Source organism: Actinoplanes sp. NPDC004185 (assembly GCF_053603475.1).
On record NZ_JBSGFR010000023.1, the window covers coordinates 1 to 57,671 of the forward strand.

Annotated in this window: 46 protein-coding genes; 35 read left to right on the forward strand and 11 right to left on the reverse strand. The window is 71.7% G+C overall.

Features of this window, described 5'->3' with window-relative positions; genetic code table 11:
* Positions 1–207 precede the first annotated feature (207 nt).
* A complete protein-coding gene (locus tag ACWEOZ_RS23375; protein ID WP_451912805.1) occupies positions 208–831 on the reverse strand; it encodes a hypothetical protein in 624 nt (207 codons plus the stop codon).
* 161 nt (positions 832–992) lie between these two features.
* On the opposite strand from ACWEOZ_RS23375, the gene ACWEOZ_RS23380 reads away from it, so the two are divergent.
* From ACWEOZ_RS23380 to ACWEOZ_RS23390, 3 genes are read left to right on the forward strand one after another with little or no spacing between them, the layout of a single operon-like run.
* Entirely contained in the window at positions 993–3,632 is a 2,640-nt protein-coding gene (locus ACWEOZ_RS23380) for a valine--tRNA ligase (RefSeq protein WP_451912806.1), read from the forward strand.
* On the forward strand, positions 3,629–4,954 hold the full coding sequence (locus ACWEOZ_RS23385) for a bifunctional folylpolyglutamate synthase/dihydrofolate synthase (protein WP_451912807.1): 1,326 nt from the start codon (positions 3,629–3,631) through the stop codon (positions 4,952–4,954). The genes ACWEOZ_RS23380 and ACWEOZ_RS23385 overlap by 4 nt, the downstream gene beginning before the upstream one ends.
* A complete protein-coding gene (locus tag ACWEOZ_RS23390; protein WP_451912808.1) occupies positions 4,951–5,370 on the forward strand; it encodes a DUF4233 domain-containing protein in 420 nt (139 codons plus the stop codon). Before ACWEOZ_RS23385 ends, ACWEOZ_RS23390 begins: the two co-directional genes overlap by 4 nt.
* Positions 5,371–5,437: 67 nt before the next feature.
* Here the strand turns inward: ACWEOZ_RS23390 and ACWEOZ_RS23395 are convergent, their stop codons facing one another.
* Positions 5,438–8,254: a VOC family protein gene (locus tag ACWEOZ_RS23395; protein WP_451912809.1), complete on the reverse strand. Its 2,817-nt coding sequence runs from the start codon at positions 8,252–8,254 to the stop codon at positions 5,438–5,440.
* Positions 8,255–8,412: 158 nt separating this feature from the next.
* On the opposite strand from ACWEOZ_RS23395, the gene ndk reads away from it, so the two are divergent.
* Positions 8,413–8,829, forward strand: coding sequence for a nucleoside-diphosphate kinase (gene ndk, locus ACWEOZ_RS23400; RefSeq protein ID WP_360825083.1), 417 nt, complete (start codon positions 8,413–8,415; stop codon positions 8,827–8,829).
* 6 nt (positions 8,830–8,835) lie between these two features.
* Here ndk and ACWEOZ_RS23405 read toward each other — a convergent pair whose 3' ends face one another.
* Positions 8,836–9,276, reverse strand: a complete 441-nt coding sequence (locus ACWEOZ_RS23405; protein WP_451912810.1) for a carboxymuconolactone decarboxylase family protein — start codon at positions 9,274–9,276, stop codon at positions 8,836–8,838.
* A 143-nt stretch (positions 9,277–9,419) separates the two neighbouring features.
* Between ACWEOZ_RS23405 and ACWEOZ_RS23410 the strand changes: the two genes are divergently transcribed.
* From ACWEOZ_RS23410 to ACWEOZ_RS23420, 3 genes are all read left to right on the forward strand, one after another.
* Positions 9,420–10,955 carry an alkaline phosphatase D family protein gene (locus ACWEOZ_RS23410; protein ID WP_451912811.1) on the forward strand — a complete coding sequence of 512 codons (1,536 nt, stop codon included), beginning with the start codon at positions 9,420–9,422 and terminating at the stop codon, positions 10,953–10,955.
* Between the two features lie 217 nt (positions 10,956–11,172).
* Positions 11,173–14,289 carry an isoleucine--tRNA ligase gene (gene ileS, locus ACWEOZ_RS23415; RefSeq protein ID WP_451912812.1) on the forward strand — a complete coding sequence of 1,039 codons (3,117 nt, stop codon included), beginning with the start codon at positions 11,173–11,175 and terminating at the stop codon, positions 14,287–14,289.
* Between the two features lie 146 nt (positions 14,290–14,435).
* Entirely contained in the window at positions 14,436–15,107 is a 672-nt protein-coding gene (locus ACWEOZ_RS23420; protein WP_451912813.1) for a lysophospholipid acyltransferase family protein, read from the forward strand.
* Here the strand turns inward: ACWEOZ_RS23420 and ACWEOZ_RS23425 are convergent.
* The gene (locus ACWEOZ_RS23425) at positions 15,104–16,573 is read right to left on the reverse strand and encodes a cryptochrome/photolyase family protein (protein WP_451912814.1); all 1,470 of its coding nucleotides are present in this window, start codon (positions 16,571–16,573) and stop codon (positions 15,104–15,106) included. The two genes, ACWEOZ_RS23420 and ACWEOZ_RS23425, sit on opposite strands and share 4 nt — an antisense overlap.
* Positions 16,574–16,582: 9 nt before the next feature.
* Positions 16,583–17,980, reverse strand: coding sequence for a hypothetical protein (locus tag ACWEOZ_RS23430; RefSeq protein ID WP_451912815.1), 1,398 nt, complete (start codon positions 17,978–17,980; stop codon positions 16,583–16,585).
* A 198-nt stretch (positions 17,981–18,178) separates the two neighbouring features.
* On the opposite strand from ACWEOZ_RS23430, the gene ACWEOZ_RS23435 reads away from it, so the two are divergent.
* The 11 genes from ACWEOZ_RS23435 to ACWEOZ_RS23485 all read left to right on the forward strand — a co-directional run bounded on the left by ACWEOZ_RS23435 (position 18,179) and on the right by ACWEOZ_RS23485 (position 31,404).
* Positions 18,179–18,982: an alpha/beta fold hydrolase gene (locus ACWEOZ_RS23435; RefSeq protein ID WP_451912816.1), complete on the forward strand. Its 804-nt coding sequence runs from the start codon at positions 18,179–18,181 to the stop codon at positions 18,980–18,982.
* Between the two features lie 4 nt (positions 18,983–18,986).
* The gene (locus ACWEOZ_RS23440; protein ID WP_451912817.1) at positions 18,987–21,497 is read left to right on the forward strand and encodes a SpoIIE family protein phosphatase; all 2,511 of its coding nucleotides are present in this window, start codon (positions 18,987–18,989) and stop codon (positions 21,495–21,497) included.
* Positions 21,494–21,838 (forward strand): STAS domain-containing protein, encoded by a 345-nt coding sequence (locus ACWEOZ_RS23445; protein ID WP_451912818.1) that lies wholly within the window; start codon positions 21,494–21,496, stop codon positions 21,836–21,838. Before ACWEOZ_RS23440 ends, ACWEOZ_RS23445 begins: the two co-directional genes overlap by 4 nt.
* Before the next feature lie 20 nt (positions 21,839–21,858).
* A complete protein-coding gene (locus ACWEOZ_RS23450; protein WP_451912819.1) occupies positions 21,859–23,811 on the forward strand; it encodes a TIGR03960 family B12-binding radical SAM protein in 1,953 nt (650 codons plus the stop codon).
* Between the two features lie 53 nt (positions 23,812–23,864).
* Positions 23,865–24,599 carry a TIGR03936 family radical SAM-associated protein gene (locus tag ACWEOZ_RS23455; protein WP_451912909.1) on the forward strand — a complete coding sequence of 245 codons (735 nt, stop codon included), beginning with the start codon at positions 23,865–23,867 and terminating at the stop codon, positions 24,597–24,599.
* A gap of 131 nt (positions 24,600–24,730) precedes the next feature.
* The gene (locus ACWEOZ_RS23460) at positions 24,731–27,883 is read left to right on the forward strand and encodes an Rne/Rng family ribonuclease (protein WP_451912820.1); all 3,153 of its coding nucleotides are present in this window, start codon (positions 24,731–24,733) and stop codon (positions 27,881–27,883) included.
* Between the two features lie 124 nt (positions 27,884–28,007).
* A complete protein-coding gene (locus ACWEOZ_RS23465) occupies positions 28,008–28,541 on the forward strand; it encodes a hypothetical protein (RefSeq protein WP_451912821.1) in 534 nt (177 codons plus the stop codon).
* 178 nt (positions 28,542–28,719) lie between these two features.
* Positions 28,720–29,034 carry a 50S ribosomal protein L21 gene (rplU, locus tag ACWEOZ_RS23470; RefSeq protein ID WP_203770857.1) on the forward strand — a complete coding sequence of 105 codons (315 nt, stop codon included), beginning with the start codon at positions 28,720–28,722 and terminating at the stop codon, positions 29,032–29,034.
* 8 nt (positions 29,035–29,042) lie between these two features.
* Positions 29,043–29,300, forward strand: a complete 258-nt coding sequence (gene rpmA, locus ACWEOZ_RS23475; protein ID WP_203770859.1) for a 50S ribosomal protein L27 — start codon at positions 29,043–29,045, stop codon at positions 29,298–29,300.
* An 82-nt stretch (positions 29,301–29,382) separates the two neighbouring features.
* The gene (gene obgE / locus ACWEOZ_RS23480) at positions 29,383–30,879 is read left to right on the forward strand and encodes a GTPase ObgE (protein WP_451912822.1); all 1,497 of its coding nucleotides are present in this window, start codon (positions 29,383–29,385) and stop codon (positions 30,877–30,879) included.
* 69 nt (positions 30,880–30,948) lie between these two features.
* Positions 30,949–31,404 carry a GNAT family N-acetyltransferase gene (locus tag ACWEOZ_RS23485; protein WP_451912823.1) on the forward strand — a complete coding sequence of 152 codons (456 nt, stop codon included), beginning with the start codon at positions 30,949–30,951 and terminating at the stop codon, positions 31,402–31,404.
* On the opposite strand, the gene ACWEOZ_RS23490 is transcribed toward ACWEOZ_RS23485, so the two are convergent.
* Positions 31,391–32,938, reverse strand: coding sequence for an RICIN domain-containing protein (locus ACWEOZ_RS23490; protein ID WP_451912824.1), 1,548 nt, complete (start codon positions 32,936–32,938; stop codon positions 31,391–31,393). The genes ACWEOZ_RS23485 and ACWEOZ_RS23490 overlap by 14 nt on opposite strands.
* On the reverse strand, positions 32,935–33,597 hold the full coding sequence (locus ACWEOZ_RS23495) for a type IV pilus modification PilV family protein (protein ID WP_451912825.1): 663 nt from the start codon (positions 33,595–33,597) through the stop codon (positions 32,935–32,937). The genes ACWEOZ_RS23490 and ACWEOZ_RS23495 overlap by 4 nt, the downstream gene beginning before the upstream one ends.
* Before the next feature lie 23 nt (positions 33,598–33,620).
* On the opposite strand from ACWEOZ_RS23495, the gene pepN reads away from it, so the two are divergent.
* The 7 genes from pepN (at position 33,621) to ACWEOZ_RS23530 (ending at position 40,768) form a co-directional block, all read left to right on the forward strand.
* Positions 33,621–36,131 carry an aminopeptidase N gene (pepN, locus tag ACWEOZ_RS23500; protein WP_451912826.1) on the forward strand — a complete coding sequence of 837 codons (2,511 nt, stop codon included), beginning with the start codon at positions 33,621–33,623 and terminating at the stop codon, positions 36,129–36,131.
* A 62-nt stretch (positions 36,132–36,193) separates the two neighbouring features.
* Positions 36,194–37,744 carry an ATP-binding protein gene (locus tag ACWEOZ_RS23505; RefSeq protein ID WP_451912827.1) on the forward strand — a complete coding sequence of 517 codons (1,551 nt, stop codon included), beginning with the start codon at positions 36,194–36,196 and terminating at the stop codon, positions 37,742–37,744.
* Positions 37,745–37,759: 15 nt separating this feature from the next.
* Positions 37,760–38,359 carry a nicotinate-nucleotide adenylyltransferase gene (gene nadD, locus ACWEOZ_RS23510; RefSeq protein WP_451912828.1) on the forward strand — a complete coding sequence of 200 codons (600 nt, stop codon included), beginning with the start codon at positions 37,760–37,762 and terminating at the stop codon, positions 38,357–38,359.
* 74 nt (positions 38,360–38,433) lie between these two features.
* On the forward strand, positions 38,434–38,835 hold the full coding sequence (rsfS, locus tag ACWEOZ_RS23515) for a ribosome silencing factor (protein ID WP_203770871.1): 402 nt from the start codon (positions 38,434–38,436) through the stop codon (positions 38,833–38,835).
* Entirely contained in the window at positions 38,832–39,467 is a 636-nt protein-coding gene (locus ACWEOZ_RS23520) for a histidine phosphatase family protein (protein ID WP_451912829.1), read from the forward strand. Before rsfS ends, ACWEOZ_RS23520 begins: the two co-directional genes overlap by 4 nt.
* Positions 39,468–39,514: 47 nt before the next feature.
* Positions 39,515–39,895 carry a hypothetical protein gene (locus ACWEOZ_RS23525; protein WP_451912830.1) on the forward strand — a complete coding sequence of 127 codons (381 nt, stop codon included), beginning with the start codon at positions 39,515–39,517 and terminating at the stop codon, positions 39,893–39,895.
* A 24-nt stretch (positions 39,896–39,919) separates the two neighbouring features.
* Positions 39,920–40,768: a DegV family protein gene (locus ACWEOZ_RS23530; RefSeq protein ID WP_451912831.1), complete on the forward strand. Its 849-nt coding sequence runs from the start codon at positions 39,920–39,922 to the stop codon at positions 40,766–40,768.
* Positions 40,769–40,771: 3 nt separating this feature from the next.
* Here the strand turns inward: ACWEOZ_RS23530 and ACWEOZ_RS23535 are convergent, their stop codons facing one another.
* Both ACWEOZ_RS23535 and ACWEOZ_RS23540 read right to left on the reverse strand, forming a co-directional pair.
* Positions 40,772–41,833: a hypothetical protein gene (locus ACWEOZ_RS23535; protein WP_451912832.1), complete on the reverse strand. Its 1,062-nt coding sequence runs from the start codon at positions 41,831–41,833 to the stop codon at positions 40,772–40,774.
* Positions 41,834–41,877: 44 nt separating this feature from the next.
* Positions 41,878–42,675 carry a putative protein N(5)-glutamine methyltransferase gene (locus tag ACWEOZ_RS23540; RefSeq protein ID WP_451912833.1) on the reverse strand — a complete coding sequence of 266 codons (798 nt, stop codon included), beginning with the start codon at positions 42,673–42,675 and terminating at the stop codon, positions 41,878–41,880.
* 752 nt (positions 42,676–43,427) lie between these two features.
* Between ACWEOZ_RS23540 and ACWEOZ_RS23545 the strand changes: the two genes are divergently transcribed.
* From ACWEOZ_RS23545 to ACWEOZ_RS23570, 6 genes are all read left to right on the forward strand, one after another.
* Positions 43,428–44,198, forward strand: a complete 771-nt coding sequence (locus ACWEOZ_RS23545; protein ID WP_451912834.1) for a helix-hairpin-helix domain-containing protein — start codon at positions 43,428–43,430, stop codon at positions 44,196–44,198.
* The gene (locus ACWEOZ_RS23550; protein ID WP_451912835.1) at positions 44,195–46,624 is read left to right on the forward strand and encodes a ComEC/Rec2 family competence protein; all 2,430 of its coding nucleotides are present in this window, start codon (positions 44,195–44,197) and stop codon (positions 46,622–46,624) included. Before ACWEOZ_RS23545 ends, ACWEOZ_RS23550 begins: the two co-directional genes overlap by 4 nt.
* Before the next feature lie 62 nt (positions 46,625–46,686).
* Positions 46,687–47,421, forward strand: a complete 735-nt coding sequence (locus ACWEOZ_RS23555) for an SDR family oxidoreductase (protein WP_451912836.1) — start codon at positions 46,687–46,689, stop codon at positions 47,419–47,421.
* Between the two features lie 75 nt (positions 47,422–47,496).
* Positions 47,497–49,914, forward strand: a complete 2,418-nt coding sequence (locus ACWEOZ_RS23560; RefSeq protein WP_451912837.1) for a GH92 family glycosyl hydrolase — start codon at positions 47,497–47,499, stop codon at positions 49,912–49,914.
* Between the two features lie 250 nt (positions 49,915–50,164).
* On the forward strand, positions 50,165–51,148 hold the full coding sequence (holA, locus tag ACWEOZ_RS23565) for a DNA polymerase III subunit delta (protein WP_451912910.1): 984 nt from the start codon (positions 50,165–50,167) through the stop codon (positions 51,146–51,148).
* Positions 51,145–51,780: a hypothetical protein gene (locus tag ACWEOZ_RS23570; RefSeq protein ID WP_451912838.1), complete on the forward strand. Its 636-nt coding sequence runs from the start codon at positions 51,145–51,147 to the stop codon at positions 51,778–51,780. Before holA ends, ACWEOZ_RS23570 begins: the two co-directional genes overlap by 4 nt.
* 103 nt (positions 51,781–51,883) lie before the next feature.
* Here the strand turns inward: ACWEOZ_RS23570 and rpsT are convergent, their stop codons facing one another.
* Both rpsT and ACWEOZ_RS23580 read right to left on the reverse strand, forming a co-directional pair.
* Entirely contained in the window at positions 51,884–52,150 is a 267-nt protein-coding gene (gene rpsT / locus ACWEOZ_RS23575; protein ID WP_451912839.1) for a 30S ribosomal protein S20, read from the reverse strand.
* A gap of 145 nt (positions 52,151–52,295) precedes the next feature.
* On the reverse strand, positions 52,296–53,270 hold the full coding sequence (locus ACWEOZ_RS23580) for a phosphotransferase family protein (protein ID WP_451912840.1): 975 nt from the start codon (positions 53,268–53,270) through the stop codon (positions 52,296–52,298).
* A 52-nt stretch (positions 53,271–53,322) separates the two neighbouring features.
* On the opposite strand from ACWEOZ_RS23580, the gene ACWEOZ_RS23585 reads away from it, so the two are divergent.
* The 4 genes from ACWEOZ_RS23585 (at position 53,323) to ACWEOZ_RS23600 (ending at position 57,169) form a co-directional block, all read left to right on the forward strand.
* Positions 53,323–53,856 (forward strand): DUF4240 domain-containing protein, encoded by a 534-nt coding sequence (locus tag ACWEOZ_RS23585; protein ID WP_451912841.1) that lies wholly within the window; start codon positions 53,323–53,325, stop codon positions 53,854–53,856.
* A gap of 69 nt (positions 53,857–53,925) precedes the next feature.
* Positions 53,926–54,849, forward strand: a complete 924-nt coding sequence (locus ACWEOZ_RS23590; RefSeq protein WP_451912842.1) for an MOSC domain-containing protein — start codon at positions 53,926–53,928, stop codon at positions 54,847–54,849.
* An 84-nt stretch (positions 54,850–54,933) separates the two neighbouring features.
* Positions 54,934–56,811, forward strand: a complete 1,878-nt coding sequence (gene lepA / locus ACWEOZ_RS23595; protein ID WP_451912843.1) for a translation elongation factor 4 — start codon at positions 54,934–54,936, stop codon at positions 56,809–56,811.
* 82 nt (positions 56,812–56,893) lie between these two features.
* The gene (locus ACWEOZ_RS23600) at positions 56,894–57,169 is read left to right on the forward strand and encodes a GlsB/YeaQ/YmgE family stress response membrane protein (protein WP_451912844.1); all 276 of its coding nucleotides are present in this window, start codon (positions 56,894–56,896) and stop codon (positions 57,167–57,169) included.
* Positions 57,170–57,671 lie beyond the last annotated feature (502 nt).

Below are 57,671 nucleotides of genomic sequence, written 5' to 3' on the forward strand. Positions count from 1 at the left end.
GTGGGAGAGTAGGACGCCGCCGGACTTAACGTTGGGAAAGGCCCACACCAGAGATGGTGTGGGCCTTTTCTGTATGCGCGTATGGAGCTCACCCCGACCCGGGATGAGCTCTTTTGCATTTCTGATGCCTCGAGGCCGGCGTCGACAAGCCCGCGCGGACAGAAGCAGCAGAGCGGCTGTCAGCATCTGCCCCGTGTAGGGCCGAACCTAGTTGCGGGTTTGGGTGGCAGCGCGGATCTCGCCGAACAGCTTCGCTGAGTCGTCAACGCTGCGGCCCGGAAACATCGCCAGGGCAAGGCTGCCGTGGTCGGCCCAGCCACACACCGGCATGTCGGCCCCGTCCGCCTTCGTCGTCCCGCACTTCATCGTGCCGCCGAGCGGGCCGGCCGGCACGTCATGCAGCCCGGTCACCGAGCCCTGCTCGTCGGAGACCAGATCAAACGCCGTCACGAGATCGTTCTCCGGCGTCCAGAACAGCGTGGTGCCGCCGAAGAAGAGGACGTCGTTGGCCGAGCCGTCCGTGTAGACCGCTCCCACTGCTCGGTCCAGAGCCACATCGGCCGACAGCGCGGTCTGGAGGTATTCCGCCGTGCTGCGGCCCTCGTCACTGCTGTCGACGGACAACCCTGCGACCTTTGCCGGGACAGTGAGCGTCGCGTCCTTCTGTGAGGCGATGCGCCAGCCCACGTACCCGAGGACGGATGCGCCGGCCAGGCCGACCGCCAGCAGTGAGCTCAGGATGATGGTCTTGGTCCTTGACCTGGGCGCTCGCTCTTCCTTCGCCTCACCGGTGGACTCGGTGAGGGGGAACGGGTCAGCGGCGATCTCCACCGGTGTGGCCTCGGGTGGCGGAGGGGAGCCAGGGCGTTCGGACATCGTGCGAGCCTAACAACTCGTCGATCCGGCGTCGGGCGTTGTCCACAGGCCCACCGTTGTCCACAGGGAGGCGGTGCGATCGCAGCCTTCCCGGACGGGCTCCGTAGACTTGTCGGGTGAGCGAAGCAACCGACGCCCGTACCCCCGACAGCCGGCCCACCGGTGGCCTTTCCGCCCAGTACCAGCCGGGCGAGGTAGAGCAGCGGCGGTACGAGCAGTGGGTATCGGCCGGCTACTTCACGGCGGACCCGGCTAGTGACAAGCCGCCCTTCTCCATCGTCATCCCGCCGCCCAACGTGACCGGCTCCATGCACGTCGGCCACGCCCTCGAGCACACCATCATGGACACCCTGAGCCGCTTCAAGCGGATGCAGGGCTTCGAGGTGCTCTGGCTGCCCGGCATGGACCACGCCGGCATCGCCACCCAGAACGTCGTCGAGCGGCAGCTCGCCGCCCAGCAGATCTCCCGCCACGACCTGGGCCGTGAGGCCTTCGTCGAGAAGGTCTGGCAGTGGAAGGCCGAGTCCGGTGGCGCGATCACCGGGCAGATGCGCCGGCTCGGCGATTCCGTGGACTGGAGCCGCGAGCGGTTCACCATGGACGAGGGCCTCTCCAAGGCCGTGCAGACGATCTTCAAGCAGCTGTTCGACGACGGCCTCATCTACCGCGCCGAGCGCATCATCAACTGGTGCCCGCGGTGTCTCACCGCGCTCAGTGACATCGAGGTGGAGCACACCGACGACGACGGTGAGCTCGTCTCCATCCGCTACGGCGATGGTGACAACGCGATCGTTGTCGCCACGACCCGGGCCGAGACGATGCTCGGTGACACCGCGGTGGCCGTGCACCCCGATGACGAGCGCTATCAGCATCTAATCGGCACCGACGTCGAGCTTCCGCTCACCGGGCGGCGCATCCCGATCGTGGCCGACGAGCACGTCGACCCCGCTTTCGGTACGGGTGCTGTCAAGGTCACGCCGGCGCACGACCCGAACGACTTCGAGATCGGCCGGCGGCACGACCTGCCGGGCATGACGATCATGGATGAGCGTGCCGTCGTCACCGTACCGGGGCCGTTCGAGGGTCTTGATCGGTATGAGGCGCGGCCCGCGATCGTGGCGGCCCTGCGTGAGCAGGGGCGCATTGTTGCCGAGAAGCGGCCCTACCAGCACTCCGTCGGGCACTGCTCGCGGTGCAAGACGACCGTGGAGCCGCGGCTGTCATTGCAGTGGTTCGTCAACACCGGGCCGCTGGCGAAGGCGGCCGGCGACGCGGTCCGGGACGGCCGGGTCACCATCGAGCCGCCGGAGCTCGCGAAGCGGTACTTCGCGTGGGTCGACAACATGCACGACTGGTGCATCTCACGCCAGTTGTGGTGGGGGCACCGCATCCCGGTCTGGTACGGCCCGGCCGGCGAGGTCGTCTGTGTCGGACCGGACGAGCAGCCGCCGACCGGCGAGGGCTGGCGCCAGGACGAGGACGTGCTCGACACGTGGTTCTCGTCCGGGCTGTGGCCGTTCTCCACCATGGGCTGGCCCGAGCAGACCGAGACGCTGGCGAAGTTCTATCCGACCAGCGTGCTGGTCACCGGCTACGACATCCTCTTCTTCTGGGTCGCCCGGATGATGATGTTCGGCCTGTACGCGATGGACGGCGTGCAGCCGTTCGACGTGGTGGCGCTCCACGGGCTGGTCCGGGACGCGCACGGCAAGAAGATGTCGAAGTCGTTCGGCAACGCCGTCGACCCACTGGACTGGATCGACCGGTACGGCGCCGACGCCACCCGCTTCACGCTGGCCCGCGGAGCCAACCCCGGCTCCGACGTGCCGATCAGCGAGGAGTGGTGCCAGGGCTCGCGCAACTTCTGCAACAAGCTGTGGAACGCGACCCGCTTCGCGCTGATGAACGGGGCCACGGTCGAGGGGGAGCTGCCGGCGTCGGCGGAGCTGTCGAGCGTCGACAAGTGGATCCTGTCGCGGCTGCAGCATGTCATCGCTGAGGTCGACGAGCAGCTCGCGACGTACGAGTTCGCCAAGGCCTGTGACACGCTCTACCACTTCGCGTGGGACGACGTCTGCGACTGGTACGTGGAGCTCAGCAAGCCCGTGCTGGCCACCGACGGCGTCGAGGCCGCGCGCTCGCGCCGGGTGCTCGGGCACGTTCTCGACCAGCTGTTGCGTCTGTTGCACCCGGTGATTCCGTTCGTCACCGAGGAGCTGTGGACGGTGCTGACCGGTGCCGAGTCCGTCGTCGTCGCCGCTTGGCCGGTTGCCGACCAGGCTCGTGTCGATGATGTGGCCGAGGATGAGCTGGCCGCGTTGCAAAAGGTCGTCACCGAGGTGCGGCGTTTCCGCTCCGACCAGGGGCTGCGCCCGGGTCAGCGGGTCAGCGCCGCGCTCACCGGCCTCGGCAACGTCGGCATCGACGTGCACGAGCCGCTGATCCGCGCCCTGGCCCGGCTCGACGCCCCCGGGGCCGAGTTCGCGGCCACGGCGACCCTCGCGGTCACCGGTGGCATCACCGTCGACCTCGACACCCGCGGCACCATCGATGTCGCCGCCGAGCGGGCCCGTCTCGACAAGGACCGCGCCGCCGCCGAGAAGGAAGCGGCGCAGTGCCGGGCCAAGCTCGACAACGACGCGTTCGTCGGTAAGGCGCCAGAACAGGTCGTTGCGAAGATCAAGGACCGGCTGGCCACGGCGGAAGCCGACCTCGCGAGAATTGCGGCGGCCCTGAAAGCGTTGCCCTCAGCATGAGCACATACCAAGAGGTGGTTGCCGCGCTCGACGGGCGCGGCTTCACCCGCATGGCCTTCGACATGCAGAAGATCCGTGACCTGATGGACGTGCTCGGCAGTCCGCAGCGGGCGTACCCGTCGATCCACCTCACCGGGACCAACGGCAAGACGTCCACGGCCCGGATGATCGACGGCCTGCTGCGTGCGCACGGGCTGCACACCGGTCGCTATACGAGCCCGCACCTGGAGACGGTCCGGGAGCGGATCAGCCTCGACGGCGAGCCGATCACCGAGGAGCGGCTGGCCGCCGTCTACGACGAGGTGGCCCCGCTGGCCCAGTTGATCGACGAGCGTTCGGCTGAGCCGCTCACCTACTTCGACATGACCACGGCGCTGGCGTATGCGACCTTCGCCGACGCTCCCGTGGACATCGCCGTGGTCGAGGTCGGTCTCGGGGGCGAGGAGGACGCGACCAACGTCCTCGAGGCCGGCGTCTGCGTCATCACGCCGATCGGGCTCGACCACACCGAGTGGCTCGGTGACACGATCGAGGACATCGCCTGGGCCAAGGCGGGCATCATCCACAAGGACGCCACCGTCATCAGCGCGCTGCAGACCGAGGACGCGATGCGGCCGCTGCTGGAACGCTCGGCGCAGGTCGGTGCGACTGTCGCCCGTGAGGGCAGCGAGTTCGGCGTGATCCGGCGGGACCAGGCGGTCGGCGGTCAGGTGCTGACGCTGCAGGGACTCGGCGGCGTGTACGACGAGATCTTCCTGCCGCTCTTCGGCGCGCACCAGGCGCAGAACGCCGCCCTCGCGCTGGCCGCGGTCGAGGCGTTCCTCGGTGCGGGTGCGGCCAAGCAGCTCGACGTGGACCTGGTCCGGGAAGGCTTCGGCGGGGTCGACTCGCCGGGCCGGCTCGAACGGGTACGCAGCGCGCCCACGATCCTGCTCGACGGGGCGCACAATCCGCACGGCATGGCGGCGACCGTGACCGCGCTCGAGGAAGAGTTCGCGTTCCGTCACCTTGTCGCCGTGGTCGGGGTGCTCGGGGACAAGGACGTGGCCGGCCTGCTCGAGCTGCTGGAGCCGGTCGCGGCCCGGCTCGTCGTGACGCAGAACAGCTCACCGCGGGCGATGCCGGTCGACGAGCTCGCCCAGCTCGCCGAGGAGATCTTCGGCGAGGACCGGGTGACGATCACGCAGAACATGCCCGATGCCATCGAGGAAGCGGTCGTGCTCGCCGAATCGGACACCGACGGTGAGCACAGCGGCGTCGCGGTGCTGATCACCGGCTCGATCGTCACCGTGGCCGACGCACGGAAACTCCTGAAGAAGTGACCACGCCGCCGCCGGAGCCGGCCTCGCCCGTGCCGTCGCCCGAGGAGGCGCCGGCCGGGACCGAGGGCGACGAGACGCGGCGGTCCGGGCTCCGCAATCCTGAGGCGGCGGTACGAGGGCTGGGGGCGGGCACGCTCGCCCTGGAAGCGATCGTGCTGCTGCTGGCGATCCAACCGATTCGGATCCTGGGCGGGGATCTCAGCGGCTGGGGCATCGGGGTGGTGGTGGCCCTGGCCGTGGCTGCGGCCCTCGTGGCCGGGAGCATGCGGCGCCGCTGGGCCTGGCATGCTGGTACGGGACTGCAGGTGCTGCTGCTCGCGTCCGGACTGCTGCACTGGTCACTTGCCGCGCTCGGGTTGATCTTCGGGTTGACCTGGGCCTACGCGACTTCGGTACGGCACAAGATCCTGGGCTAGCCGCCCGCCGAGCCGGGTTGGCGGGTCCACCGGCTGTCGTGGAGCGGGTGGACCGGCACGGGCCTGGTCAGCGGATGGCGCGCCACTGGGTGATGGCGATGTTGTGCTGGTCGGGGTCGTGGAACGCGGCTGCCCAGAGTTCGAGCTTGCCGCCTCGGTTCACGGGGCGGGGGCCGTGGACGAACTTCACGCCCTTGGCCTTCAGCTCCTCGTAGACCGCTTCGACGTCGCCCACCTCCAGATTGAGGTAGATCAGGCGGCCGGCCACGCCGGACAGGTCGGGGACTGTGCGGAGGACCAGCCTCGTGTCACCGGAGGCGAGCACTGCGCTGCCCGAGCCGGCGTCGATCTCGTAGAAGCCGAGCATCTCGCGGTAGAACGCCACCGAGCGTTCCAGGTTGGTGACGAGCACCGTGATACCTACGCCGTGGATGGCGCCGGCCGGGCCGGGGCGGGCGCTCGGGTAGGCGGTGATCAGGTCGTCGGCGCGTTCGTCGGGTTCGAAGCCGTTTTCGAGGTCGGCCCAGGGCCTCCCTCGCTTCGGTGACGTTCCGCCGGCGGGGGTGGACGTCGTGGGCTTCGGCCGGGCGGCGGCGGGTGCGGGATTCTCCTGGGTGGGTTCGCCCGTGGTTGCGGCGGTGTAGACGGTTCCCGGGCGGATCGGGGTGGGTTCCGGCCGGGGCCGGGTGTCCGCGGGGTTGCCGATGCCGGAGCCTCCACCCGGGCCGAAGGCGGTCGGGGAGGCATAGACCTGCCCGGGAGCTGCTGCGGAGGACGCCGGCCTGGGATGACTGGCGGAGACAGCTCCGGCCGCTGGACCCGCCGCTGCACCGGAATCGGTCACGGCACCGGGGCTGGATGAAGCACCGGGGCCAGCTGCGGCGCTGGGATCGGCTACGGCACCACGGCTGGACGAAGCATCGGGGCCCGCTGCGGCGCGGGGATCGGCTGCGGCGCGGGGATCGGCTGCGGCACCGGAGTGGGAGGCGGTGTCGGGGCTGGACGCGGCGCTGGTGCCGGGCTGGGCGGCGCGGTCGGGAGCCGGGGTGGGGCTCGGCTCGGGAGCTGGACGGCTTGCGGATACGGCGCCGACGCCGGGGTCGGAGGTTGACTCCGCTACGGGGCGGCTTACGGCAGGTGAGTCGGTGGTTCGAGGAGCAGCCGGCTCATCTGCGGACCGGCCGGAGTGGTCGGCGGCGGCCGGGCTGGACGAGCTGGCTGGGCGGGGAGCGGCAGCGGGCTCAGCGGGCGGGGCGAACGGCGCAGCCGGGTCCAGATCATCCGGCGGGGGCTGGGTGGCCGACACCGAGCCGGTAGCCGCCACCGGCTCGTCGGCCCCCGGACGCCGGGACGCCGCGCGCGGAGCCTCGGGGGCGGGGCGAGCTTCTTCCTGCTTCTTGCCGCGGAACGCATTGCCCAAGGCCGTGAACCCCGCAGCCACCACCGCCCCCGCAGCCGCCGCCAGGCCGGTAGTCGGCGCCGGGCTTCGTGGCTCGCTACTGCTCCGGGGGCGGTCGTCCGCAACCGGTGGTGTGTCGTCTGCCGGGCGGGGCCGCGGCCTGGGGCGGGGTTCCGCGGGCGGCGGCGGGTCCTCGGTGACCAGCGGCGGTGCGGTCTCGCTCTGGGGCTCCGGCTGCCGGGCGCGGACCTCCCACGGCGGTGGTTCCAGATCCCCGAGCAGGTCGTCCTCGGCGTCCAGGACGCGGCCCGCGCGGTCGTCCGAAGGAGCGGGGGAAGCGGGGGCGGCCACCGGCGGGGCGATGATGTCCTCGTCCACCGCCGCCCGCGCCGCGCGGGTCTGCTGCTCCGGGGGTGGTTCCGGGTCGCCGTCCAGGGGCAGGTCGATCTCCGGGTCCTGCTCCGGGGCGCGCTGGGCGGGCACCGGCTGCGCCAGGTCCTCGACCGGGTCCGAAGCCACCCGGTCCGAAACCACCGACTCCACCGGGTCCGACGCTACTGAGTCCGAGGGCGGCCGGGAGGATGCCGTGGAGGCTTGGGCCGGTGCTGCTTCTGTCGGCTCTGTGCCCGTACCGTCGTCTTCCTGGTCCATGGTTGCTGTCGCGTGCGGCCTTGGTCTCGGGCGGGGTTTTTCCGCCGGGCGCGGCGGCGCGGCCGTCGCCGTGCGAGCGCGTTGCGGCAGCGGCGTCGTGTAGTCGTAGTCCGGCTCCACCAGCTGGCCCTCGACGATCGGGCCGCCCGGGGCGTCGCGGACGATCACCGGCGGCGGCGGGTCGTCCAGCAGGACCGCCTGCGGGGGCGGCGGGGGCGGGCCGTCCAGGTCACCCAGGCGCGGGGACGGCGGCGGCGGGGGTGGCGGCTCGTCCGGGCCGCGGCCCCACTGCCGGTCGCGGGTCGCCCACGGCGGTGGTTCCGGTTCGCCGCCCAGCAGGTCGTCGTCCGGCAGGTCCTCCTCGTAGTACGCCGGGGGGACAGTCGGCGAGCCCAGGTCGTAGGTCTCCGCCTCGTCCCAGTTGATGCGGACGCGGCGCATGTCGTCCACGTCCACCGTCACCGGCAGGGTGTCGCCCGGCCGCGGCCATTTCGCCACCGGGACGCGGGGGTCGCGGACCGTCACCTCCGACGTCGGCAGACCCGGGGCCACGATCACGATCTGCAGCTCCGCGCGGCCGTAGATCGCCGTTGCCGGCGGCTCCGAGATGGCCTTGACCTGCGCTGATCCCGCCACCCAGGCGCGGGCGCCGCGCCGGACCACGTTGACCATGCCCAGGGCGATCGCCAGGATCAGCATCGCCAGGCCCAGCGCGACGATCGCCCAGCTCGACATGCCGAGCCCGAACAGCATCACGAAGGCCGCGATCGCGCCGACGACCGTCGCCACGAGTTTGCGGGCCGGAGCGATCGGCCGGCCGTTCTGGTTCGCCACAGTGGACCTCCCGGGTGTACCCGTCAGGTTACGTAGCCGCGACCGCCCGTGGAAAGTGCGCTACCGGGCGGTTGCCGCTCGCGCCCGATCCGGTACCGATAGGCTGACCTCCCGACCGGCGTGTCGGCTTGCCACGTCCTACCCAGGAGGAACTTCCGGTGTCCACTGCCACCGAGCGCACGCTCGTGCTCGTCAAGCCCGATGCGCTGCGGCGCGGCCTGCTCGGGGAGATCCTGAGCCGGTTCGAGCGCAAGGGCCTCACGATCGACGCGCTGGTCGTGCGGACCATGGACGCCGAGCTGGCCGACCAGCACTACGCCGAGCACGTGGACAAGGCGTTCTACCCGCCGCTCAAGGAATTCATGACCAGCGGGCCGCTCGCCGCCCTGGTGCTCTCCGGCGACGAGGTCATCGCGGTCGTCCGGGCCCTGGTCGGCGCCACGGACGGGCGCAAGGCCGCCGCGGGCACGATCCGCGGCGACCTGTCGCTGTCCAACCGGGAAAACCTGGTCCACGCCTCCGATTCTCCCGACAGTGCGAAGCGTGAGCTCGCGCTGTGGTTCCCCGAGCTCTGAACCGGCTCAGACCTCCAGCGGCGGCTGCTTCTCCACCGCGATCGACAGCCGGTTCCACACGTTGATCGTGGCGATGGCCATCAGCACGTCGGCCAGCTCCTGCTCGGTGAACTCCTTGGCGGCCGGCTCCCAGACCTCGTCCGGGACGCCGTGCTCGCCGAGCCGGGTCACCGCGTCGGTCAGGGCCAGCGCGGCCCGCTCCCGCTCGCTGAAGAACGGGGCGTCGTGCCAGGCCGCGACGGCGAACAGACGCCGGCTCGACTCGCCGGCGGCCAGCGCGTCGCGGCTGTGCATGTCGGTGCAGAACGAGCAGCCGTTCACCATCGAGGCGCGCAGCTTGATCAGCTCGTACAGGGTGGGGTCGACGCGGTCACGGCAGTACTGCTCCATGCCGTAGACGGCCCGGTAAGCGGCCGGTGAGACCTTGTCGATCGCCAAGCGGGACATGAATCCTCCTGTGGTCGTCGTGTACACGGTCAGGACGAGACAGCGACGAAAGACGTGACAGCGGCGCAGCCGGCCGTCTGATCTTCGGGTGCCGTCCATCTCGGTCCCGCCCGGGCTTCACCTGGCCCCGAGAGCCTGCCGGTATGACCTCCATCGATCGACGAAGCCTGCTGCGGGCCGGGATGGCCGGCGGCGTTCTCGGTGTCCTGCCCGCCGGGCCGGTCTTCGCCGGCTGGTCGGCGCAGCGCCCGGTGCTCACCCACGGGGTGCAGACCGGCGACGCCACCGCCGGCACCGCGGTCGTCTGGGCCCGGGCCGACCGGCCCAGCCGGATGTGGGTCGAGATCAGCCGCCGCCCGGACCTGCGCGGCGCGCGCCGCGTGCGCGGGCCGGTGCTCACCCCGGACACCGATTTCACCGGCAAGGTGCACCTGCGCCGCCTGCCGGCGGGGGAGAAGCTGCACTACCGGGTACGGGCGGAGAGCCTCGACCGCGCCGGCCTGCTCAGCGAGCCCCTCGACGGCTCGTTCAGCACCGCGCCGGTACGCCGGCAGGACATCTCGTTCGTCTGGACCGGTGACGTGGTCGGGCAGGGCTGGGGCATCGACCCCGCGTACGGCGGCCTGGCCCTGTTCGAGTCGATGCGCCGCCGCCGGCCCGACTTCCTGCTGCACAGCGGGGACACCGTCTACGCCGACGGTCCGCTCGTGCCGGCCGTCACGCTGCCGGACGGCCGGATCTGGCGCAACGTGGTCACGCCGGAGAAGTCCAAGGTCGCCGAGACCTTGGGCGAATACCGCGGCCAGTATGCGTACAACCTGCTGGACGACGCGTACAAGGCGTTCGCCGCCGAGGTTCCGCAGCTCAACCAGTGGGACGACCATGAGGTGGTCAACAACTGGTATCCGGGGGAGATCCTCGACGACGCCCGGTACACCGAGAAGCGGGTCGACGTGCTGGCGGCGCGGGCGCACCGGGCGTACCACGAGTGGGTGCCCACCCCGCAGCGCTCCGGGCCGGTCCACCGCAAGATCTCGTACGGGCCGCTGCTGGACGTGTTCGTGCTGGACATGCGCACGTTCAAGGACGTCAACGACGGCAACACGTACGCGGGTCCGTACCGTGGCCTGCTCGGGGCCGAGCAGCGTGAGTGGCTGATCCGCGGCCTGCGCACGTCCCGGGCCACCTGGAAGGTGATCGCCAACGACCTGCCGCTGGGCGTGGTCGTGCCGGACGGCCCGGCCGCGCAGGAGGGCGTCGCCCAGGGCGACCCGGGCGCGCCGAAGGGCCGTGAGCTGGAGTTCGCGCAGGTCCTGCGGGCGGCGCACCGGGCCGGCGTCACCGGGATCGTGCTGCTCACGGCCGATGTGCACTACACCGCGGCGCACCACTACGACCCGGCCCGGGCCGCTGTGCAGGACTTCACGCCGTTCTGGGAGTTCGTCTCCGGCCCGGCCCACGCGGGCGCGTTCGGCCCCAACGTGCTCGACGCCACGTTCGGCCCCGAGGCGGTCTTCGTGCACGCTCCGCCGGTGGCCAACACCTCCCCGGCCGACGGCTACCAGCACTTCGGTGAGGTGCGGATCGACGGCCGGACCGGCGCGCTGCGAGTCGACCTGCGCGACCGGGCCGGTGTGTCGCTGTGGTCGACCACCCTGCCGAAGCCGCGGAACAATTGACGGCCGGTATCGTTGTGTAGTCAGGCGTTGATCCGGCCATCACCGGGGAGCCTCCGGAAGAACGGGCGCGTGCGCCTCAGTAGAACCGGGCGGACACCGGCCCGCACCCCAGCCGGCGAACGAAGCGGGCAGCTCCGGCTGTCAAGCGAGGTGGTACCGCGGGCTCCGGCTCGTCCTCGCAGTCCACGCAAGTGCACTGCTCGAGGAGTGACCACCGATGGCTTATCCCAAGCACACCGACGCCGCCGGCGTACCGGCGAGCCCTGACCTGCCCGCGGTCGAGCGGGCCGTGCTGGAGCACTGGGCCGCCGCAAAGACCTTCGAGGCCAGCGTCGACGCCCGCCCGGCCGGCGAGAACGGCAGCAACGAGTACGTCTTCTACGACGGCCCGCCGTTCGCCAACGGGCTGCCGCACTACGGCCACCTGTTCACCGGCTACGTCAAGGACCTGGTACCGCGCTACCAGACCATGCGCGGCAAGCACGTCGAGCGCCGCTTCGGCTGGGACACCCACGGGCTGCCGGCCGAGGTCGAGGCCGAGAAACAGCTCGGCATCACCACCAAGGCGCAGATCCTCGAACTGGGCGTGGACAAGTTCAACGACGCCTGCCGGACCTCCGTGCTGGCGTACACCAAGGACTGGGAGCGTTACGTCACGCGCCAGGCCCGCTGGGTGGACTTCGGCAACGACTACAAGACCCTCGACCCCAGCTACATGGAGTCGGTCATGTGGGCCTTCAAGACCCTGCACGAGAAGGGTCTGATCTACGAGGGCTTCCGGGTGCTGGCGTACTGCTTCCGGTGCGAGACGCCGCTGTCGAACACCGAGACCCGGATGGACGACGTCTACCGGGACCGGACCGACCCGGCGCTGACCGTCACCTTCCAGTTGGAGACCGGCGAGCGGATCGCGGTCTGGACCACCACGCCGTGGACCCTGCCGTCGAACCTCGCGCTGGCCGTCGGCCCGGACATCGAGTACGCGATCCTGGAGAAGGACGGCCAGCGGCTCATCCTGGGCGCCGGGCGCGTCGGTGCCTACGCCAAGGAGCTCGACGGGTACGAGCAGGTCGGCACGGTGCTGGGCCGGGAGCTGGCCGGGCGTCGCTACACCCCGATGTTCGACTTCCTGGTCGAGCAGGCCGGCCCGAACGCGTACCAGGTGCTGGCGGCCGACTACGTCAGTGACGAGGACGGCACCGGCGTGGTCCACCAGGCGCCCGCCTTCGGTGAGGACGACCAGAACGTCTGCAACGCCGCCGGCATCCCGACGATCGTGACGGTCGACGACCACACCCGGTTCACCGCGCTCGTGCCCGACTACCAGGGCGTACAGGTCTTCGACGCCAACAAGCCGATCACCGCCGAGCTCAAGGCCCGCGGCGTGGTGCTGCGGCACGAGGGGTACACGCACTCGTACCCGCACTGCTGGCGCTGTGACACGCCGCTGGTCTACAAGGCCGTGTCGTCGTGGTTCGTGGCGGTGACCAAGTTCCGGGACCGGATGGTCGAGCTCAACCAGGAGATCACCTGGACCCCCGCGCACATCAAGGACGGCTCGTTCGGCAAGTGGCTGGCCAACGCCCGGGACTGGTCGATCAGCCGGAACAGGTTCTGGGGCTCGCCCATCCCGGTGTGGAAGTCCGACGACCCGACCTACCCGCGGGTCGACGTCTACGGCTCGCTGGAGCAGCTCAGCGCCGACTTCGGCGTCGAGGTCACCGACCTGCACCGGCCGTACGTGGACGAGCTGACCCGGCCCAACCCGGACGACCCGACCGGGCAGTCCACCATGCGCCGGGTGCCCGAGGTGCTGGACTGCTGGTTCGAGTCCGGTTCGATGCCGTTCGCGCAGGTGCACTACCCGTTCGAGAACAAGGAGTGGTTCGAGCACCACTACCCGGGCGACTTCATCGTCGAGTACATCGGCCAGACCCGCGGCTGGTTCTACACCATGCACGTGCTGGCCACGGCCCTGTTCGACCGCCCGGCGTTCCGCAACTGCCTGAGCCACGGCATCCTGCAGGGCGCCGACGGCCGCAAGATGTCCAAGAGCCTGCGCAACTACCCGGACGTCTACGAGGTGTTCGACTCCTACGGCTCGGACGCGATGCGCTGGATGCTCATGTCCTCGCCGGTCCTGCGCGGCGGTGACATGCCGGTCACCGAGGTGGCGATCCGCGACTCGGTGCGCCAGGTGCTGCTCCCGCTGTGGAACGTCTGGTACTTCTTCAGCCTGTACGCCAATGCGGCCAACTACACGGCCCGCTTCCGGACCGACTCGACGCACCTGCTGGACCGCTACATCCTGGCCAAGACCAGCGAGCTCGTGGCCGACACCACCCGGCAGCTCGACGAGTACGACATCTCGGGCGCAGCCGCCTCGGTGCGGTCGTACCTGGACGCGCTGACCAACTGGTACGTGCGCCGCTCGCGGGACCGCTTCTGGGCCGGCGACGCCGACGCGTTCGACACCCTCGCCACCGTGCTGGAGACCCTGTGCCGGGTGGTGGCGCCGCTCGCGCCGCTGACCGCCGAGGAGGTCTGGCGCGGCCTGACCGGCGACCGGTCGGTGCACCTGACCGACTGGCCGCTCGCCGAGGGTTACCCGGCCGACCACGAGCTGGTGGCCTCCATGGACGCGATCCGCGAGGCCGCCTCGGCGGCGTTGTCACTGCGCAAGGCCAAGGCGCTGCGGGTCCGGCTGCCGCTGGCCAAGCTCACCGTGGCCAGCCCGGACGCCGACGCGCTGCGGCCGTTCGCGGACCTGCTGGCCGACGAGGTCAACGTCAAGGAGGTGCAGCTCAGTGCCGATCTGGCCGCGTACTCCCAGCAGGTGTTGACCGTGGTCCCGCGGGCCCTGGGCCCGCGCCTGGGCAAGCAGGTCCAGGTCGTCATCAAGGCCGTCAAGGCCGGCGACTGGCAGCTCGTCGACGGCGCGCCCGTCGCCGCCGGCGTCACCCTGCAGGAGGGCGAGTACGAGCTGAAGCTCATCGCCGCCGACGCCGAGAACTCGGCGCCGCTGCCGGCCGGCCGGGGCGTGGTGCTGCTGGACACCGAGGTCACGCCCGAGCTGGCCGCCGAGGGCCTGGCCCGCGACCTGATCCGGGTCGTGCAGCAGGCCCGCCGCGACGCTGACCTCGACGTGTCCGACCGGATCGCCCTGCGGATCGCGGCGTCGCCCGTGGTCGCCGCGGCCGTCGAGGTCCACCGGGACTTCGTCGCCGCCGAGACGCTGGCGACCGCGCTGAGCCTCGACGAGGCCGCGACCGGCTTCAGCGGTGAGGTCGGCGACGGCGAAACGGTAACGGTGTCGGTCACCCGCACGGTGTGAGTCCTGCCTCCTGGCTCGGCATTTGCCGCATTGCGCGGCAATTGCCGAGCCGGGAAGCGGCCGCTCGACGGGAGTTTTCCGGGCTGTTTCCGTTAACCTCACATCGCCCCCCCGCATCTCCCGCAGTCCCCGCCCGGAGGAACACGTTGCCGCTGCTCTACTCGATCGGCAAAGTCACTGTCGGTCACGCGATGACGCTCGGCTGGCGGCCGCACGTCGAAGGTCTCGAGAACATCCCCCGGACCGGCGGCGCGATCTTCGCCGGCAACCACCTGTCCGTCGCCGACGAGCTGTTCCTCGGCGCCGTGGTGCCGCGGCACATCGCGTTCTGGGCCAAGGCCGAGTATTTCCGCGGTGGCGGCATCGGCGGCACCATCACCAAGTTCGTGATGCACGGCCTCGGCGCGATCAAGGTCGAGCGCGGTGGCGGCCGGGCCGCGCTGACCGCCTTCGACGGCGCGATCCCGGTGCTCAAGGCCGGTGACATGGTCGCGGTCTACCCCGAGGGCACCCGCTCCCCGGACGGCCGGCTCTACCGCGGGCGTACGGGCGTGGCCCGGCTCGCCGTCGCGGCGGGCGTGCCGATCATCCCGGTCGGCATGCTCGGCACGGACAAGGTGCAGCCGATCGGGCAGCGCTTCCCCCGCCCCGGCAAGGGCCAGGTCACGATCAAGTTCGGCGCGCCGATCCCCACGGCCGGCCGCAGCGACGACCGCACCGCGCTGCGCGCGCTGACCGACGAAGTCATGGCCGAGATCCAGAAGCTCACCGGCCAGGAGTACGTGCCCCGGTACGCACCGCCGCGCCAGGCCTCCTAGGGGGCGCTCGAGCCGCGGGCCTGCTCCTGCTCGACCAGTGCCTCCAGGTCGGTCAGCCGGTGCAGGCCCTGCATCGGCCGGCGCATCCGGTGGTTGTTCGCCAGCTGCTCCTCGTGGCGGTCCAGGAAAGCCCAGTAACCGGCCGTGTACGGGCACGCGTCGTCACCCACGCGCACCTTGGGGTCGTACCGGCAGCCGCCGCAGTAGTCGCTCATCCGGTTGATGTACGCCCCGCCGCCCGCGTACGGCTTGGTGCTCATCCGGCCGCCGTCGGCGTACTGGCTCATGCCGACCACGTTGGCGGTCATCACCCACTCGTAGCCGTCGACGAACGCCCGGTGGAACCAGTCCGCCATCGCCCCCGGCCGCCAGCCGCGCTGCATCGCGTAGTTGCCGAGCACCATCAGCCGGGGGATGTGGTGCACCCAGCCGCGGTCGCGGACCCCGGCCAGCACGTCCGACAGGCACCGGGCCTCGACGGCGTCGGCGTCCAGCTCGGCGAACCAGCGCGGCACCGGCTCGCTCGCCTGGAGCTCGTTGGCGCGCCGGTAGCCGGGTTCGAAGTACCAGTACAGGTGCCAGACGAAGTCGCGCCAGCCGATGAGCTGCCGGACGAAGCCCTCCACGCTGGCCAGCTCGGCCCGGCCCCCGCGGTACGCCGCCTCGGCCTGCTCGACGGCCTCCAGCGGGTCCAGCAGGCCCAGGTTGAACGCGGCGCTGAGCCGGCTGTGGGCCAGGAACGGGTCCCCGGCCAGCATCGCGTCCTCGTGCGGCCCGAACGCCGGCAGCCGGTGCCCGACGAAGTGCCGCAGCCGCTCGACCGCCTCGGCCCGGGTGGCCGGGAACAGCCGCGGACCGTCCCGGCCGATGAAGGTGATGCCGTCGTCGCGCTCCCAGCGGTCCAGGTCCTCCCGGACGGCCGCGTCGATGTCGTCCTCGCGGAGCTCCGGCGGCTCCTCGACGTCGAGCCGGGTGACGCCGCGCGGCGGTGGCTCCCGGTTCTCCGCGTCCAGATTCCACGTGCCGCCCGCCGGCTCGGTGCCGTCCATGAGGACGCCCAGGCGGCGCCGGGCGTCGCGGTAGAAGTCCTCCATCCGCAGGCCGCGCCGGCCGTTGGCCCAGGCGACGAACTCCGGCGGGGCGGTCACGAAGCCGCGCGGCGGCAGCAGCTCGGCGCCGAGCCGCTGGACCAGCCCGCGGGCCGCACGGGAGGTCGGGTGGCAGACGCTCAGTGGCTCGCCGAGGTCGCGTACCGCCTCGGCGTAGGTCTCGGCCCGCACGAAGACGGCCTGGTCACCGAGCTCGGCCGCCCGGTGCCGCAGCGCGGACAGCACCAGGTGGGCCTTCTGCCGGTGGAACGCCCGGCGCCGGAACACCGCCTTGGACTCCACCAGCAGCACCGGCTGGGCGGGGTCGTCGAGGAAGTGCGGGCCGAGCTGGTCGGCGAACAGCCAGCGGCGGGTCATGCCGCATTCCTACCCGCGGGTGAGCACCGCATTCCGCAGGACACCCGTGAGATCCGCGCTCTCCTCCACGGAACGCCTGGTCATCAGCACGGTGGCGAGACTGCCGTGGTCGGCCCAGGCACACACCACGACGGCCTTGCCACCGGAGCGGCCGACGCCGCAGCGCTCGTGCACGCCGGTCTCGCCGAGGTCGTAGGACTGGATGTCCTTGATGGCGTACTCACTGCTCAGGTGGGTGATCTCGGCCTCGACGTCGGACTCGGGGGTGAGCCGCAACCCGGTCGTGCCGAACATGGTCACCCGCTTGCCGTCGCCGTCGGCGTAGACCCCGGCGAAGACATCGCCCTGGACCAGGCTGGTGCCGCTCAGCTGCTCGGAGAGCTTCTCGACGGCCCGCCGGCTGGCGCCGTCGTCGCGCAGAGCCAGGTCGGCCACGGACTGGGGCAGGGCGGCCGAGACCGGATACTGCTGGGCGGCCGGCCAGGCGAGATAGGCCGGTACGCCGCAGCAGCAGACGGCGCTGAGCAGCGTGAACATGGCCAGCCGGCGGGGCCAGCGGCGTTTGCGCCGGGGCGGGGGCGGCGGGCCCTTGCCGGCCGGGCCGGACTGTCCCGGCCAGCCGGGCGCCGGGCGCTGCTGGACCGGCCGCTGCTGGGTGGCCCGTTGCGGGACCGGCGGTGGCGGGAGCGGCCGCTGCTGGGCCGGCCCCGAGGCGGCGGGCGGGACCCAGGGCGAAGGGGCCGGGGGCCGGGGCTGGACCGGGAGGCGGTTGGCCGGGGGCTCGGGGGTCTGCTTCGCGCGGTTCTTGCGGCCCCAGCGGCGGCGCTGCGGTGGATCTCCGGCCGGGGGAGTTGTGCCGGCGCTCGCGGGCGGCGGGGCCGGGACCGGGTTGCCGGCCGGAGGGCTTCCGGCCGGCGGCTGCACCCGCGTCGGCGGCAGCGGCGCCTCTGAACGGGCCGGCGGCAGCGGCGCCTCGGAGCGGCTGGGCGGCAGCGGCGGCTCCGAGCGGGTGGGCGGGAGCTGTGCCTGCATCCGGGTCGGCGGGAGCGGACTGTCGATCCGGGTCGGCGGCATCGCCTCCGGGAACGGGATCTCCGCCTGCCAGGGGGTGTCCTGGTCGGCCCAGGGGTCGACCGCCGGTGTGGTGGACCAGTCCTCGCTGTCCGCCCACGGGTCGGCCGGTGGCGGCGGCTCGTCGGCCGCGGCCTGGGTGCGGCGGCGCGACCACCACGCCTGCTTGGGGACCGGCGGCGGTACGGCCGCCGAGCCGCGCGCTCGGGTCTCCGCCGCCGTGCCGGGCGCTCGGGTCTCCTCCGCCGAGCCGGGCGCTCCCTCGACGGCGGTGGGGTCGGGGGTGGCGTTCGGCGGGGTTCCGGCGGCCGGATTCTCCGGCTGCTGCTCGGTCATCCGTCGATCCCCTTCCGCTGCTCGCCCCCGGCCCGCGAACCGGGCGTCTTCCGCCAGGTTAGAGACGGGCCGCCACCCATCGGCGGAGATCAAGGCCTCGGATCGACGGCCGTGGCGGCCCGCCGGCGCTGCGGACCAAACGCGAGAACGGACACCCGGGGCGATGTGCCGGACGGTGCGGAGTCGTATGGTGACCCGGTGGTGAGTGCAAGGAAGGCGACCGAGCGGAACGCCGTGACCATGACCGGCCGGGCCCACGCCCAGCCGATGATGTTCGCGCACGGGTACGGCTGCGACCAGAACATGTGGCGTTCCGTCGCACCCGCGTTCCTGGACACCCACCGGGTGGTGCTCTTCGATCACGTCGGGGCCGGCCGGTCCGACCTGAGCGCGTACGACGACCAGCGGTACGCCGACCTGGACGGCTATGCCCAGGACATCCTCGAGATCATCCACGAGCTGGACCTGCGGGACGTCATCTTCGTCGGCCACTCGGTCAGCGCGATGATGGGCGTCCTCGCCGCCAACCGTGAGCCCGGCCGCTTCGCCAAGCTGATCCTGATCGGCCCGTCCCCGCGCTACATCAACGACGGCGACTACCAGGGCGGTTTCGACCACAGCGACATCGAGGCGATGCTGGAGTCGCTCGACAGCAACTATCTGGGCTGGTCGAGCGCCATGGCCCCGGTGATCATGGGCAATCCCGACCGGCCCGACCTGAGCCAGGAGCTGACCAACAGCTTCTGTGCCACCGACCCGGAGATCGCCCGCAAGTTCGCGCACGTGACGTTCATGTCCGACAACCGCAAGGATCTGGGCCAGGTCCGGATCCCCACGCTGATCCTGCAGTGCGCCGACGATGTCATCGCGCCGGCCGTGGTCGGCGATTACGTGCACAGCAACATCCCCGGGAGCACACTGGTGGCCATGAACGCGACCGGGCACTGCCCGAACCTCAGCGCTCCCGCCGAGACCATCGCCGCGATCCGGACCTTTCTGTAGAGCGATGACGGAGAACGGCGGCGGTGGGCCCGACGTGACGCAGGACCTACGGATCCCCTGGGAAGAGGATCCCGGGGACCTGTACGAGCACGCCCCCTGCGGCTACCTGACGACACTGCCCGACGGCACGATCGTCAAGGTCAACGAGACGTTCCTGGCCTGGACCGGTTACGCCCGCGGCGAGCTGATCGGGCAGCGGCGGTTCCGGGATCTGCTCAGCGCGGGCGACAAGATCTATCACGAGACGCACTACGCGCCCCTGCTGAGCATGCAGAACGACGTCCACGAGGTGGCCTTCGACCTGATGCGGGCCGACGGGGAGCGGCTGCCGATCCTGGTCAACTCCAGCCTCGGCCGGGACCCCAACGGGATGCCGCGGGTCATCCGTACCACGATCTTCAACGCCAGCGAGCGCCGCGGCTACGAGAAGGAGCTGCTGGCCGCCCGGCGGGCGGCCGAGGCCTCCGAGCGGCGCGTCCGCGCGCTGCAGCAGATAGTGGCCGATCTGGCCGCCGCGCCGACCGCGGCGGAGGTGGCCGACGCCGTCGTCCGTGCGCCCGGGCCCGCCTTCGGTGCCGCTTCGGCGACCGTCTGGCTGGCCGACCCGGACCGCGACCGGCTCACGGCGGTGGCCGGCACCGAGTCGGCCGCCCTGACCGGCGACGACATCCCCCGCGGGTCGTCGCGGGTGATCGCCGAGGTGGCCCGGCGCGGCGACCTGCACGTGGTCGGCTCGCTCGACGAGGCGCAGGAGCACTTCCCGGAGCTCGCCGCCTCCATGCGCCGCACCGGACGGGCCATGGTGGTGCTGCTGCCGCTGACCGCGGCGCCCGCCGGCGACCCCGCCGCCGTCGAGGTGCTCGGCGTGCTCGGGTTCGACTTCGGCGAGCCGCGCGAGCTCACCGACAGCGAGCTGCGGGTGGTCCGGCTGCTCGGCCACCAGGCCGGTCAGGCCCTGGACCGGGCCCGGCTCTACGATGACGCCCGCCGGCGTGAAGCGCTGGCGGTCTTCCTGGCCGCGACGACCCGGGCGCTCGAGGTGGAGTCGCGGCTCCTGCCGCGGGCCCGCATGCTGGTCGAACGCACGGTTCCCGAGATCGCCGAGTGGGCGGCCGTGCGGCTCCAGGTCGGCCCGGCCGGCCTGGTCGCCGAGGCCGGTGGGCCCGCGCCCGACCCGCAGCGGCTGGCCGAGCGGGTCGCCCAGGTGCTGCTCGACGGCGAGGCGCAGTTCAGCGACGACCAGGAGTTCGACACCGAGTGCGCGGTGCTGCCGCTGGCGGCCAACGGCCGGGTGCTCGGCACACTCGCTCTGCGGATGGCCCCGGAGCGGCGCACGGCCGCGGCCGAGGCGGTCTTCCTGCGGGACCTGGCCGACCGGGCCGGGCTGGCCCTGGAGAACGCCCGCCTCTACGAGCAGGAACGGGCCATCGCCCGGACCCTGCAGCGCAGCCTGCTCGCCGGCGACCTGCCCTCGGACCCCCGGTTCGCGGTCGAGACGCATTACCAGGCGGCCGCGCACGACCTCGAGGTCGGCGGTGACTGGTTCGACGCCTTCCTGATCACGCCGGACAAGCTGGCCGTGGTCGTCGGCGACGTGGTCGGTCGCGGCATCGACGCGGCCACCACCATGGGCCAGCTGCGCAGCGCCATCCGCGCGCTGGCCTCGGCCGAGGCGGGCCCGGCCCGGCTGCTGGAACGCCTGGACCAGTTCGTCGAACGGGTCGAGTCGGCCCGGATGGCCACGGTCGCGTACGCCGAGGTCGACCTGTCGTCCAACGAGATGGTCTACGCCTGCGCCGGCCACCTGCCGCCGCTGCTCACCGAGCCCGGCGAGCCACCGCGCTACCTGCTCGACGCCCGTTCCGGGGCGCTGGGCTCGCGCGCCGCCCGCCAGGCCCGGATCGAGCACCGGACGCAGCTGGCGTCGGGCAGCCGGCTGCTGCTCTACACCGACGGGCTCATCGAGCGCCGTACCCGTCGCATCGACGCCGGCTTCGAGCTGCTGGCCCGCACGTACGCCGGCAAGCGGGACTCCCCGCTGCCCGGGCTGACCGCGTCCATCGCCGACATGCTCGTCGGTCAGGAGCACGCCGACGACGTCTGCCTGCTGTGCCTGGCGCTGGGCACCGAGCAGCGGCTGGAACGCACGATCGGCGCCGACCCGGTGCAGATCGCCCTGCTGCGCAAGGACCTGCGCGGCTGGCTGGTCGCGCACGCCGTCGACGACGAGAGCACCCAGGCCGTGCTGCTGGCCTGCTCGGAGGCGGTGGCGAACGCCATAGAGCACGGCTACCGGGACAACCCGCTGGGCCTGGTGGAGGTCGTCGCCACGGTGTCGCCGGACACGGTCGACGTCCGGATCACCGACCGGGGCGTGTGGGCCGAGCCCGAGCCGGGTGGCGCGCGGGGCCGCGGCCTGCAGCTCATCCGCCAGGTCATCGACGAGGTCGCGTTCGACCACGCCGGCGGGACCACGGTGACCATGCGGCGGATCCGCCGGGAGGCGCGACGATGACCGAGCAGTGGGTGACTTTCGCCAAACTGGGTCAGACCGATCTGGTCCGGCTCGCGGGCGAGATCGATCTGGCCAACGCCCCGGAGATCGGCCGTGAGATCGTCCGCCGGACCGGCCGGGCCGGGGCCGTGGTGATCGACCTCACGGCCGTGTCGTTCCTGGACAGCGCCGGTGTGCGGCTGCTCGACGCGCTCGTCGGCGACCTCGACCTGCAGGGCACCCCGATCCGGCTCGTGGTCGGCGCGACCGGCGCGGCGCGGATGACTCTGCAGCTGTGCGCGTTCCGGGATGATCTCCTGGCCACCGATCTGGACCGGGCCGCGGACGAATTGGGGGGTTGAGCCGCGTACCCTGGTGCCCCATGAGCGTAAGTTCCGTCTTCCCGCAGCTGGAGCAGCTGCTGCCCCGGGTCAGCAAGCCGATCCAGTACGTGGGCGGCGAGCTCGGCGCCGTCGTCAAGGACTGGGACGCCACCACGGTCCGGTGGGCGCTGATGTATCCCGACGCCTACGAGGTGGGCCTGCCCAACCAGGGCGTGCAGATCCTCTACGAGGTGCTCAACGAGCAGCCCGACGTGCTGGCCGAGCGCACGTACGCGGTCTGGCCCGACCTCGAGGCGCTGATGAAGGAGGCCGGCGTCCCGCAGTTCACGGTCGACGCCCACCGCCCGGTGCACGCCTTCGACGTGCTCGGCCTCTCGTTCGCCACCGAGCTCGGCTACACCAACATGCTCTCGGCCCTCGACCTGGCGGGCATCCCGCTGGAGAGCAAGGACCGCACGGTCGACCACCCCATCGTGCTCGCCGGCGGCCACGCCAGCTTCAACCCGGAGCCGATCGCCGACTTCATCGACGCCGCCGTGCTCGGTGACGGCGAGGAGGCGGTCCTCGAGATCACCGGCATCATCCGGGAGTGGAAGGCCGAGGGGTGCCCCGGCGGCCGCGACGAGCTGCTGCTGCGCCTGGCCCGCACCGAGAGCATCTACGTCCCGCGCTTCTACGACGTCGACTACCTGCCGGACGGCCGGATCCAGCGGGTCGTGCCGAACCGCCCGGACGTGCCGTTCCGGGTGCACAAGCGCACGACCATGGACCTCGACGCCTGGCCGTACCCGAAGAAGCCGCTGGTCCCGCTGGCCGAGACCGTGCACGAGCGGTACGCGGTGGAGATCTTCCGGGGTTGCACCCGGGGCTGCCGGTTCTGCCAGGCCGGCATGATCACCCGCCCGGTGCGCGAGCGCTCGATCACCACGGTCGGCCAGATGGTCAAGGAGGGCCTGGAGTTCTCCGGCTTCTCCGAGGTCGGCCTGCTGTCGCTGAGCAGCGCGGACCACTCCGAGATCGGCGACATGTGCTCCGGCCTGGCCGAGCAGTACGCCGACACCAACGTGTCGCTGTCGCTGCCCTCGACCCGGGTGGACGCCTTCAACATCGACCTGGCCCAGGAGCTGTCCCGCAACGGGCGGCGCACCGGGCTCACCTTCGCCCCCGAGGGCGGCTCGGAGCGCATCCGCAAGGTCATCAACAAGATGGTGACCGAGGAGGACCTGATCCGTACGGTCGTCACGGCGTACTCCAACGGCTGGCGCAGCGTGAAGCTCTACTTCATGTGCGGCCTGCCCACCGAGACCGACGACGACGTGCTGCAGATCGGCCGGATGGCGCACGAGGTGATCCGGGCCGGCCGGATCGCGACCGGCACCAAGGACATCAAGTGCACGGTCTCGATCGGCGCGTTCGTGCCCAAGCCGCACACCCCGTTCCAGTGGGCCGCCATGGAGCGCCCCGAGGTCATCGACAACCGGCTGCGGATGCTCAAGCAGGAGATCAACAGTGACCGGTCGCTGGGCCGGGCCATCGGCTACCGCTACCACGACGGCGAGCCGTCGCTGATCGAGGGACTGCTCTCGCGCGGCGACCGCCGGGTCGGTGCGGTGATCCGGCGAGCCTGGGACAAAGGCCAGCGTTTCGACGGCTGGAGCGAGCACTTCTCGTACTCCCGCTGGGTCGAGGCGGCCGCGGAGACGCTGCCGGCCTTCGGTGTGGACCTGGACTGGTTCACCACCCGCGAGCGCGAGCAGCTCGAGGTGCTGCCCTGGGACCACCTGGACTCCGGCCTGGACAAGGACTGGCTCTGGCAGGACTGGCAGGACTCCAAGACCGAGTTCGAGCAGGACGACTGCCGCTGGACGCCGTGCTTCGACTGCGGGGTCTGCCCGTCGATGGACACCGAGATCCAGATCGGCCCGACCGGCAAGAAGCTGCTCCCGCTGACCCCGACGAACGGGCTGCGCTCGCCCGCGCATACGCACTGACCAGGAGAAATACCATCGCCAAGAACCAGCCGGTGGGCGGCCAGGCCCCGGTCGTGCAGCGGATCCGCCTTCGGTACGCCAAGCGCGGACCGCTGCGCTTCACCTCGCACCGGGACTTCGCCCGGGCCTTCGAGCGCGCGCTGCGCCGGGCCGCCGTCCCGATCGCCTACTCCCAAGGCTTCACCCCGCACCCCAAGATCTCGTACGCGAGCGCGGCACCCACCGGCGTGGGCAGCGAGGCGGAGTATCTGGAGATCGGTCTGCAGGCCGAGGTCGACCCGGCCGAGCTGCGCGCCGCGCTGGACGCCGCGCTCTCGCCCGGGCTGGACATCCTCGACGCCGTGGTGGCCCGGGAGGGCAGCCTGGCCGACCAGATCAACGCCTCGCGCTGGCTGCTGGAGCTGCCCGGGGTCGAGCCGCAGGTCGCCGCCGACGCCGTCGCGGCGTTCCTGGCGGCCGAAGAAGTGCTGGTCGAGCGCATGACCAAGCAGGGCCGGCGGTCGTTCGACGCCCGGTCCGCAGTGACCTTCTTCGCTGTGACCAAGCTGTCTGGTGCACCTTCCGGGGCAGCGGTCGCACCGTGTGCGATAATCGACCTTGTCGTGCGGCAGGTCACTCCGGCCGTTCGACCCGATGACGTCCTTTCCGGCCTGCGTGTGGTGGCTGGCCTGGAGCCGCCGGTGCCCGCACGGGTTACCCGGCTGGCGCAGGGCACTCTCACGCCGCAGGGGGAGATCGTCGATCCGTTGGAAGCGGATCGCGAGGGCGCCACCATCGGAGGGCTCTGACCGATTCGGTCGGCGTCCACGTTGGCAGACTTCGGCAGCCCGTCCGACCTGGTCGGGGCCGAAAAACTTGCGGCGACCCTGCGTGGCAGCGCTCACCCGCGCCCGGGGCCGCCAGAACTGGAGAGCGCCCCATGCTCGATAACGAGCGCAACGAGGGCGGTGAACGGGACGGAGCCACAACTCCTCCCGTCGATGCCGCCGAGAGCACCACTCCCGCGCGCCGTACGCGTGCCCCGAGGCGGAAGGCGACACCCGCGGCCGCGCCGGCTGCGGACGCGCCCGGCGCCGAGCCGGGTGCCGCCGACGAGGCCGCCGGTGCGGTCGACGCGGCGGTGGAGCAGGCCCCCGCGGCTCCAGCCCGCCGGCGTCGTAAGGCGGCAGCGCCTGCTGCCGCTCCCGCGGCTGAGCCGATAGCCGCCGATCCCGCCGCGGTGGCCGAGAGCCTGCTCAGTGACGCTGAGCCGGTCGCGCCGGTGAAGGCCGTGCGCAGCCGCCGCAAGAAGGCCGTGCCCGCCGCCGCGCCGGTCGAGCCGGTCGAGCCCGTGGTGGAGCCCGCCGCGGAGGAGGAGCCGGTCGCCGAGGCCGCCCCCGTCGCACCGCCGGCCGTGGAGCCCGTGGTGGAGCCGGCCGCGCCGGTGATCGGTGTGCTGCCGCTCGACGACGACCTGGTGGAGGAGGCGCCCGCGCCCCGCAGCCGGAGCCGTAAGGCCGCCCTGCCGCCGGCCGTGCTGTTCATGCCGCCGGAGCCCGAGACCGAGCCGGCGCCGACCCGGCGCACCCGGCGTGGTGCCGCCGCGGCGCCCGTCGTCGCGCCGGCCCACGAGCCGATCGACGACGAGCCGATCACCGACGAGACCGAGGCCGACGAGCCGATCGCCGCCGAGGTCACCGAGCCGGAGCCGGTCGAGGCGCCGCGCCGGGCCACCCGCGGCCGTCGCCGCCGCGGTGCGGCCGCCGAGGAGCCGGTCGAGGTCGCCGACGTCGTCGAGCAGCCCGTGCTGGAAGAGATCGACGAGACCGCCGACGACATCGAGGACGGCGCCGACGACGAGCTCGACGAGGACGGCAACAGCCGTCGCCGCCGTCGCCGGGGCCGTCGTGGCCGCGGCCGGGGCAAGGGCCCGTCCGACGAGGGTGACGACATCGACGCCGAGGCCGAGGGCGGCGCGGAGGGTTCTGCGGACGCCGAGGCCGAGGCCGAGGACGAGGAGGACGCCGAGGACGGTGACGGGGTCACCCGCCGCCGGCGCCGCCGGCGTCGCAAGGGTGCCGGGGACGGCGAGACCGGCGGCATCGAGGACGGCGTGCACACCGTCGTCCGGGTGCGCGAGCCGCGCCGCACCTCGGACGAGGTGCAGGGCGTGTCCGGCTCGACCCGGCTGGAGGCCAAGCGGCAGCGCCGCCGCGACGGTCGTGAGCAGCGCCGCACCCGGCCGCCGATCCTGAGCGAGTCCGAGTTCCTGGCCCGCCGCGAGGCGGTCGACCGGGTCATGGTCGTGCGGCAGAAGCCCGACCGGACCCAGATCGCGGTGCTCGAGGACGGCGTGCTCGTGGAGCACTACGTCTCGCGCACCACGTCCGGGACCATGGTCGGCAACGTCTACCTCGGCAAGGTGCAGAACGTGCTGCCGAGCATGGAGGCGGCGTTCGTCGACGTCGGCCGCGGCCGCAACGCCGTGCTCTACGCCGGTGAGGTCAACTGGGACGCCACCGGGCTGGAGGGCCGGGCCCGCTCGATCGAGCAGGCGCTGCGCTCCGGTGACTCGGTGCTGGTCCAGGTCACCAAGGACCCGATCGGGCACAAGGGCGCCCGGCTGAGCAGCCACATCGCCCTCTCCGGCCGGCACCTGGTCTACGTGCCGAACGGCAACGCCTCCGGGATCAGCCGCAAGCTGCCCGACAACGAGCGCAAGCGCCTGCGCGACGTGCTGAAGAAGCTGGTGCCGGACGGCGCCGGGGTCATCGTGCGCACCGCCGCCGAGGGCGCCAGCGAGGATGAGCTGGCCCGCGACGTCAAGCGGTTGCAGGCGCAGTGGGACGACATCCAGGCCAAGGCGGCCGAGGGGCACGCGCCGGCGGCGCTCTCCGAGGAGCCCGATCTGGTCATCCGGGTGGTCCGGGACCTGTTCAACGAGGACTTCCGCGAGGTGGTCATCCAGGGCGAGCAGGCGTACGGCGAGGTGGAGAGCTACCTCGAGTCGGTCTCCCCGGAGCTGCTGGACCGGCTGCACCGCTACACCGGCACCGCCGACATCTTCGCCGACAAGCGCATCGACGAGCAGATCCTCAAGGGCCTGGACCGCAAGGTCTTCCTGCCCTCGGGCGGCCACCTGGTCATCGACCGCACCGAGGCGATGACGGTGGTCGACGTCAACACCGGTAAGTACACCGGTGCCGGCGGCAACCTCGAGGAGACGGTCACCCGTAACAACCTCGAGGCGGCCGAGGAGATCGTGCGTCAGCTGCGGCTGCGGGACATCGGCGGCATCGTGGTGATCGACTTCATCGACATGGTGCTGGAGAGCAACCGCGAGCTGGTGCTGCGCCGGCTGACCGAGTGCCTGGGCCGGGACCGGACCAAGCACCAGGTCACCGAGATCACCTCGCTGGGCCTGGTGCAGATGACCCGCAAGCGGATCGGTGCGGGCCTGCTCGAGGCGTTCACCGAGACCTGCGACCACTGCAAGGGCCGGGGCCTGATCATCCACACCGAGCCGGTGCCGGAGAAGCGCGTCCCGGGCGCGGCGACCCAGGTCAAGGCGGTCGCCGCGGCGGCCCGCACCGAGGCGCCGGCGCAGCAGCCGAGCACCAAGTCGCGGCGCCGGCGGGGCGGCGGCAACGAGCCGGCCCCGGCCGAGACCGAGCAGGTCACGCCGGAGACGGCCGCGGTCGAGGCCAAGGCAGAGCCGGTGGCGGCCGATCCGGCCCCGAGCGTCGAGGACCGGACGATCGAGGACCCGGCGGCCGAGACGGCGGGTCTGCCGGCCGGCCAGGCCACCGTTGCCCCCGCGGCGGGCTCCGGGATCGTGGCGCCCACCGCGCCGGCGCCCACCACGGCCTCCGACGACGACTACGACATCAGTGGTTACGACCTCTCCCGGTACGACACCGGCAGCAACGGCGCGGCCCAGCCGGCCGAGCCGCTCCAGCTGACCGGCTCGGACGACCCGGACGCGGCGGAGGACGAGGAAGAGGACGGCGACGACGACGAGCCCGTGGGCGCGGGAGCGGGCGGCCGGCGTCGTTCGCGGCGCGGCGGCACCCGGCGGCGGACCCGCCCGTAAGCGTGGTGGCCGGGCGGCCTCGGTGGGGATCTCCCCGCCGGGCCGCCCGGCGCAGCCACATTGATCTATCTCGGTTACCCTCGTGATCCCCCCAAGCCCCACCTGCGAGGAGTACCGATCCCCGATGCGACGCCTGCTGTGCGCGACCGCTGTGAGCGGCGCTTTTCTTCTGCTCGGCGCCGGTTGCTCGGCCGACGACCCGGCCGCTTCCACGGCCGCGCCCACGCCGGCCACCTCGGGGGCTGCCTCGCCGGCAGCCAGCGGCGGCGCCACCGGCTCAGCCACCGCCACCGCCTCGCCGCAGTCCGGTGACGCGGCGCTGTCGGGCAACAGCTCGGCGATCTGCCAGCAGGCTGCCAAGACCGGCGGCGACGCCGCCAAGAACTTCGCGCTGGACCTGAAGCTGCTCATCGACGCCCAGTCGGCGCAGGACGCCGACCAGGTGGCCAAGGCCAAGGCCAAGACCACCCGGGACGTCGAGAACTACTCGTACGCGCTGACGGACATGTCGAAGCTGGCCTCGGAGCCGGCTCTCAAGGCGGCCCTGGCGGACATGGGCAAGCAGGTCACGGCGCTCAAGGGTGACGTCACGAAGATCGACGCCGCCCAGCTCACGAAGCTGCAGGAGACCCTCGACAAGGCCTGCGGTTCGAGCTGAGCGGTCCCCGGTTTGGGTCCGGGGCGTTCGATGAAGTAGTCTTTCTGACGGCGCATTTTCGTGCGCCTGTTCCGTGCGCGCCCTGGCCCATCCCCCTCGGGAAGCCCGGGCGCATGCCGGATCCAGTTTCATCCGCCAGCAGCTTTTTCGCTGCGTAAGTCTCAGGGAGTCCGCGTCGATGTACGCGATCGTCAAGACCGGCGGCAAGCAGTACAAGGTTGCCGAGGGCGACGTGATCGAGGTCGAGAAGCTCGCGGGTGTGCCCGGCGACGCCCTGACCCTCGCCGCGGTGCTCCTCGTCGACGGTGACAACCTGGTGACCGATGCGGCCAAGCTTGCCAGCGTGACGGTGTCCGGCGAGATCGCCGAGCACACCAAGGGTCCGAAGATCCGGATCCACAAGTTCAAGAACAAGACCGGTTACCACAAGCGCCAGGGGCACCGTCAGCCGCTGACCCGCGTCAAGGTGACCGGCATCAAGAGCGGGAAGTAGGGGCAGCCATGGCTCACAAAAAGGGTGCGTCCAGCTCCCGCAACGGCCGCGACTCCGCCGCCCAGCGGCTGGGCGTCAAGCGGTTCGGCGGCCAGCTGGTCAACGCCGGCGAGATCATCATCCGCCAGCGGGGCACGAAGTTCCACCCGGGAGAGCTCGTCGGCCGCGGTGGCGACGACACGCTGTTCGCGCTGGCCAAGGGCAACGTGCTCTTCGGTCACACGCGGGGTCGCAAGACCATCAGCATCGTGCCGGTGGCTGAGTAAGCATCACGTCACAGCGGGCCGCGGACCTCACGGGGTCCGTGGCCCGCTGTTTGCTTTTTCTGGTTTGAGGTAGGAGAACACAGTGGCTACGTTCGTCGACCGGGTTGTGCTGCACCTGCAGGCAGGTGACGGCGGGCACGGCTGTGTCTCCGTCCGCAGAGAGAAGTTCAAGCCGCTCGGGGGTCCCGACGGTGGCGACGGCGGGCACGGCGGGGGCATCACGCTCGTCGTCGACCCGCAGCAGCACACCCTGCTGGACTTCCACTTCCACCCGCACGTCAAGGCGCCCAGCGGCACCGGCGGCATGGGGGCCAACCGCGACGGCGCCAAGGGCCGGGACCTGGTCCTGCAGGTGCCCGACGGCACGGTCGTGCAGACCCTCGACGGTGAGGTCATCGCCGACATGGTCGGCGAGGGCACGACCTTCGAGGTGGCCCGCGGCGGTCGCGGCGGCCGGGGCAACGCCTCGCTGGCCAACGCGCGCCGCAAGGTCCCCGGCTTCGCCGAGCTGGGCGAGCCCGGTGACCAGCTCGACGTCGTGCTGGAGCTCAAGAGCGTCGCCGACGTCGGCCTGGTCGGCTTCCCGTCGGCCGGCAAGTCGTCGCTGATCTCGGTGATGTCCGCGGCCAAGCCCAAGATCGCCGACTACCCGTTCACCACGCTGGTGCCCAACCTCGGTGTCGTGCAGGCCGGCGATCAGACCTTCACCGTCGCCGACGTCCCGGGCCTGATCCCGGGCGCCGCCACCGGCAAGGGGCTGGGCCTGGAGTTCCTGCGGCACATCGAGCGCACCTCGGTGCTGGTGCACGTGCTCGACGCCGCCGCGCCCGAGATCGAGCGGGACCCGCTGGCCGACCTGGACGCGATCGAGGCGGAGCTGGCGGCGTACGGGGGGCTGGAGGAGCGGCCGCGGCTGGTCGTGCTCAACAAGATCGACATCCCGGACGGCCGCGATCTGGCCGAGATGGTGCGCCCCGAGCTCGAGGCCCGCGGCATGCCGGTCTTCGAGGTCAGCGCGGTGACCCGCGAGGGCCTCAAGGAGCTGATCTTCGCTCTCGCCGAGACCGTCGCGGCGCACCGGCTGGCCAAGCCGGCTCCTGAGGCGACCCGGGCCGTGGTCCGGCCCCGCGCGGTCGACGAGAAGGGCTTCACCATCGAGGTCGACAGCGACGGCGTCTACGTCGTCCGCGGTTCCCAGGTCGAGCGCTGGGTCCGGCAGACCAACTTCGAGAACGACGAGGCGATCGGCTACCTCGGTGACCGGCTCGACCGTCTCGGCGTCGAGGCGGCGCTGGCCAAGCAGGGCGCCAAGGCCGGGGATCCGGTCCGGATCGGCGACCGCGAGTTCGACTGGCAGCCGAACACGGGCGAGTACATCTCCGGCCCGCGCGGCACCGACATCCGGCTCGAGGAGACCAACACCCGGGCCAGCGCGGCCGCCCGGCTGGCGGCCCGCCGGGCCCGCCGGGTCCGCGGCGACGACGAGCTGCTGCACATGTCCGAGGACGGCACCGTGTCGACGGTCTCGATGGCCTCGAAGCCGGTGCTGGTCGAGGACGACGAGTTCGACGACGAGTAGGTCTTTCCGCCGGGTCCCGGCCAGATCCCCGCAACCCGGCGGAAACGGACCCGTTCTAAGGTGTCCAGCGTGCTGATCGAATCGCGTGCCTCGTCCGACGCCGAACTGGCCGCCCTGGTGATCGCCCAGCAGAAGGAGCTGAGCGAGGCCGACGGCGGCGTCGACGGCGTGGTCTACATGCCGCACGACGACGCGTCGTACCTGGTCGTCGTGCTGCACGGACGCGCGGTGGCGTGCGGGGCGTGGCAGCCGCTGGAGCCCGGCGTGGCCGAGCTCAAGCGGATGTACGTGCGACCGGCGTTCCGCGGCCGGGGCATCGCCCGCCAGCTCATCGTGGCGCTGGAGGAGGAGGCGCTGGCCGACGGCCGGCCGGTGCTGCGCCTGGAGACCGGCACCTACCTGCCGGCGGCGATCAGCCTGTACCGCTCGGCGGGTTACATGCCGATCCCGGTCTTCGGCGAGTACGTCGGCAACCCGTTCAGCGTGTGTTTCGAGAAGTCGTTGGCGGCGGTCACTTCTCGGTGATGTCGCGCAGCGCCGCCTGCAGCACCGTGGGGCTGGCGTTCCACTTCTGCAGCGTCGAGCCGTCGCAGGTGGCCATCACGGCCTTGCTGATGTCGCCGTGGCCCTGCCAGTAGTCGGTGCTCCCGGTGCCGGTGAGACACCACGTCTGCCCGCTCGGCGCCAGATAGGTGGACTCGATCCGGTACGCCGTGGCGAACACGCCGGTGGCCGCGTACCGGGTCCAGGTCATCGCCGGGCCGATGGTGGCCGGGCAGAGCTGGACCGTCACGTATTTCCCGGCGCCGGTCGAGCCCGGGCTGGTCAGGCAGTAGTCGCGGTTGTCCTTGTCGTTGTGCAGCCAGATCCGGCCGGTGGCGCTCGTGGCGCCGGCGGGCACGGCCGGCAGGTGCCACACCTGGTTCCACTGGATCGCGCCGCTGGGCTTCTGCTTGCACGGCCAGATGACCAGGAAACCGGCGTTCACGTTGTCGCCGGAGACGTCCAGGCAGCGGCCGAACTGCTGGAAGTTGACCAGCTGCTCGGTGCCCGGCCCGGCCCGCCCGGTGCCGACGGCGGCGTCCGGGGCGAAGCTGCGGCTGTCGGTGTAGTCGCTGTAGCAGGCCCGGTTGTACTGCGAGGTGCCGGCCGGATCGGCGGCCTCGGCGTGCAGCTCGATCGTGCTGCCCACGGCGCCGGGGGAGGCCAGGTGGAAGCACTGGCCGTTGAGGTCCACGCCGTTGGTGGTGCCCTCGAAGTTCGCCCGGTCGTTGAGGCTCCACTGCTGACGCGGGACCGGCGTCGCCGCGCACGGCTGGAACAGGACCTGCTGGCGGTCGGTCGGGGCGGCGTCGAGACACATGCCCTTGGAGCCGTCGGTGCGCGAGGACACCAGCACCAGGTTCAGGCCCGACTCGTACGCGAACCGCTGGGCGTCGGCGCTGTTGTCGCAGAGCTGCATGGTGACCGGGTCACCGGCGAGCGGCTTGGGGCCGGGCGCCGCGAAGCACAGATCGGGGTTGTGCGGGCCGTACAGGTGGATCAGCCCGCCGGCGACGTTCTCCCGCGTCTTGCTGTGCAGGGTGTAGGTGGCCGTGACCGTTCGCGGTGAGCCGGTGTTCAGGGCCTTGCCGACCGACGACAGCTGGACGTAGATCGGCGAGCCCGCGGCCAGGTAGGTGCCGGCGCAGGCCAGCTTGTTGGCCTGCGCCCAGGCGACGTTGCCGGCGGGCGGTTCGGTGGTCAGGTAGGCGATCGTCACGCTGTAGGTCTGGTCCGTCCCGCTGTTCACGGCGCCGGTGAACGGCCCGCACGGCAACTTGCGGAAGTCGCCGGTGCCGTCGGCCGCGGTGGCCAGCCGGATGTGGCCCAGCGCCACGTCGAGGCCGCTCTGCGCCGCGTCGATCGCCTCCGAGCTGTGCACGGTCGACCGGGTGCTCTTGATCTGGGCGTTGACGGTGGCGGCGAGCAGGCCGCTGAGGCCCATCCCGATGATGATGAGCAGCACGGCGATGGGCAGCGAGCCGCGGTCGTCGGCGCGCCACCGGCGCGGGCTCACTGGGCGAACACCGGGTCGGCGGCGTTCGCGCTGAACAGCGACGACGACGCCCGGATGCAGACCGTGTAGCGGCACTCGGGGCCGAACCAGGCCACCCCGACGACCAGCCGGACCATGGCCACGGGCAGCGTGGCGGACGTGCCGCACACCCCGCCGGCCAGGGCCTGCCAGCACCGGCCCACGAACCAGTACCGGTAGTAGACGACGGTGCCGATGGTGAAGGACTCGGCCACGTCGGGCAGCGGGACGGTCGGGTCGACCCCGGCGACCTTGGCATCCCAGCGGGTGGTGCTGCTCAGATAGCCCAGCGTGTCGAAACCGCTGACGTTCACGCAGGTGCCGCACTGCTTGCGGCCCACCAGCAGAGCCGGGCCGCCGAAACCGCGAGCCTGCTCCATCCCGCTCTGGGCGAGGCGCGTCGCGGTCTGGACCTGGGCCTGATAGCGGCTCGTACGCATGGACGACACGAAGTACGTCCCCAGCGCGGCCATCATCAAGCTGATCAGCGCGAGGGCGACGATGACCTCCACCATCGTGAACCCGTCCGCACCGGGCCGCCCAGCTGTTTCTCGCACGTTTCTCCCGTCGGCGCGCCGGGCCGCCGGTTGAGCCGCAGTGACGAGTTTCTCGCCCCGCCGGGTGGAGAACTGCGTCGTCATCACCGGACCGGCATGATGGGCGAATGCCGAGCCTGACCCGCGCCGAGGCCACCGCCCGGGCCGCCACCCTCACCGTCACCGGGTACGACATCGATCTCGACCTGACCGCCGAGGGTGACACCTTCCGGTCCCGGACGGTGGTGCGTTTCACCGCCGAGCCGGGCACCACGACGTTCGCCGAGCTGGAGCCGGCCGAGCTGGTGTCGGCCACGCTCAACGGCACGCCGGTGGACCGGGCCGCGCTCGCCGAGGAGCGGCTCACGCTGACCGGCCTGGCCCGGGAGAACGAGCTGGTCGTCGAGGCTCTGATGGCGTACTCGAACACGGGGGAGGGGCTGCACCGCTTCACCGACCCCGCCGACGGCCGCGTCTACCTGTACGCCCACATGTTCCTGGACGGCGCCCGGCGGATCTTCCCGTGCTTCGACCAGCCCGACCTCAAGGCGCCCTTCACGCTGGCCGTGACCGCCCCCGACGGCTGGCTCGTCGCGGCGAACGGGGAGCCGGCCGGTGCCGCCGACGGGGGGCGGTTCCGTTTCGCCGCCACCAAGCCGCTGTCGACGTACTTCGTGTCGCTGATCGCCGGGCCGTACCACTGCCGTACCGATTCCCACGACGGCATCCCGCTGGCCCTCTACTGCCGTCAGGCGCTCGCCGAGCACCTCGACGAGCAGGCCGCGGAGATCTTCACCGTCACCAAGCAGTGCCTGGACCGCTATCACCAGATCTTCGAGGTGCGCTACCCGTTCGGCCACTACCAGCAGGCCTTCGTCCCCGAGTTCAACTTCGGCGCGATGGAGAACCCCGGGCTGGTGGTGTTCCGCGACGAGTTCATCCACCGGTCGGCGGTCACCGACAGCGAGCGGGAGAACCGCGCCATGGTCATCGCGCACGAGATGGCCCACCAGTGGTTCGGCGACCTGGTCACCATGGCCTGGTGGGACGACCTGTGGCTGAACGAGTCGTTCGCCGAGTACCTCGGCACCCGGATCACCGCCGAGGCGACCGCGTTCACCGGCACCTGGACGACGTTCGCGATGCAGCGCAAGGCCTGGGGCATGCGCGCCGACCAGCGCCCGTCGACCCACCCGGTGGCCCCCAGCGACGTCGCCGACACCGCGCTGGCCCTGCTCAACTTCGACGGCATCTCGTACGCCAAGGGCGCGTCGGTGCTGCGCCAGCTCGTCGCCTGGGTCGGTGACGAGGCGTTCCTGGCCGGGCTCAACGAGCACTTCGCCGCGCACGCGTACGGCAACGCGACCCTGGCCGACCTGCTGGCCGCCCTCTCGAAGGCCTCCGGCCGGGACCTGACCGCCTGGGCCGACGTCTGGTTGCGCCGCGCCCAGGTCAACACGCTGCGCGCCGAGGTCGAGCGGGACGAGAGCGGCCACTACACGGCCGTCACCCTCGTGCAGACCGCGCCGGAGGACTATCCGACCCTGCGGCCGCACCGGATCGGCGTCGGGCTCTACGACCGTGGGCCGGGCGGCACCGTGGTCCGGCGCCGGCTGCTGGAAGTGGACCTCGATCCGGCGGTGGACGGCGGCCGGACCCCCCTGCCCGAGCTGACCGGAGAACCCGTCGCGGATTTGCTGCTGGTCAACGACGGCGACCTCGGGTACGCCAAGATCCGGCTGGACGAGGCGTCGGCTGACGCCGTACCGCTGATCCTGCCCCTGCTGGACGACTCGCTGGCCCGGGCACTGCTCTGGGGAGCGACGCTCGACGCCGTCGTCGACGGCGAGCGACCGGTCGCCGAGCTGGTCACGCTCGTCCTGGCCGCCCTGCCGGTCGAGCGTGAGGTGGCGCTGGTCGAGGACGTGCTGCGGATGACCCGCACGCTGGTGGACCGCTATCCGACCCCGGAGACCCGGCCCGCCGCCCTGGAGATGCTGGCCCAGGCGGGCGACCGGCTGCTGGCCGTGGCCGAGCCGGGCAGCTCGCGTCAGCTGGCCGCGGTGCGCGGGCTGATCGGCGCGAGTGCCGACGTGCCCCGGCTGCGCGGCTGGCTGGCCGGCGAGGGCGTGCCGGAGGGTGTGACCGTTGACGACGACCTGCGCTGGCTCATCCTGTACCGGCTGGTCGTGCTGGGGGAGGCCGGGCCGGAGGAGATCGAGGCGGCGCTGGCGGCGGATCGGAGCGCCACCGGCGAGCAGCAGGCGGCGCGTTGCCGGGCCGCCCTGCCGGACGCCGAGGCCAAGGCCCGGGCCTGGGATCTGATCGTCAACGACATGTCGGCCTCGAACCGGATCCTGGAGGCCACCGCGCACGGTTTCTGGCAGCCGGAGCAGCTCGACCTGACGGCCGGCTATGTGGCCCGTTACTTCGCCGAGATGCCGGGCATGCTGCGGCGGCGGACCGGGATGAGCGGGGAACGGGTGGCCGTCGTGGCGTACCCGTCGGTGGCTGTCAGCCCGCGGACCCGGGAGCTGGCCGCGGAGCTGCTGGCGACGCCGGATCTTTCGGCCATCCTGCGGCGGGTCGTCACGGACGGCGACGACGATGTCCGGCGTGCCCTGGTTGCCCAGGGATAGCGGATTCCGCCCGTTGTCCCCCGTTCGAGCCGTTAGCCTCGGCTTAACGGGGGTGGGGGCAGGTGGAGTGGTCCGAGGAGCTGTCCAGTGGTCTGCTGCAGGCCGCGCCGGACGCGATCCTGGTGATGGACGATGGGCTCATCGTCCTGGTCAACGACCGGGCCGAGGATGTCTTCGGCTGGCCCCGCGGCGAGATGGTCGGCCGGCGCGCGGAGAGCTTGCTGCCGGACGCCGAGCGCGTGCCGGAGCTGGCCGGGCTGCGCCGCGAGGCTGACGACCGCGGTCCCGGCACCAGCCTGATGGGCACGCTGGCGCTCAAGGTGCGCCGGCGCAACGGCACGATCTTCCCCGCCGAGGCGTCGCTGTCGCGCGTGCAGACGCCGCAGGGCCGCCTCACGGTCGCGGTGATCCGGGACATGAGCGAGCGCCAGCGGTTGCAGGCTGAGGCCGAACGTCAACGCAGTGAAGTGCAGGAACACCGCAACCAGCGGCTGGAGGCGCTCGGCCAGCTGGCCGGCGGCATCGCGCACGACTTCAACAACATGCTCGGCGTGATCGTGAACTACGCCAACTTCGTGATCGAGGAGGCCGAGGCGCCGGCGCCGGACCTGAAGGCCATCGCCGACGACGCCCGGCAGGTCATCCGGGCCGGCCAGCGGGGCACGGACCTGACCCACCAGCTGCTCAAGTTCGCCCGCCGCGAGGTCGTACGCCCCCGGGTGCTCGACCTCAACGCGGTCATCGCGGACACCGAGGACATGCTGCGCACCTCGATCGGCGAGCACATCACCCTCATCGTCCGGCCGGCCCCGGGACTGCGCCCGGTCACCTGCGATCCCGGCCAGATCGAGCAGCTCCTGGTCAACCTGGCGGTGAACGCCCGCGACGCGATGCCGGCCGGCGGCAACCTGGTGATCGACACTGCCGGCTCGCGCCTGGGGGTGGGCGACCATCCCGACCTCACGCCCGGTGACTACGTACGCCTGCGGATCTCCGACTCCGGTCAGGGCATGGCCCCCGAGGTCATCGAGCGGGCCTTCGAGCCGTTCTTCACCACCAAGGCCAGCGGCGAGGGCACCGGGCTGGGCCTGGCGACCGTCTACGGCATCGTCACCCAGGCCGGCGGCAGCGTCAGCCTGACCTCCGAGCCCGGCCTCGGGACGACGGTGACCATCCTGCTGCCGGCCGGCGCACCCGAGGAGGAATCGGTCGCGCCCGCGCCGGAACCCGTCGGCACCGCCGGGCACGGCGAGACGCTGCTCGTGGTCGAGGACGAGGACGCCCTGCGCGACGTGGCGGGCCGGATCCTGTCCGGGGCGGGCTATCACGTGCTGACCGCCGACGGCGGGGCGCAGGCCCTGGAGCTGGCCGCCGTGCACGAGGGCACCATCGATCTGCTGGTCAGCGACGTGGTGATGCCCGGCATGCTGGGCAAGGAGCTGGCCGAGCGGCTGGTCTGCGTACGGCCCGACACCCGGGTGCTCTACATGTCCGGATACGCCCAGCCGGTGCTGGCCTCGCAGGGCACGCTGGAGCCGGGGGTGGCCCTGCTGGAGAAGCCGTTCACCGCCGCGGCACTGCTCACCGCCGTTCGGCGGCGCCTCGACGGCTGATCTAGGATTCGCCGGATGCGGGAGCGGCGACGAATCGGGATCATGGGCGGCACGTTCGACCCGATCCACCACGGTCACCTGGTGGCGGCGAGCGAGGTGCAGAGCCGCTTCGACCTCGACGAGGTGGTGTTCGTCCCGACCGGGCAGCCCTGGCAGAAGGGCACGGTCAGCCCGGCCGAGGACCGGTATCTGATGACGGTCATCGCCACCGCCTCCAACCCGCGCTTTCAGGTCAGCCGGGCCGACGTGGACCGCGACGGGCCGACGTACACCGTCGACACGCTGCGCGACCTGAACGCGGTCTTCGGCGCCACGGCGGACCTGTTCTTCATCACCGGCGCGGACGCGCTCGCCAAGATCCTCTCTTGGAAGGACGCCCTCGAGATGCTCTCGCTGGCGCACTTCATCGGGGTCACCCGGCCGGGCTTCGAGCTCTCCGACGCCCATCTGCCGGCCGACACGGTGACACTCGTCGAGGTCCCGGCGATGGCCATCTCGTCCAGCGCCTGCCGCCAGCGCGTGGCCGACGGTGAGCCGGTCTGGTACCTGGTACCCGATGGTGTGGTGCAGTACATCGCAAAGCGTGGACTTTATCGGGACGAAGGTCCGGTTTAGGGCCATTCATCCGGGTAGAGATGTCATACCGGTATGAGAGGCTGGTAACTCTGAAACCGAACGAGGGGAGACCGGTGCCCGTCACCGAACGCGCCCGCGAGCTCGCGCTGACCGCCGCGCAGGCCGCGGCCGACAAGAAGGCCCAGGACATCGTCCTGATCGATGTCGCCGACCAGCTCTACATCACCGACGCGTTCGTCATCGCCTCGGCGGCCAACGAGCGCCAGGTCGGCTCGATCGTCGACGCCATCGAGGAAGCCCTGCTCAACCTGCCCGAGAAGGCCAAGCCCGTCCGTCGCGAGGGTGAGCGACAGGGCCGCTGGGTTCTGCTCGACTACATCGATGTCGTGATCCACATCCAGCATGCCGAGGAGCGGGAGTTCTACGCCCTGGACAAGCTGTGGAAGGACTGCCCGACCATCGAGTTCGTGGATCGTGACCTCGCCGAGGCGGACGCCTCCTCCGGCGCGGCATGACCACTCGCCTCATCGTCTGGCGGCACGGCAACACGGACTGGAACGCGGGCGGCCGCGTCCAGGGCCAGACTGACGTGCCGCTCAACGAGCTGGGCCGGCAACAGGCTGTCGACGCCGCCGAGCTGCTGGCCCGGCTGCGTCCCACGGCCCTGGTCGCCAGCGACCTGAGCCGGGCTGCCGACACGGCGGCGGCGCTGGCCGCCCTGACCGGCCTCTCGGTGAGCTATGACGAGCGGCTGCGTGAGCGCTCGTTCGGCCAGTGGCAGGGCCTCACCATGACCAAGGTCGCGCTGACCCGCCCGGTGGAGTTCGCCCGCTGGCGGGCCGGCGCCGACGTCATCGGCGGCGACGTGGAGACCCTGGACGACCTCGGCAAGCGCGTAGCCGACGCGCTGCAGGCCGCGGCCGACCTGGTGCCGCCGGACAGCACGATCGTCGTCGCCACCCACGGCGCGGCCGCGCGCTCGGGCATCGGGCACCTGCTCGGCTGGCCCCGCGAGCAGCTGCGCACCCTGCGCGCCCTGCAGAATTGCCACTGGGCGGAGCTCACCCACGACGACGAACGCGGCTGGCAGCTGGGCAGCTACAACGTCGGCCCGTTCGGCGACCGGCCGGTCCCGCCGCCGGTTTGATCTCCGCAGCCGGGAACGGGCGGGGCAGCGGGTAGCGTCCAAGCACCATGATTATCCGACGCATCAGTCTGCCTCTGCTCGTCGCCCTGGCCCTCGCGGGCTGCGCCAACGGCGACTCCGCCGGTGCGCCGGCCCCGGCACCGTCCGCGTTGCCGGCCTCGTCCGCGCCGTCCGCTCCGAGTGAGGAGTCAGCCCCCGTGAAGCCCTCGAACGGCGCCACCACCACGCTCAACGGCACGATCGCCGCCGGGGTCGAGCCGAACTGCCTGCTCCTCGACGAACACCTGCTGATCATCAACGATCCGGCGCAGCGCGCCGCCGCCAAGCCCGGCGCCTCGGTCACCGTCACCGGCCGCGTCGAGCAGGGCATGATGACCACCTGCCAGCAGGGCACGCCGTTCATCGTCACCACCCTCCGCGCGAACTAGGCCACCATCGGCTACGGTGCCCGCATGCCCGTCGCGGTCGTCACCGACTCCACCGCGTACCTGCCGTCCGAGTTGAGCGGGACGTACGACCTCACCGTCGTCCCGCTCACCGTCGTGATCAACGGCGAGGAGGGCCTCGATGGCTCCGAGATCTCCCCGGCCGACGTGGCCCGTGCACTGGGCCAGCGGCGGGTCACGGTGAGCACCTCACGGCCGGCGCCGGAGCAGTTCGTGGCCGCGTACCGCCGGCTGCTCGAGGCCGGCGCGGACGGGATCGTCTCCGTGCACCTGTCGTCGCAGCTCTCCGGCACCTACGACGCCGCCGTGCTCGCGGCCGGTGAGGTCGGACCGTTGGTCCAGGTGGTGGACAGCGGCACCACGGCGATGGGCCTGGGCTTCGCCGCCCTGGGCGCCAGCACGGTGGCCGGCACCGGCGCCACCCTGGAAGCGGTACGCCAGGCCGCGGTCGACCACTCCGCCCAGGTCAGCACCCTCTTCTACGTGGACACGCTGGAATTCCTGCGCCGCGGCGGCCGGATCGGCGCGGCGTCGGCGCTGCTGGGGACGGCGCTGGCGGTCAAGCCGATCCTGCACGTGGTGGACGGGTCGATCGTCGTGCGGGACAAGGTGCGTACTGCGGGCCGGGCGCTGGCCCGGCTGGTGGATCTGACGGTGGAGGCCTCCGGTGACGGGGAGGTGGACATCGCGGTGCACCATCTTGGGGCGGCGGACCGGGCGGCGGCATTGGCTGACGCGGTGACCATGCGGCTGGGTGACCGGCTCCGGGACTGCTACATCACCGAGATCGGGGCGGTGGTCGCGGCTCATGTGGGGCCGGGGGTTGCCGGGGTTGTCGTGCATCGGCGCGTCTGATGGTCAGTCCTGGTCCTTCTCCTTGGGCCAGCTCTCGCCGCGCCAGCGTGGGGGTGTGAGCTGCTCCTCGGTCAGATGCGGCACAACCTCCCGCCACGGCCGGACGGTCTCGCCGACCTGCACCTCGTCGGCCACCGGCAGCAGCGCCGGCCCGTCCTGCGGCCACAACGCTCGGGTGCGCCCGTTGTCCGCGATCAGCAACTCCGCCGCCAGTGGCAACTGCTCCGCCTGGCGGGCGTACTCCCGCGCGGCGAGCACCGCCTGCGCCCGACGCACGCAAATCTCGTACGGTGACCCCGGCGCCGCCCCGTAAGGCACCGTGCGCCCGTCGGCGTCGCTCACGTACGCCATCGGGGTGATCGCCCGCGGCGACGCCAGGTAGATCGCCTCCGCCTGCGCGAACAACCCCGGCAGGTGGTCGCTGTTGTCGGCCGTGACCAGCAGCGTGCCCCGGTCGGGTGCGAAGGCGACCGGCTCCCCGCCGACCTGCCCGGCGAGCCCGGCCAGCCACCCGTCGAGCAGCAGATGCGAGGTCCAGTAGGAGTCCCCGTCGTCGATGAACTGCACCACGACCGGTTCGGTGGCCTTGCCCAGCAGCGTCGCCGCGGTCAGATTGGCCCGCGCGGCCGCGAACACCTCGTCGGCGTCGACACCCCAGCCGTTGTCGACGGACACGTATGTCATCGTCTCGGGGTGGTCCACCACGACGAACTCGGCCAGGAACGGCAGCGCGGGTCGCCTCAGCGGCGCGCTGACGTCCGAAGGCGTGGTCACCCCCCGGAGCACCGGCCGCAGCAGCGGCCGGGCCGCATGCCAGTCCACGGGGAGGCCGGGATTGCGCAGGAACCCGGCGACGAACCGGTCGACCCGGCGCCGGCGCCCGCGCGACCGATGGGCCAGCAGGCCCTCGAGCTGCAGCACACTCGGGACGTCGTCACCGTCCGGAGTGAAACTTACCGAAAAGGTCGCCGAGTGGTACCGGGCGTCGGCGAACCCGGCGCGGCGCAGCCTTCTGATGACCTGGCTGGCCAGCCGAGCCCGGGCGACCCTGCGGAAGAACCCCACGCGCAGTGCCTCCTTGCTCTGCCCCCCGGCATCGGCCGCTGACCTTATCGCAGGCCCGTTACCGCTGGAAGTTCCGACCACCGACCGGTGACAGCCCGCGCCTCCAGATCGTCGTCGTCAACGATGCCGGCACTGAGCCCCGCGGCCCGTACAGCTGCGACGGCGGCCTCGGTCTGCGCCTCGGTGATCTCGGACAAGAGCAGCCCATCGGGGGCGAGCCAGTCGGCGGCACCGGCGACGACAGCACGGAAGACATCGAGCCCGTCGGCGCCTCCGTCCAGGGCGGTGCGGGGCTCGTGCAGGCGGGCCTCGGCGGGAAGCAGGGCGAGATGCTCGGTGGCGACATACGGAACGTTGGCCAGCAGGACGTCGACGTGACCGCGCAGCTCCTCGGGCAGGGCTGCGAAGAGGTCGCCCTGGAAGACACCCCCGCCGAGGTTGTCCAGAGCGCAGGCCACGGCGACGGGGTCGCTGTCGGCGGCGAACAGGCGGATGGTCGGTGCCCTTTCGCGTACGGCGAGGCCGAGTGCACCGGAACCGCAGCAGAGGTCGACCACTGTCTTGCCGGGCGTCTCGAGCTCAGCCAGGGCGGTGTGCACGAGCAGCTCGCTGCGGACGCGGGGCACGAAGACGCCGGGACGCAGCCGGACCCGTACGCCGCAGAAGTCGGCGAAACCGACGACCTGCTCCAAGGGCTCGCCCAGCGCCCGGCGATCGACGAGCTCGCTGAGATGGGCGGGATCGGTGGCGGCGCTGCCGAGCACGGCGGCCTCATCCTCGGCGAAGACGCAGCCGGCGGCCCGCAGCCGGACGGTGGCCTCGGTCAGGTCGGTAACTGTCACAGCGCCATGTCTAGCAAAGCGGGGGAGCGGGCCGGAGGTTATCCACAGTCCGTTTTTATCCACAGGGGGCGGGGCGGTGGAGGGGCGCTGCGGCCTAATTTCGGCCGGTGCGTGAGGCGAGGAATCCCGAGGAAGTGAGTGCCAGGCTGCGGATGGTTTTGGCGCCGGTGCACGTCCGGCCGGCGTCGCGGTCGGTGGGCTCTTCGCGGCCTTCCGGGTCGCCGTTGGCCGCGCTGCCGGGGCAGCTTTCCGGATCGCCGTCGGCTGCACCGCCGAGCCGGCCTCCCGGATCGCCGTGGGCCACGCCGCCGAGGCGGTTGTCCGGCGAGCTTGCGATCGCTTTGACTCCGGAGGTTCCGGTGCTTGCCGGGGAAGACCAACCGCTTCATCGCGCCGCCCCTGTTCCTCCCCACCCCGGCGACTCGCCATCTCCCTCGGTTCCCGCCTTGGGAGGAGGCTCGGACGACGCGTCTCTTGAGCCGGGCCCCGGCTTGGATCACCAGGCCGTCTCCTCGTCGCCTCCCCAGAGGGCCGCGTTGCCCGACGACGTCGGAGAAGGCGACGGTGCTTGGCCGGTGCCCGGTGGGCCACCGCTCACCTGGAACGATCTGTTGCCGGGCTGGCCGGACGACGTGACGCTGCAGCCTGAGGACCCGGGCCCTGCCGTCGCCGCCGCTGCACCGCCTGCGCCGCCGCCCGTCCCCGCACCCGAAGATCTGGCGAGTCGGCCGCCGTGGGCTCCCGCCGAAGCAATGCGTCCGCCTGCCCTGTTCGGGCCCGATGCCGACGACGAATACCCCGGAGAAGAACCCCTGACCGCCGTCGGCGCGTTCGACAGTGCTCCGCGTTCGCGTCTCGGCGCCTTCGACCCGGGCCGTCGCGGTGTGAAGGCGCTGGCCGCTGTGGCGATCCTCGTGGTTGTGATCGCGGCTCTGCTGGCGTGGCGAGCCCGTCCGCGGGTCGATCCGGTAGCTCCGCCCGGCATCGACCCCGCCGCCGCGGACGCCTCCCTCCCGGACGACTCGGATGCAGCCGGGCCAGCGACCGGCGCCCCGGCCGGACCAGGCATCAAGGCGTCCGCGCCGGCCGCGGTGATCGTGGCTGTCGGTGGCAAGGTCCGCAAACCCGGACTGGTCGAACTTCCGCCGGGCGCCCGCGTGGCAGACGCCCTGCGAGCGGCCGGCGGCGCCAGCCCGGGCGTCGACGTGGCACCGCTCAACCTGGCCCGCAAGGTCGCCGACGGCGAGCTCATCATGGTCGGCGTCACGCCCCCGCCGGGCGCTGCGCCGACAGCCGCCGCCGGTCCTGCGGCACCGGGGCAACCTGGCGCCGGGCCGGTCAACCTCAACACCGCCACCCTCGCCGACCTGGACACGCTCCCCGGTGTGGGACCGGTCCTGGCCCAGCGCATCCTGCAAGCCCGCGAGGCCCAGGGCGGCTTCAAAGCGGTCAGTGACCTCCGCCAGGTGAGTGGCATCGGCGCAGCCCGCTACGAACAACTCAAAGAACTGGTGACCGTGTGAGCCGCGAGGACGGCGCCACCGCCGGGCGTGCGGCGGCCGGCAACCACCCGCCAGAGGATCGCGCACCGGATCTCCGGCTGACGAGCTTCGCGGTCGCCCTGTGGCTCGCGGCGCTGGCTTCGCTCTACCTGTCCGCCCGCTGGGGCCTCATCCTCGGCGCCGGGACCCTGGCGGCGGCCGGAGGCACTGCCCTGATCCGGGAACAATCCGATGGCTCACGACGCGGTCCAGGAGCAGTGGCGGCGTTCGGAGGCGGGGCGGTGCGCTGGCTGGTTGCCGCTGCCCTGCTCGGCGCTGGGTGCGGGGCCGTGGCCACCGCCGCGCGGGTCAGTGTTCGGGATGCCGGGCCGGTTGCTGCGCTTGTGGATGCCGGTGCCACCGTACGAGTGGATCTGGTGGTGCGGGATGATCCGCGGGCCTTGCGCGGGTCGCCCGGGCTGCCAGCCACCTACCTGGTCGCGGTCGACCTGACCTCGGTGTTTCCCGAGGACGGATCGCGTCTGCGGCTCTCGGTGCGGGCGCTCGTGCTGGGCTCGGATCCGGCCTGGCGATCGCTGCTGCCCGGCCAGCGGGCCTCGGTCAAAGGCCGCCTGATGGCACCTCGTGGGGGTGATTTACGGGCTGCGGTCCTGTCGGTGAAAGAACCGCCGCTGCTGCGTGGGCGTTCGTCGTGGACGCAGCGCGCCGCGGGCACACTGCGTGCCGGTCTGCAACGTGCCTGTGCGCCGCTGCCGGACGATGTCGGCGGTCTGCTGCCCGGCCTGGTCGTCGGGGACACGAGCCGGCTCGACGACGCGCTGGAGGAGGACTTCCGCACGACCGGCATGACGCATCTGAACGCCGTGAGCGGCGCCAATGTGGCGATCATCCTCGGGGTGGTGCTGTTCGCGGTGCGGTGGACCCGGGCCGGGCCGCTGCTCACGGCCCTGATCTGTGCTGTCGCGCTGGTCGGCTTCGTCATCCTCGCGCGGCCGTCCCCCAGCGTCGTGCGGGCCGCCGCGATGGGAGCGATCGGGCTGATCGGACTGGCTGCCGGGCGTCCGCGCGCCGCCTTGCCCGCCCTGGCCGCCGGGGTGGCAGTGCTGATCGTCGTCGACCCGGAGCTCGCGGGCGACATCGGCTTCGCGCTGTCCGTGCTGGCGACCAGCGGGCTGCTGCTGCTCGCGCCGAAGTGGCGGGACGCTCTCCGGCGCCGGGGCTGGCCGCTGCTGGCCGCCGAGGCGCTGGCCGTGCCAGCCGCCGCCCAGGTCGCGTGTGGGCCGGTCGTCGCCGGGATCTCGAGCTCCGTGAGCCTGGTCGCCGTACCCGCCAACCTGCTTGTGGTGCCCGCGATCGCGCCCGCCACTCTGTTCGGTGTCTCCGCCGCTGTGCTGTCGCCCGTCTGGCCGGTCGGTGCTGAGTTCGCCGCCTGGCTGGGGCAGTGGCCCGCCCGGTGGCTGGTGCTGGTCGCGACGTACGGCGCCCGGGTGCCCGCCGGTGCGCTGCCGTGGCCCGGGGGCGTGCTCGGCGCACTCCTGCTGGCCCTGGTCACGGTGGCGCTGCTCATCGCCGTACGGCGGCCGCTCGTGCGGCGGTTGGTGGCGGTTGTCTCGCTCGGGGCGATGCTCGGGGCTCTGCCCGTACGGCTGATCGCGTCGGGGTGGCCGCCCCCACGCTGGCTGATCGTCGCCTGCGCGGTCGGCCAGGGTGACGCGATCGTGCTGCCGGCCGGCGCCGGCCGCGCAGTCGTGGTGGACGCCGGGCCGGAGCCGACCTCCGTCGACCACTGCCTGCGGCGGCTCGGCGTACGGCAGGTTGTGCTCTTCGTCGTCAGTCACTTCCACGTCGATCACATCGGCGGGGTCGCCGGCGTCTTCCGCAACCGTTCCGTCCTGGGCGTGATCACGCCGGACTGGCCGGAGCCACTGGGCGGCCGTGCCGTCGTCGCCGCGCAGGCCGCCGGTGCCCGTGCACCGATGGCCGCGGTGGGGCCGCGCTGGTCGTACGCGGTGGGTGGGCTCGCGCTGACCGTGCTCGGGCCGTACGAGCCGTTGCACGGCACCAACTCGGACCCGAACAACAACTCCCTGGTGCTGCGCGCCCGGCTCGACGGCCGCACAGTGCTGCTGCCCGGTGACGCCGAGACCGAGGAGCAGCAGGTTCTGCTCAACCATCTCGGACCGGCGGCGGTACGCGCGGACGTGCTCAAGGTGGCACACCACGGCTCGGCGTACCAGTTGCCGGAGTTCCTCGACGCTGTCGACCCCGCCGTGGGTCTCGTGTCGGTCGGGGCCGGCAACGTCTACGGACACCCGAACCCCTCCCTGCTCGCACGGCTGAGCCGGGGCGGGACGCGGATCCTGCGTACCGATCAGGGCGGTGACCTCGCCGCCGTCAACACCGGCTCGGGCCTCGCGGTCGTGGCTCGCGGCGACCCGCCGCAATGACCTGTCACGTCCGGTGGCGCGCCTTCGTCCTCATGACAACGACGAACGTAGGGAGTACGAGCATGAAGGTCGCAGTGGCCGGCGGCACGGGTCTGACCGGCCGCCACGTCGTCCAGGCGCTCAAGGACGCCGATCACGAGCCGATGGTGCTGGCCCGGTCGGCCGGCGTTGACCTCGTCACCGGTGCCGGGCTCGACGCGGCGCTTGCCGGGGCCGACGCCACCATCGACGTGAGCAACGTGACGACGCTGAAGCGCGCCGAGGCGGTCGGCTTCTTCGAGCAAGCCGGGCGTCACCTGCTCGACGCAGCCGCGCGGGCCGGGGTACGGCATCACGTCGCCCTGTCCATCGTCGGCATCGATCGTGTGCACACGGGCTACTACCAGGGCAAACTGCGCCAGGAGGAGATCATCAGGGGTGGCTCGGTGCCATGGACCGTGCTCCGGGCGACCCAGTTCCACGAGTTCGCCGAGCAGATCCTCGAGCGGATGCCCGGACCCGTCGCCCTGGTGCCCCGCCTGACCGTGCAGCCCATCGCCGTACGGGAGGTTGCCGAGGCCCTCGTCGACCTGGTCGGCGGCGCACCGCAGCAGGCCGCGCCCGATCTGGCCGGGCCGCGGGTGGAGTCACTGGCCGACATGGCGCGGCGGCTGGTCCGGGCCGGCGTCGTCCGCCGGCGTGCCGTGGTGCCGCTGTGGCTGCCCGGGCCCATGGCACGCGGAGGGCTGCTGCCCACCGGTCCCGGCCCGCGGGGCACCCAGACCTTCGAGCAGTGGCTGGCCGAGCGTCGTGGGTGACGGTTCGCGCGGCGTTCACCCCGCGGCCGGACCCAGGAACATCGGTGATCATCAACTTCGTCGTAAGGTCCCCGTATGTCGACGTCTCGTGTTCGTGCAGTGCTCGCCGGGGTCGTGAGAGCGGTCCTGGTCGTGACGCTGACGCCAGTCGTGGCGGCCGCCGCCACGCCCGCCGTGGTGCCGCTGGTCGACGATCCGGCGAGCTACGTGGATCCGTTCATCGGGACCACCCGCGGCGGTAACACGTGGCCCGGCGCGACCCGGCCGTTCGGCATGATCGCCTGGAGCCCGACCAGCACCAACGGCGACCAGACCAGCACCGGCGCGGCCAACGGCTACGAGTACAACGTCACCAAGGTGCGTGGCTTCAGCCTGACCCACGTCAACGGCGCGGGCTGCAACCCGGGGGCCGCCGGGGACGTGCCGATCATGCCGTACGTGGGCGACGTCACCACCTCACCCACCGCGGACACCCGTGACCAGCAGTACGTCTCGACGTTCGCGCATGCCAACGAGTCCGCCGGCCCCGGCCGGTACACCGTCGGGCTCGACAACGGCGTACGGACCGACCTCGCCGTCAGCACCCGGGGCGGCGTCGGCGACTTCACCTTCCCCACCGGCTCGGCCGCCAACCTGCTGTTCCGCACGTCCAACTCGCTCAACGGCAGCGAGGACGCCGAGATCACCATCGACGCCGGCCGCCGTACGGTCACCGGGTCGGTGCTCACCGGCGGCTTCTGCGGCCGCCGGGGCAACGGCGGCGGGGCGACCAACCCGAACCGCCGGTCGTACTACCGGCTCTACTTCAGCGCGGTCTTCGACCGTGACTTCGCCCGCACCGGGACCTGGCAGAACGCGACCGTCACCCCGGGCGGCACCACGGCCACCGGGGGAGAGGGCTACCTCACCGGCGCGGACCGGGCCGGCAAGGGCTCCGGCGGCTGGGTGGGCTTCGACACGGCCGCCGGCGGGGCGGTGCGGATGCGGGTCGGCATCTCGTACGTGAGCCTGGCCGGCGCCGCCGCCAACCGGGAGGCCGAGGTCCCCGCCACCGCGACCGTCGACTCCGTGGCCGCGGCTACCCGCGACGCCTGGAACACCGAGCTCAGACGCATCCGGGTCGGTGGCGGCACCGAGGCGAGGACGAAGGCCTTCTACACCGCGGTCTACCACTCGCTGATGCAACCGCAGACGATGAACGACCTGGACGGCCGCTACCTCGGCGCCGACCGGCAGATCCACAGCATCCGGGCCGGCCAGCGGGCGGCGTACGGCACGTTCTCCGGCTGGGACCAGTACCGGGCGCAGATCCAGTTCCTCGCCCTGCTGCGGCCCGACGTGGCCGGGGACATGGCCCAGTCGATGCTGGACTTCGCCGCCCAGAACAACGGCATCTGGGACCGCTGGCTGCATCTCGGCGCGCCGACGCACGTCATGACCGGCGATCCGGCCGCGCCGACGCTGGCCACGTACTACGCCATGGGCGTCCGCAACTTCGATGCCCGGGCGGCGCTCGACTCGCTCGTCCGGCAGGCGACCGTGCAGAATCCGGACGCCCTCTCCGATGCCGGTTGCCCCGGTCAGTGCCTGGGGCAGCGGCCGACGCTCAACACGTACCTGGCGCTGAAGTACGCGGCCAACGACATCTGCCACTGCTGGGGTGGCGCCGCGGAGACCCTGGAGAACTCGCTGGCCGACTTCTCCCTGGCGATGTGGGCGCGACGGGCCGGGCGTAACGACCTGTACCGGCAGCTGCTGCCGCGCGGCGACTACTGGAAGAACACGTACAACCCGGCCGTCGGGTATCAGGCGGCGCGGCGGGCCGACGGCAGCTGGCAGAGCGGCTTCACGCCGTCGACGGATGTGGGCTTCGCGCAGGGGTCCAGTGCCACGTACACGTGGATGGTGCCGCAGGACGTGTCCGGGCTGGCGGCGCTGATGGGTGGGCGTACGGCGGCGGCGACCCGGCTGGACGGGCTCTTCCACGACGAGAACGGCAACTGGGCGGTGCTCGGCGGCAACGCGTTGCGCTACGACCCGACCAACGAGCCGGGCATCCATGTGCCGTGGATGTACAACGGGCTCGGCCAGCCGTGGAAGACCCAGGAGACGGTGCGGCAGATCGTCGACACCGCGTACGGGACGGGTCCGGCGGGCCTGCCCGGCAACGACGACCTGGGCACGATGAGCGCCTGGTACGCGTTCGCCGCGATCGGCATGTTCCCGCAGGTTCCCGGCCGGGCGGAGATGCTCCTGGGCAGCCCGGTGTTCACCCGCGTCGTGATCGAGCGCAGTAACGGCGTCCGCCTCACGGTCAACGCGAACTCCGCGGACCCGTACGTCCTGGGAGCCGAGCTGAACGGCTCGACGCTGTGCCGCTCCTGGCTCCCGGAATCGTTCGTCCAGACCGGCGGCACGGTGACCTTCACGCTGGCGACCACTCCGGACAAGACCTGGGCAACCGCGTCCGCCGACCTCCCGCGGGACCACTGACGGCCGGCCCGGCCGTCGATCATCACAACGACACGCCCGGATTAAGCCGAGCGTTCCCTTCGACCCCGGGCGATCGGTTCGGATGTGGGTGGGATCACCTTCGACCGGCGAGCCAGACATTCAGCCTGATCGAGAACCATTACGGCCGCGACCGCATGGCGGATCACCGATATGTCGGGTTTCGCGTTCATCGGTCACCGGGCTGCGCGCAGGAGTGAGTCGTGCGGAAGCGTCAGACCTTCGTGCGAAGATTTCCGACGTGAACACCGCGTCCCCGGCACCGTTGCTGCTCGTCCAAGGCGACGAGGAGTTGCTCGCCGCCCGGGCGATCGCCGCCGCGGTCGCCGCCGCGCGGGCCGACGAGCCCGGCGCCGACGTCCGCGAATACGAGGCCGGTGCCCTCAGCGCCGGTGAGGTCGCCGAGATGCTCAGCCCGTCGCTGTTCGGCGGGCGCCGTGTCCTGGTCGTCCGCAGCGGGCAGGACGCGCGCAAAGACCTCGTCACCGCGCTGCTGGCCTACGCCAAGAATCCGGACCCCGACGTCTCACTGATCGTCTCCCACGTGGGCGGGGCCAAGGGCAAGGCGTTCGCCGACGGGTTGCGGGCCGCCGGCGCGACCGTCGTCGCCGTCGCCAAGCTCAAGGGGGAGCGCGAGCGGATCGCGTTCGTGCGCGACGAGTTCCGGCGCAACGGTGGCCGGTGCGACGAGGCCGCCGCGTCCGCGCTGCTGGCGGCGGTCGGCACCGACCTGCGGGAGATCGCCGCAGCCTGCTCGCAACTGCTCGCCGACACCGACGGCAAGATCACCGCGGCCGTCGTCTCCCGCTACTACAAGGGCCGGGCCGAGGTCAGCGGCTTCGCGGTCGCCGACGCCGCCATGGTCGGAGACGTCCCGGGTGCGCTCGAGGCGCTGCGCTGGGCCCTGCACGTGGGTGTCGACCCGGTGCCGATCGCCGACGCGATCGCCGACGGTGTGCGCACGGTCGCCCGGGTCGCTTCGGCCGGTCGCGGCAACCCGTACCAGATGGCCAGCTCGCTCGGCATGCCCGCGTGGAAGATCCAGAAGGCCCAGGAGCGTAGCCGCGGCTGGACCCCGGAGGGCCTGGTCGACGCGATGCGCGCCGCGGCCGATTGCAACGCTGCGGTCAAGGGCGGGGCCGAGGACCGGGGGTACGCGCTGGAGTGTGCCGTCTTCGCCGTCGCCGCCGCTCGCAACTCCGGTGGCGCCCGATGACCCGGTCGCGCCGGGCCGGGCTGTCCCGCGACGAGGCCCGCCAGCAGCCGCTCTACGCCCGCATGCTCGGCCTGCAATATCTCGCGCCCGGCGGCTTCCTCTGCTTCGTGTTCCTGGAGGGCGCCGTCGCGCTGGGCATCCTGCTGGCGCTCGCCGAGCTGGTCAGCTGGTGGGGCGTGCTGGCGCTGCCGCTGACCGTCGCGGCCATGGTCAAGCTCAACGACGTGGTCGCCGGCGCGCTGATCCGTCCCGCAACCATCCGCCCGCCGGTTGCCGTGGTTCGTGCTTCCGCGGCCTCACCGGGAGCGGCGACAGTGCGCTTGTCGCCCGCGGTCATTGCTCAGGTCAGCTCGGCCACGCCGGTGAGCGGTCCGCCGGCGCTGCGTCCGGCCATCATCCGGAGCGCCACCGCCGACGCGGTTTCCGGGATGCCCGGCAGGGTCGCCGGTATTCCCGACGCGGCCGCCAGGATGCCCGACGAGGACCGGGGGATGATCGGCGAGGACCGCTGGGCCCCGGCGGCGATGGACGCGAGCGCCCTGAACGGCCCGCCGGTCACCCGGCAGTGGACCGAAGACCTGGACGACAGCCAGCAGCGTGCCCGACAGTCGGCCGCCCGCCGCTACGAGTAGGCGGTCCGACCGCTTCCAGCTGGTCGCGGATACAACTCAGGCACCGCTGAACCCGGAGGTTCGGCGGTGCCCAGAGGTGTGTGACGCTGAAACCGGCCTGCGGTCAGGCAGACAGCGAGGCGATCCGCTTGGCGATGGCCGACTTGCGGTTCGCCGCCTGGTTCTTGTGAATGACGCCCTTGCTCGCGGCCTTGTCGAGCTGACGCGAGGCGTCACGCAGCAGCGCGGTAGCCGTCTCGGTGTTGCCGGCCACGCTCGCCTCGTTCAGCTTGCGGATCACGGTCTTCAGCGACGACTTGACCGACTTGTTGCGCAGCCTGGCCTTCTCGTTCTGCCGGTTGCGCTTGATCTGGGACTTGATGTTCGCCACGCGACAGCCTTGTCCTGACTAGTTCGGATGATGTACTCGGACGGTGGCGACGCAGCAAACAGCAACGTCACCACACGCGACGAACTAATGTATCAGGCCCGCTTCGCGCCGCCCAAATCGCTCGGCTGCCCGGCCGGCCCACGGCTCACTCCGGTGGCACCCAGCCGCGGCGCTCGGCCAACCAGGCCAGGGCCTGCTCGCCGCTGAACCGCTGGTGCTGCCGGCTGTGCGGCGAGGCGCTGCTGGGACCACGGGCCGCGCTGGTCAGCCAGTATCCGCCGAGCGCGGCCAGGGCACCGTCGACGCCCTCCGCCGGTGGCTGCCACGGCTCCAGGGCGGCATCCACGTCGAGGGCGCTCGCGTACGCCGTGACCAGCAACGTCACCGTGTCGAACCACGGTGCGCCGAGGCAGGGCCAGGTCCAGTCGCAGAGCCACGCTGCGCCGTACGCGTCCACCAGAACGTTGTCCACCCGCAGGTCGCCGTGCAGCATGCCGGGGCCCGCGACCAGCTCCGGCAGCCCGCGCTCCAGCGCGGCCAGCTCGCCCAGCCGGCCGGGCACCCAGTCCGGCGCGGGCGGCAGCGGCGCCCGGCCCGCCGCGATCTCGGACCACCACGACAACTCGTCACGCACGATGTCGCCGAGCCGTGGCAGGCCCAGCGCGAGCAGCCCCGGGCCGGGCCGGCTCAACGCCACCGCCGACGCCTGCCAGGCCGCCAGCGCCGCGCTCAGGTCACCAGGCGCCCACGGCAGCTCCGGCACGTGCCCTGCGATCGCCTCCAGGCACAGCACGAAATGCCCCTCGGCCACGAGCGTCCACCGCGGGCGGGCGGCCGGCACCTCCGCCGGCAGCGCGGCTGTGACGGCCGCCTCACGCGCGTACCAATCGGCGATCGGCTCCGTCGCCGGCGCGGCCTTGACGAAGACCCGATCCCCGGCCGCCGTCGTCAGCACGGCCGCGAAAGCCCTGGTGAAACCTCCGCCCGCGGCGGCCGCGGCCACGACCGGCGAACCGAGCCGCAAGCTGATCGCTTCCCGCAAGGCCGCCGGAAGATCCTCCCAATCCGGACGTACGGCAGTAGCGCCGTAAGCGACCTCGGGCAATGTGACGGCGCGCATGCCCCCATCCTGCCTCCCCGGTTTTGTCGTACCCGGCTGGCAGGCTGTGCCCATGAGAACGGACGACTTCTGGGCGGTCATCGACCGGGCTACCGCCGACCGGCCGGGCTCGCCCGACGAGGTGGCCAAGCGGGCCACCGCCGAGCTGGTGGGGCGCGACCCGGCCGAGATCGTGGCGTGGGGGCGCCACCTCGACAAGGTGATGAACGCCTCGGGCAAGGAAGACCTCTGGGCGGCGGCCTACCTGATCAACGGTGGGTGCTCCGAGGACGGCTTCGACAACTTCCGCGGCTGGCTGATCGCGAACGGGCGGGATGTCGTCGCCCGGGCGGTGCGTGAGCCCGATTCGCTGGCTGATCTGCCGGCGGTGCGGGCGGCGGCTTCGACGGGGGCGGTGTTCGAGGCCGAGGAGGTGCTGGGCATCGCCGAGGCAGCCCACCGGGAGGCCACCGGCGACGAGCTGCCGCCGAGCGAGACGGCCAGGACCCGGCCGGATCCGGCGATGCTGTGGGACTTCGACAACGAGGAGGAGATGCAGAAGCGGCTCCCCCGGTTGTCGGCCCTGTTCCTCGAGCCGCCGGACTGATCCGCCCGCTGCCCAGGGGGCGGGAAACGAGGTCGAACGGGGTGGTCGGGGTCGGGCAGGATCGGGCGCATGGATGTTCATCAGCAGGAGACGGCCCCGGTGGGGGAGCAACGGTCGATGCGCGGCACGGTCGCGTCGGTGAGCTGCAACGACGTCTACTCGTTCAGCAAGCCGGTCCGCGACGAGATCGTGCTGATCGCCGGGCTGGGTGTGGCGGGTGATGTACATGCCGGGCTGACGGTCCGGCACCGCAGCCGGGTGGCGGTGGACCCGGACCAGCCGAACCTTCGCCAGGTGCATCTGATCCGCGCCGAGCTGCACGACGAGGTGAACGAGGACGGCTACGACGTCCCGGCCGGTAGCCTGGGGGAGAACGTCACCACGACCGGCATCGACCTGCTCGCGCTCCCGGTGGGCACGGTGCTGCGCTTCGGCCCGGCCCCCGCTCCGGGCGCAGAACGCTCACCGGCGGCCGATGTCGCTCCCGCACCGAGTTCCGGAGCGGAGGGCTCGCCTGCCGCCGCGGCTCTCCCACCGGCCGGCGGAGCGGAACGCTCACCGGCCGCGGAGGCCGACCTCGCTGGTCCGCCGGACGGTGCCGCCGCTGTGGTGGCTGCCGCCGCGCACGCCACCCTCGACGCGTCCACCGCCGAGGCCGTAGCCGCTCTCGCTGCCCGCATCCAGGCCGAGCCGCCCGCCGGGCCGATCACCGAGCACGATCCGGCCGCCCGCGACAACGGGCACACCGGAGCCGAAGGCACACCCGACCCGCGTCCGGCGATCGTCATCACCGGACTGCGCAACCCCTGCCAGCAGATCAACAACTACCGTCCCGGCCTGCTCAAACGCGTACTCGGGCGGGAGCCGGACGGCTCGTTGAGCCGGCGGGCGGGCGTCATGGCCGTGGTCCTGCGGGGCGGCCCGGTCCGGCCCGGCGCCGAGATCCACGTCGAGCTTCCGCCGGAGCCGCACCGGCCGCTCGACCGGGTGTGAGCCGGGCGTCCCGCGCGGCGTGGGACGATAGACGTTGCCGGTGCGTTCATCGGCAGCCAGCCCGCTTGAAGAGAACGGACGATCGTGCCTGGACCGCTCGACCCCGGCGTGAACATCATCGGAGCGACCGATCCCGGTCGGATCCGCAACTTCTGCATCATCGCGCACATCGACCACGGGAAGTCGACGCTGGCCGACCGGATGCTGCAGATCACCGGCGTGGTCGACCCGCGGCAGATGCGCGCCCAGTATCTCGACCGGATGGACATCGAGCGCGAGCGCGGCATCACGATCAAGAGCCAGGCCGTGCGCATGCCGTGGGTCGTCCGCGAGGGCGACCGCACCGGCGACACCGCCGTGCTCAACATGATCGACACGCCGGGCCACGTCGACTTCACCTATGAGGTCTCCCGCAGCCTTGCCGCCTGTGAGGGCGCGGTCCTGCTGGTCGACGCCGCTCAGGGCATCGAGGCGCAGACCCTCGCCAACCTGTACCTGGCGATGGAGAACGACCTGCACATCATCCCGGTGCTCAACAAGATCGACCTGCCGGCCGCGCAGCCGGAGAAGTACGCCGAGGAGCTGGCCAAACTCATCGGCTGCGAGCCCGACGACGTGCTGCGGGTCTCCGGCAAGACCGGCGTCGGCGTCCCGCACCTGCTCGACGAGGTCGTCCGCCAGTTCCAGCCGCCGGTCGGCGACGCCGACGCCCCGGCCCGCGCGATGATCTTCGACTCGGTCTACGACGTCTACCGCGGCGTGGTCACCTACGTCCGGGTCATCGACGGGCGTATCGAGGCCCGGGACAAGATCAAGATGATGTCCACCGGCACCGTGCACGAGCTCCTGGAGATCGGGGTCGTCTCGCCCGAGATGGAGAAGGCCGGCGCGCTCGGCGTGGGCGAGGTCGGCTACATGATCACCGGCGTGAAGGATGTCCGCCAGTCCCGTGTCGGCGACACCGTCACCAACAACCAACGGCCGGCCACCGAGCCGCTCGGCGGCTACTCCGACCCCAAGCCGATGGTCTACTCCGGCCTGTATCCCATCGACGGCTCGGACTACCCGGCGCTGCGCGACGCCCTCGACAAGCTGCAGCTCAACGACGCCTCGCTGACCTACGAGCCGGAGACGAGCACCGCGCTCGGGTTCGGCTTCCGGTGCGGCTTCCTCGGTCTGCTGCACCTGGAGATCATCGGCGAGCGGCTCGAACGCGAGTTCAACCTCGACCTGATCTCCACCGCGCCGAACGTGGTCTACCGCGTCTTCACCGAGGACGCCGCCGAGTTCGTCGTCACGAACCCGAGCGAGTTCCCGGACGGCAAGATCGCCGAGATCCACGAGCCGGTGGTCCGGGCCACCGTCCTGGTCCCCAACGACTACGTCGGCGCCGTCATGGAGCTGTGCCAGAGCCGCCGCGGCCAGCTGCTCGGCATGGAGTACCTGTCCACCGAACGGGTCGAGCTGCGCTACACCCTGCCGCTGGGCGAGATCATCTTCGACTTCTTCGACCAGCTGAAGTCCAAGACCAAGGGTTACGCGTCGCTGGACTACGAGCCCTCGGGCGAGCAGGCGGCGGAGCTGGTCAAGGTCGACATCCTGCTGCACGGCGAGCCGGTGGACGCGTTCAGCGCGATCGTGCACAAGGACAAGGCGTACAACTACGGCGTCACGATCGCGGCCAAGCTGCAGAAACTCATCCCGCGGCAGCAGTTCGAGGTGCCGATCCAGGCCGCCATCGGCAGCCGCATCATCGCCCGCGAGACCATCCGCGCCATCCGCAAGGACGTGCTCGCCAAGTGCTACGGCGGTGACATCAGCCGCAAGCGCAAGCTGCTCGAGAAGCAGAAGGAAGGCAAGAAGCGGATGAAGATGGTCGGCCGCGTCGAGGTCCCCCAGGAGGCCTTCATCGCCGCGCTGTCGACCTCCGACTCGGTCGACAGCAAAACAAACAAAAAATAGGGCGGTTTGGTTTTCCGGCCGGTCGGGAACTGTGGGGTCAGACGAACGCAACAAACTGTTCTACCCCCCAAGGAGACCTTCAATGACCGTCACCGGCATCATCACCGCGCTCATCGTCGGCCTGATCATCGGCGCCCTCGGCCGCCTGGTCGTACCCGGCAAGCAGAACATCCCGATCTGGCTGACCATGGTCATCGGTGTCGTGGCCGCCCTGCTGGGTACGGTCATCGCCCGGGCCTTCGGCGTGGACAACACCGGCGGCATCGACTGGATCGAGCTGCTGTTCCAGGTCCTGCTCGCCGCCATCGGTGTGGCGCTGGTCGTCGGCATCCTCGGCCGCCGCGGCGTCACCCGCTGAATGCGGATCAGCTGAGGCTGAACCGAACAGCTCCCCAGGAACGCCGGACCGCGAGGTCCGGCGTTCCTGCATTTCCGTTCCCTCCGCAGCCGCTCAGGGTTGCCGACGCTCGGCCACCGGCGAGCTGGAGCGGTGCGGGCCGGAGAGGCGCAGATCACAACGCACAAGATCAAGGGCAAGGTCCGGTCGTAGGTCCGTGCGTGGTGCTGACCGTCGCTCACGCCGAGACCGGTCGCTTCGCTCCCTGCCATGTCCGTGCTTGGTCACCCTCCGCGCGTTGCGCGCGCACTCAGGCTTCGCCCTCAACCTCGGGCTCGTCCCCAAGTCCAGGTCGCCTCCACCTAGGTTCACCATCCAGCTGCCCCGCGGTTTCAGCCGGCCTTGTGGGGTGCCGCAAGCCCGATCCGCGGATGTACCGCGCCGGCAGTGACGCATGAGCTTGTCGGCGCGGCCGTCCGGCTCGGCTATCAAGAGGTCACGATGGTTCGGGATCCTGACGAGG

Bases quoted from the DNA above. Each gene is read 5' to 3' on its own strand.
- ACWEOZ_RS23385 (WP_451912807.1), top strand. From the start codon at position 3,629: ATGAGCACATACCAAGAGGTGGTTGCCGCGCTCGACGGGCGCGGCTTC.
- ACWEOZ_RS23405 (WP_451912810.1), bottom strand. From the start codon at position 9,276: ATGTCCCGCTTGGCGATCGACAAGGTCTCACCGGCCGCTTACCGGGCC.
- ACWEOZ_RS23410 (WP_451912811.1), top strand. From the start codon at position 9,420: ATGACCTCCATCGATCGACGAAGCCTGCTGCGGGCCGGGATGGCCGGC.
- ileS (WP_451912812.1), top strand. From the start codon at position 11,173: ATGGCTTATCCCAAGCACACCGACGCCGCCGGCGTACCGGCGAGCCCT.
- ACWEOZ_RS23425 (WP_451912814.1), bottom strand. From the start codon at position 16,573: ATGACCCGCCGCTGGCTGTTCGCCGACCAGCTCGGCCCGCACTTCCTC.
- ACWEOZ_RS23430 (WP_451912815.1), bottom strand. From the start codon at position 17,980: ATGACCGAGCAGCAGCCGGAGAATCCGGCCGCCGGAACCCCGCCGAAC.
- ACWEOZ_RS23440 (WP_451912817.1), top strand. From the start codon at position 18,987: ATGACGGAGAACGGCGGCGGTGGGCCCGACGTGACGCAGGACCTACGG.
- ACWEOZ_RS23445 (WP_451912818.1), top strand. From the start codon at position 21,494: ATGACCGAGCAGTGGGTGACTTTCGCCAAACTGGGTCAGACCGATCTG.
- ACWEOZ_RS23450 (WP_451912819.1), top strand. From the start codon at position 21,859: ATGAGCGTAAGTTCCGTCTTCCCGCAGCTGGAGCAGCTGCTGCCCCGG.
- ACWEOZ_RS23460 (WP_451912820.1), top strand. From the start codon at position 24,731: ATGCTCGATAACGAGCGCAACGAGGGCGGTGAACGGGACGGAGCCACA.
- ACWEOZ_RS23465 (WP_451912821.1), top strand. From the start codon at position 28,008: ATGCGACGCCTGCTGTGCGCGACCGCTGTGAGCGGCGCTTTTCTTCTG.
- rplU (WP_203770857.1), top strand. From the start codon at position 28,720: ATGTACGCGATCGTCAAGACCGGCGGCAAGCAGTACAAGGTTGCCGAG.
- rpmA (WP_203770859.1), top strand. From the start codon at position 29,043: ATGGCTCACAAAAAGGGTGCGTCCAGCTCCCGCAACGGCCGCGACTCC.
- ACWEOZ_RS23495 (WP_451912825.1), bottom strand. From the start codon at position 33,597: ATGACGACGCAGTTCTCCACCCGGCGGGGCGAGAAACTCGTCACTGCG.
- pepN (WP_451912826.1), top strand. From the start codon at position 33,621: ATGCCGAGCCTGACCCGCGCCGAGGCCACCGCCCGGGCCGCCACCCTC.
- nadD (WP_451912828.1), top strand. From the start codon at position 37,760: ATGCGGGAGCGGCGACGAATCGGGATCATGGGCGGCACGTTCGACCCG.
- ACWEOZ_RS23520 (WP_451912829.1), top strand. From the start codon at position 38,832: ATGACCACTCGCCTCATCGTCTGGCGGCACGGCAACACGGACTGGAAC.
- ACWEOZ_RS23525 (WP_451912830.1), top strand. From the start codon at position 39,515: ATGATTATCCGACGCATCAGTCTGCCTCTGCTCGTCGCCCTGGCCCTC.
- ACWEOZ_RS23530 (WP_451912831.1), top strand. From the start codon at position 39,920: ATGCCCGTCGCGGTCGTCACCGACTCCACCGCGTACCTGCCGTCCGAG.
- ACWEOZ_RS23545 (WP_451912834.1), top strand. From the start codon at position 43,428: ATGCGTCCGCCTGCCCTGTTCGGGCCCGATGCCGACGACGAATACCCC.
- ACWEOZ_RS23555 (WP_451912836.1), top strand. From the start codon at position 46,687: ATGAAGGTCGCAGTGGCCGGCGGCACGGGTCTGACCGGCCGCCACGTC.
- ACWEOZ_RS23560 (WP_451912837.1), top strand. From the start codon at position 47,497: ATGTCGACGTCTCGTGTTCGTGCAGTGCTCGCCGGGGTCGTGAGAGCG.
- ACWEOZ_RS23570 (WP_451912838.1), top strand. From the start codon at position 51,145: ATGACCCGGTCGCGCCGGGCCGGGCTGTCCCGCGACGAGGCCCGCCAG.
- ACWEOZ_RS23580 (WP_451912840.1), bottom strand. From the start codon at position 53,270: ATGCGCGCCGTCACATTGCCCGAGGTCGCTTACGGCGCTACTGCCGTA.
- ACWEOZ_RS23585 (WP_451912841.1), top strand. From the start codon at position 53,323: ATGAGAACGGACGACTTCTGGGCGGTCATCGACCGGGCTACCGCCGAC.
- ACWEOZ_RS23590 (WP_451912842.1), top strand. From the start codon at position 53,926: ATGGATGTTCATCAGCAGGAGACGGCCCCGGTGGGGGAGCAACGGTCG.
- ACWEOZ_RS23600 (WP_451912844.1), top strand. From the start codon at position 56,894: ATGACCGTCACCGGCATCATCACCGCGCTCATCGTCGGCCTGATCATC.